Origin of the sequence: Iodobacter fluviatilis (assembly GCF_004194535.1) — a bacterium.
GTDB classification, from domain to species: Bacteria; Pseudomonadota; Gammaproteobacteria; order Burkholderiales; family Chitinibacteraceae; genus Iodobacter; species Iodobacter fluviatilis_A.
In genome coordinates this window covers 1093868-1151383 of sequence record NZ_CP025781.1, presented here as the reverse complement: position 1 = coordinate 1151383, position 57516 = coordinate 1093868, and the positions used below count along the sequence as shown (strand labels likewise).

General features: G+C 48.1%; 52 protein-coding genes and 1 tRNA gene (2 of these 53 only partly in view). 22 read left to right on the top strand and 31 right to left on the bottom strand.

Features of this window, described 5'->3' with window-relative positions; all coding sequences use genetic code 11:
- Nucleotides 1-743, bottom strand: the 5' portion of a protein-coding gene (locus C1H71_RS05010; RefSeq protein ID WP_130105592.1) for a murein hydrolase activator EnvC family protein. Its footprint begins 571 nt before the window's first position; 743 of the gene's 1314 nt are visible here — the first part of the coding sequence; its start codon is at nt 741-743; its stop codon lies beyond the left edge, outside the window.
- A 1-nt stretch (nt 744) separates the two neighbouring features.
- Nucleotides 745-2280, bottom strand: coding sequence for a 2,3-bisphosphoglycerate-independent phosphoglycerate mutase (gene gpmI, locus C1H71_RS05005; protein WP_130105591.1), 1536 nt, complete (start codon nt 2278-2280; stop codon nt 745-747).
- A gap of 180 nt (nt 2281-2460) precedes the next feature.
- On the opposite strand from gpmI, the gene C1H71_RS05000 reads away from it, so the two are divergent.
- A complete protein-coding gene (locus C1H71_RS05000) occupies nt 2461-2766 on the top strand; it encodes an ArsR/SmtB family transcription factor (RefSeq protein ID WP_130105590.1) in 306 nt (101 codons plus the stop codon).
- A 52-nt stretch (nt 2767-2818) separates the two neighbouring features.
- Here the strand turns inward: C1H71_RS05000 and C1H71_RS04995 are convergent, their stop codons facing one another.
- From C1H71_RS04995 to cutA, 3 genes are read right to left on the bottom strand one after another with little or no spacing between them, the layout of a single operon-like run.
- Nucleotides 2819-3283: a TlpA family protein disulfide reductase gene (locus C1H71_RS04995; RefSeq protein WP_130105589.1), complete on the bottom strand. Its 465-nt coding sequence runs from the start codon at nt 3281-3283 to the stop codon at nt 2819-2821.
- A complete protein-coding gene (dsbD, locus tag C1H71_RS04990) occupies nt 3280-4815 on the bottom strand; it encodes a protein-disulfide reductase DsbD (RefSeq protein ID WP_130105588.1) in 1536 nt (511 codons plus the stop codon). Before dsbD ends, C1H71_RS04995 begins: the two co-directional genes overlap by 4 nt.
- Nucleotides 4812-5156 (bottom strand): divalent-cation tolerance protein CutA, encoded by a 345-nt coding sequence (gene cutA, locus C1H71_RS04985; protein ID WP_130105587.1) that lies wholly within the window; start codon nt 5154-5156, stop codon nt 4812-4814. The genes dsbD and cutA overlap by 4 nt, the downstream gene beginning before the upstream one ends.
- On the opposite strand from cutA, the gene C1H71_RS04980 reads away from it, so the two are divergent.
- On the top strand, nt 5155-5580 hold the full coding sequence (locus tag C1H71_RS04980; RefSeq protein ID WP_130105586.1) for an FxsA family protein: 426 nt from the start codon (nt 5155-5157) through the stop codon (nt 5578-5580). The genes cutA and C1H71_RS04980 overlap by 2 nt on opposite strands.
- Nucleotides 5581-5732: 152 nt before the next feature.
- Here the strand turns inward: C1H71_RS04980 and C1H71_RS04975 are convergent, their stop codons facing one another.
- The 3 genes from C1H71_RS04975 to C1H71_RS04965 are packed head-to-tail and all read right to left on the bottom strand — an operon-like array spanning nt 5733 to nt 7879.
- A complete protein-coding gene (locus C1H71_RS04975) occupies nt 5733-6326 on the bottom strand; it encodes a YggT family protein (protein WP_130105585.1) in 594 nt (197 codons plus the stop codon).
- Entirely contained in the window at nt 6326-7126 is an 801-nt protein-coding gene (gene proC, locus C1H71_RS04970) for a pyrroline-5-carboxylate reductase (RefSeq protein WP_130105584.1), read from the bottom strand. Before proC ends, C1H71_RS04975 begins: the two co-directional genes overlap by 1 nt.
- A gap of 39 nt (nt 7127-7165) precedes the next feature.
- Complete coding sequence (locus tag C1H71_RS04965) at nt 7166-7879, bottom strand: YggS family pyridoxal phosphate-dependent enzyme (RefSeq protein ID WP_188053598.1); 714 nt, start codon at nt 7877-7879, stop codon at nt 7166-7168.
- 178 nt (nt 7880-8057) lie between these two features.
- Between C1H71_RS04965 and C1H71_RS04960 the strand changes: the two genes are divergently transcribed.
- The 3 genes from C1H71_RS04960 to C1H71_RS04950 all read left to right on the top strand — a co-directional run bounded on the left by C1H71_RS04960 (nt 8058) and on the right by C1H71_RS04950 (nt 10757).
- Complete coding sequence (locus tag C1H71_RS04960) at nt 8058-9098, top strand: type IV pilus twitching motility protein PilT (RefSeq protein ID WP_130105582.1); 1041 nt, start codon at nt 8058-8060, stop codon at nt 9096-9098.
- 263 nt (nt 9099-9361) lie between these two features.
- Nucleotides 9362-10498 carry a PilT/PilU family type 4a pilus ATPase gene (locus C1H71_RS04955; protein ID WP_130105581.1) on the top strand — a complete coding sequence of 379 codons (1137 nt, stop codon included), beginning with the start codon at nt 9362-9364 and terminating at the stop codon, nt 10496-10498.
- Nucleotides 10499-10505: 7 nt separating this feature from the next.
- Nucleotides 10506-10757, top strand: coding sequence for a type IV pilus assembly protein FimV (locus C1H71_RS04950; RefSeq protein WP_188053595.1), 252 nt, complete (start codon nt 10506-10508; stop codon nt 10755-10757).
- Between the two features lie 542 nt (nt 10758-11299).
- Here C1H71_RS04950 and C1H71_RS04940 read toward each other — a convergent pair.
- Nucleotides 11300-11974, bottom strand: coding sequence for a class I SAM-dependent methyltransferase (locus tag C1H71_RS04940; protein ID WP_130105578.1), 675 nt, complete (start codon nt 11972-11974; stop codon nt 11300-11302).
- A gap of 187 nt (nt 11975-12161) precedes the next feature.
- Here C1H71_RS04940 and C1H71_RS04935 point away from each other — a divergent pair, with 187 nt between their 5' ends.
- Together C1H71_RS04935 and C1H71_RS04930 are read left to right on the top strand one after the other, a co-directional pair.
- A complete protein-coding gene (locus C1H71_RS04935; RefSeq protein ID WP_130105577.1) occupies nt 12162-12344 on the top strand; it encodes a hypothetical protein in 183 nt (60 codons plus the stop codon).
- Between the two features lie 344 nt (nt 12345-12688).
- Nucleotides 12689-13294, top strand: coding sequence for a peroxiredoxin (locus C1H71_RS04930; RefSeq protein ID WP_130105576.1), 606 nt, complete (start codon nt 12689-12691; stop codon nt 13292-13294).
- A gap of 92 nt (nt 13295-13386) precedes the next feature.
- On the opposite strand, the gene C1H71_RS21765 is transcribed toward C1H71_RS04930, so the two are convergent.
- From C1H71_RS21765 to C1H71_RS04910, 4 genes are all read right to left on the bottom strand, one after another.
- Nucleotides 13387-14514, bottom strand: coding sequence for a methyl-accepting chemotaxis protein (locus C1H71_RS21765; RefSeq protein WP_130105575.1), 1128 nt, complete (start codon nt 14512-14514; stop codon nt 13387-13389).
- Between the two features lie 229 nt (nt 14515-14743).
- The gene (locus C1H71_RS04920; protein WP_130105574.1) at nt 14744-15781 is read right to left on the bottom strand and encodes an aldo/keto reductase; all 1038 of its coding nucleotides are present in this window, start codon (nt 15779-15781) and stop codon (nt 14744-14746) included.
- A gap of 191 nt (nt 15782-15972) precedes the next feature.
- Entirely contained in the window at nt 15973-16884 is a 912-nt protein-coding gene (locus C1H71_RS04915; RefSeq protein WP_130105573.1) for a TraB/GumN family protein, read from the bottom strand.
- A 181-nt stretch (nt 16885-17065) separates the two neighbouring features.
- Nucleotides 17066-17260, bottom strand: a complete 195-nt coding sequence (locus tag C1H71_RS04910) for a hypothetical protein (protein ID WP_130105572.1) — start codon at nt 17258-17260, stop codon at nt 17066-17068.
- An 86-nt stretch (nt 17261-17346) separates the two neighbouring features.
- Here C1H71_RS04910 and putA point away from each other — a divergent pair, with 86 nt between their 5' ends.
- The 8 genes from putA to C1H71_RS04870 all read left to right on the top strand — a co-directional run bounded on the left by putA (nt 17347) and on the right by C1H71_RS04870 (nt 25169).
- Nucleotides 17347-21231, top strand: coding sequence for a trifunctional transcriptional regulator/proline dehydrogenase/L-glutamate gamma-semialdehyde dehydrogenase (gene putA / locus C1H71_RS04905; RefSeq protein ID WP_130105571.1), 3885 nt, complete (start codon nt 17347-17349; stop codon nt 21229-21231).
- 527 nt (nt 21232-21758) lie between these two features.
- Nucleotides 21759-22394 carry a YceH family protein gene (locus C1H71_RS04900; protein WP_130105570.1) on the top strand — a complete coding sequence of 212 codons (636 nt, stop codon included), beginning with the start codon at nt 21759-21761 and terminating at the stop codon, nt 22392-22394.
- A gap of 157 nt (nt 22395-22551) precedes the next feature.
- The gene (locus tag C1H71_RS04895) at nt 22552-22749 is read left to right on the top strand and encodes a hypothetical protein (protein WP_130105569.1); all 198 of its coding nucleotides are present in this window, start codon (nt 22552-22554) and stop codon (nt 22747-22749) included.
- Between the two features lie 64 nt (nt 22750-22813).
- A complete protein-coding gene (locus C1H71_RS04890) occupies nt 22814-23359 on the top strand; it encodes a YaeQ family protein (RefSeq protein ID WP_130105568.1) in 546 nt (181 codons plus the stop codon).
- Between the two features lie 258 nt (nt 23360-23617).
- Entirely contained in the window at nt 23618-23932 is a 315-nt protein-coding gene (locus C1H71_RS04885) for a nucleotide pyrophosphohydrolase (RefSeq protein WP_130105567.1), read from the top strand.
- Entirely contained in the window at nt 23929-24465 is a 537-nt protein-coding gene (locus tag C1H71_RS04880) for a DUF1415 domain-containing protein (RefSeq protein ID WP_130105566.1), read from the top strand. Before C1H71_RS04885 ends, C1H71_RS04880 begins: the two co-directional genes overlap by 4 nt.
- A 106-nt stretch (nt 24466-24571) precedes the next feature.
- Complete coding sequence (locus C1H71_RS04875) at nt 24572-25054, top strand: hypothetical protein (protein ID WP_130105565.1); 483 nt, start codon at nt 24572-24574, stop codon at nt 25052-25054.
- 40 nt (nt 25055-25094) lie between these two features.
- Nucleotides 25095-25169, top strand: a tRNA-Arg gene (locus C1H71_RS04870).
- 138 nt (nt 25170-25307) lie between these two features.
- Here C1H71_RS04870 and C1H71_RS04865 read toward each other — a convergent pair.
- From C1H71_RS04865 to C1H71_RS04840, 7 genes are all read right to left on the bottom strand, one after another.
- On the bottom strand, nt 25308-27194 hold the full coding sequence (locus tag C1H71_RS04865) for a methyl-accepting chemotaxis protein (RefSeq protein ID WP_130105564.1): 1887 nt from the start codon (nt 27192-27194) through the stop codon (nt 25308-25310).
- Between the two features lie 177 nt (nt 27195-27371).
- Nucleotides 27372-27758 (bottom strand): ACT domain-containing protein, encoded by a 387-nt coding sequence (locus C1H71_RS21285; RefSeq protein ID WP_262488396.1) that lies wholly within the window; start codon nt 27756-27758, stop codon nt 27372-27374.
- Nucleotides 27668-29575 (bottom strand): RelA/SpoT family protein, encoded by a 1908-nt coding sequence (locus C1H71_RS04860; RefSeq protein ID WP_262488395.1) that lies wholly within the window; start codon nt 29573-29575, stop codon nt 27668-27670. The genes C1H71_RS21285 and C1H71_RS04860 overlap by 91 nt, the downstream gene beginning before the upstream one ends.
- 170 nt (nt 29576-29745) lie before the next feature.
- On the bottom strand, nt 29746-31257 hold the full coding sequence (locus C1H71_RS04855) for a methyl-accepting chemotaxis protein (RefSeq protein WP_130105563.1): 1512 nt from the start codon (nt 31255-31257) through the stop codon (nt 29746-29748).
- Between the two features lie 470 nt (nt 31258-31727).
- The gene (gene rsgA, locus C1H71_RS04850) at nt 31728-32609 is read right to left on the bottom strand and encodes a ribosome small subunit-dependent GTPase A (protein ID WP_130105562.1); all 882 of its coding nucleotides are present in this window, start codon (nt 32607-32609) and stop codon (nt 31728-31730) included.
- Complete coding sequence (locus C1H71_RS04845) at nt 32606-32932, bottom strand: 4a-hydroxytetrahydrobiopterin dehydratase (protein ID WP_130105561.1); 327 nt, start codon at nt 32930-32932, stop codon at nt 32606-32608. The genes rsgA and C1H71_RS04845 overlap by 4 nt, the downstream gene beginning before the upstream one ends.
- Nucleotides 32933-32935: 3 nt before the next feature.
- On the bottom strand, nt 32936-34210 hold the full coding sequence (locus C1H71_RS04840; protein ID WP_262488394.1) for a M48 family metallopeptidase: 1275 nt from the start codon (nt 34208-34210) through the stop codon (nt 32936-32938).
- A gap of 25 nt (nt 34211-34235) precedes the next feature.
- Here C1H71_RS04840 and orn point away from each other — a divergent pair, with 25 nt between their 5' ends.
- The 4 genes from orn to hslO all read left to right on the top strand — a co-directional run bounded on the left by orn (nt 34236) and on the right by hslO (nt 37081).
- On the top strand, nt 34236-34790 hold the full coding sequence (orn, locus tag C1H71_RS04835; protein WP_130105560.1) for an oligoribonuclease: 555 nt from the start codon (nt 34236-34238) through the stop codon (nt 34788-34790).
- A 118-nt stretch (nt 34791-34908) separates the two neighbouring features.
- Nucleotides 34909-35388, top strand: a complete 480-nt coding sequence (locus tag C1H71_RS04830) for a CinA family protein (protein WP_130105559.1) — start codon at nt 34909-34911, stop codon at nt 35386-35388.
- Between the two features lie 153 nt (nt 35389-35541).
- Entirely contained in the window at nt 35542-36114 is a 573-nt protein-coding gene (locus C1H71_RS04825; RefSeq protein WP_130105558.1) for an MFS transporter, read from the top strand.
- Between the two features lie 97 nt (nt 36115-36211).
- Nucleotides 36212-37081, top strand: a complete 870-nt coding sequence (gene hslO, locus C1H71_RS04820) for an Hsp33 family molecular chaperone HslO (protein WP_130105557.1) — start codon at nt 36212-36214, stop codon at nt 37079-37081.
- A gap of 64 nt (nt 37082-37145) precedes the next feature.
- On the opposite strand, the gene C1H71_RS04815 is transcribed toward hslO, so the two are convergent.
- Together C1H71_RS04815 and purB are read right to left on the bottom strand one after the other, a co-directional pair.
- A complete protein-coding gene (locus C1H71_RS04815) occupies nt 37146-38594 on the bottom strand; it encodes a YdgA family protein (RefSeq protein WP_188053593.1) in 1449 nt (482 codons plus the stop codon).
- Nucleotides 38595-38677: 83 nt separating this feature from the next.
- Complete coding sequence (gene purB / locus C1H71_RS04810) at nt 38678-40048, bottom strand: adenylosuccinate lyase (protein WP_130105555.1); 1371 nt, start codon at nt 40046-40048, stop codon at nt 38678-38680.
- Nucleotides 40049-40377: 329 nt separating this feature from the next.
- Between purB and C1H71_RS04805 the strand changes: the two genes are divergently transcribed.
- On the top strand, nt 40378-41241 hold the full coding sequence (locus C1H71_RS04805; RefSeq protein WP_130105554.1) for a 2OG-Fe(II) oxygenase: 864 nt from the start codon (nt 40378-40380) through the stop codon (nt 41239-41241).
- 114 nt (nt 41242-41355) lie between these two features.
- On the opposite strand, the gene C1H71_RS04800 is transcribed toward C1H71_RS04805, so the two are convergent.
- Both C1H71_RS04800 and C1H71_RS04795 read right to left on the bottom strand, forming a co-directional pair.
- Complete coding sequence (locus tag C1H71_RS04800) at nt 41356-42444, bottom strand: PLP-dependent cysteine synthase family protein (protein WP_130105553.1); 1089 nt, start codon at nt 42442-42444, stop codon at nt 41356-41358.
- Nucleotides 42445-42581: 137 nt separating this feature from the next.
- A complete protein-coding gene (locus C1H71_RS04795; RefSeq protein WP_130105552.1) occupies nt 42582-42950 on the bottom strand; it encodes a ComEA family DNA-binding protein in 369 nt (122 codons plus the stop codon).
- Between the two features lie 107 nt (nt 42951-43057).
- Between C1H71_RS04795 and hpnC the strand changes: the two genes are divergently transcribed.
- Nucleotides 43058-43888, top strand: coding sequence for a squalene synthase HpnC (gene hpnC / locus C1H71_RS04790; protein ID WP_130105551.1), 831 nt, complete (start codon nt 43058-43060; stop codon nt 43886-43888).
- Nucleotides 43889-43937: 49 nt separating this feature from the next.
- Nucleotides 43938-44435, top strand: a complete 498-nt coding sequence (locus C1H71_RS04785; protein ID WP_130105550.1) for a thermonuclease family protein — start codon at nt 43938-43940, stop codon at nt 44433-44435.
- 43 nt (nt 44436-44478) lie between these two features.
- Here C1H71_RS04785 and recD read toward each other — a convergent pair whose 3' ends face one another.
- From recD to C1H71_RS04750, 7 genes are all read right to left on the bottom strand, one after another.
- The gene (gene recD, locus C1H71_RS04780; protein ID WP_130105549.1) at nt 44479-46164 is read right to left on the bottom strand and encodes an exodeoxyribonuclease V subunit alpha; all 1686 of its coding nucleotides are present in this window, start codon (nt 46162-46164) and stop codon (nt 44479-44481) included.
- A gap of 450 nt (nt 46165-46614) precedes the next feature.
- Nucleotides 46615-50070: an SNF2-related protein gene (locus C1H71_RS04775; protein ID WP_130105548.1), complete on the bottom strand. Its 3456-nt coding sequence runs from the start codon at nt 50068-50070 to the stop codon at nt 46615-46617.
- Between the two features lie 11 nt (nt 50071-50081).
- Entirely contained in the window at nt 50082-50702 is a 621-nt protein-coding gene (locus tag C1H71_RS04770) for a 3'-5' exonuclease (protein ID WP_130105547.1), read from the bottom strand.
- A gap of 118 nt (nt 50703-50820) precedes the next feature.
- Entirely contained in the window at nt 50821-54432 is a 3612-nt protein-coding gene (gene recB, locus C1H71_RS04765; RefSeq protein WP_130105546.1) for an exodeoxyribonuclease V subunit beta, read from the bottom strand.
- 134 nt (nt 54433-54566) lie between these two features.
- On the bottom strand, nt 54567-55163 hold the full coding sequence (locus C1H71_RS04760) for a nucleotidyltransferase family protein (protein WP_130105545.1): 597 nt from the start codon (nt 55161-55163) through the stop codon (nt 54567-54569).
- Nucleotides 55164-55212: 49 nt separating this feature from the next.
- Nucleotides 55213-56196, bottom strand: coding sequence for an XdhC family protein (locus C1H71_RS04755; protein WP_130105544.1), 984 nt, complete (start codon nt 56194-56196; stop codon nt 55213-55215).
- A gap of 160 nt (nt 56197-56356) precedes the next feature.
- On the bottom strand, nt 56357-57516 hold the 3' portion of the coding sequence (locus tag C1H71_RS04750) for a c-type cytochrome (protein ID WP_223145989.1). It continues 82 nt past the right edge of the window; 1160 of the gene's 1242 nt are visible here — the last part of the coding sequence; its start codon lies off the right edge, out of view — the gene reads right to left on this strand; the stop codon is at nt 56357-56359.

Sequence of the window (57516 nt, the reverse complement as noted above, 5' to 3'; positions counted from 1 at the left end):
GCTAGCTCTTGGCGTTTAATAATTGCATTGAGTTTATCAACTAGGCCAGTTAGGCGTTTTTCATCGGCAGCGAGCTTTTGGATTTGATTTCGCTGGCTATTGATTTCTTGTGACAGGCTGTTCACAATTTGTTTTTTTTCTTGCTGCTCAGAAACCAGTATTTCTTTTTGCTGCTTTTTGCGTTGGGCAAGCTGTTGCAAGGCTTCGTTTTTTTGGCGAATTTCTTCGGAAAGCTGGGATAGTTCGGCCAGCTGCGCTTCTAGTTTATTGGTCAATTGCAGCTGAGAGCGGCTGATATAGCGGTAGTAGGTGAGCTCGCGGCTGACTTGATTAGGGTCTTGTTGATTAAGTAGTAAGCGCCAAGCTTCAATTTGGCCCGCCTTGTAACGGGTCTTGAGGATCTTTCCAAGCCTGACTTGACTGGCTTGAATGCCTCTACGAGTATGGCTAATATCATTTTCTAGACGTTTAATTTCGGCTGAGCTTAAGGCTTGTTCTTCTTGCATGCTGCTTAGCACACGATTGGCGTCAGAAATGGCTGTTTCTGAATCTTTTAAAGCGTCGCTGGCTTCGCTTCGGTGGGATTCATTGGCAGCCAGATCTTTTTTAAGCTCTTGCAATTGACCACGTAAGTCTTTTAGCTCGGCCTGCTTAGCCTGTGATTCTTGCTGCGGAGCGGCAGGGGTAGCAGGTGCAGCCAGTGCACCGCTTGTAAGTAATAAAAGAAGTAGTGGTCTAAGCAATTTAGAAATTCACCAATGATTTACCCGTCATTTCTTCGGGCTGATTAAGGCCCATTAAGGCCAGCATGGTTGGTGCAATATCGCGTAATGCGCCGCTACCACGAGCCGCCATTGTTGCTGGCCGGCCAATATAAATAAATGGAACTTGATCCGTGGTGTGCTGGGTATGCGGCTGATGCGCGGTATGGTCATACATCAATTCACAATTGCCATGGTCAGCAGTGATTAGGATTTCTCCACCTACTGCAAGCATGGCGTCAACACATTGTGCAACACACTGGTCTAAAGCTTCAACTGCTTTAACTGCTGCGTCAAAAATACCTGAGTGGCCCACCATATCGCCATTGGCATAGTTACAGATAATGACAGAGTATTGCTTGGATTCGATGGCTGCCACAATTTGCCGAGTGACTTCTGGTGCGCTCATTTCTGGCTGCAAATCGTAAGTGGCTACTTTAGGTGAAGGCACTAAGATGCGGTCTTCCCCTGCAAATTCTTTTTCTTCGCCGCCAGAGAAAAAATAAGTGACATGTGGGTATTTTTCGGTTTCGGCGATGCGTAGTTGTTTCAAGCCTTGAGCGGCAACGTATTCACCAAAGCTATTTTTTACTTTTGGCTTATTGTAGGCGACAAGCAGGCTTGGATAGGCTGCGCCATAGTTGGTAGCCGTGCTAAATGAGGCAAATTTTGGCTGACGCGCTTTAAAGCCATCAAAACTGGCATCGGTGAGTGCTGTGGTGATTTGGCGAGCCCGGTCGGCGCGGAAATTCATAAAGATCACCACATCACCATCTTGCATCGATGATTTTTCACCAATAGCGGTGGCAGAGATAAACTCATCGTTTTCATCGCGAGCGTAACCAGCGGCCAGTGCATCTGCAGCGTTGTTTGCATGAAATAGGCCTTCACCTTCCACCATGACCTTATAGGCGGGTTCTACGCGCTCCCAACGCTTATCTCTATCCATCGCCCAGTAGCGGCCAGTCACCGAGACAATCCGCGCAACTGGGTGGGCGTCGCACACGGCTTGTAATTTGGCGAGGTAAACGGCGGCGCTGCGTGGTGGAGTATCTCGGCCATCAAGGAAGGCATGCACATGGATTTGTGTAACACCAGCATCACTGGCTGCGGTGATCAAAGCATTTACATGGGCTTCGTGACAATGTACGCCACCATCAGAAATCAAGCCCAAAATATGCAATGTTTTGCTGCTATTCTTGGCTTGCGAAATGGCCTCAGCAAACACAGGGTTTTGACCAATGGAGCCATCTGCAACGTCACAATCAATGCGGCTGATGTCTTGCTGCAACACGCGCCCAGCGCCAATATTTAGATGACCTACTTCAGAGTTGCCAAATTGGCCCTTAGGCAGGCCTACGTATTCTTCTGAGGCGTTAATTGTGGTCCACGGGTAGGTGGCAAATAAACGATCTAAATGAGGCTTGTTGGCGGCTGCGATGGCGTTATCAGTTGTCTCTTCTCGGTAACCGAAGCCGTCTAGAATGAGTAACAAGACAGGTTTCACGTTTTGGCTCATATTGAATTTATCCCTATGATGTTTGCTTACGCAGGTTTGTTACGCAAACAATTTTTAAATATCACTAGTATTCTAACGCATTGCATAATAGCCTCTATAACGTTTGGCAATATTTCTACCCTAATCAGCAATATATAATTAGAATATCCCCTTAAACCTTTTATTTTTCAGATAGTGATTATGGCCAATTCCATTGAGCATATGGACGACCCCCACATAGATCAGGCTTCGCGTGCAATGAAAGCAATGTCGCACCCGCTGCGCTTAAAAATTCTCTGTGTTTTAGGGGATAAAGAAGTTAGCGTGCAAGATATTGTGGAGCAAGTAGGCACCACACAATCGAATATTTCCCAGCATCTGGCTTTGATGCGGGAAAAAGGTGTGTTGCGTACGCGCAAAGATGCTAATCGGGTTTTTTACCGTGTTGGTGATTTGCGTACTCTTGAAGTGATTGTGATGCTTAGAAATGTGTTTTGCGGCTTTTAGCTGTTTACATCGCGTACCAAGTACGCGATGTTGCCCTAATATAAATTTACAATTATTTACTTAATTCTTTTAAGTAACCTTCTAGTTTTTCTTTTTTGAGCCGCCCTAATTCTATTGCGACGCGCTCTCCCTTTGCATTGTAAATTGCGGTAAAGGGTAAGCCACCAAGCTGATTACCTTCTTTTCGCATCAGCTCCATTGCATTGGCATCACCCACTAATATTGGGTAATTAATTCCATATTGTTTGGAAAAGGTGCTGACGTCTTTTGCGTCATCAATGGCAATGCCAATAAACTGTACCTTTCCAGCATACTTTTTTTGTAAAGCAATAAATTCTGGAATTTCTTCGCGGCATGGGCTGCACCACGTTGCCCAATAGTTCATGATGACTGGTTTACCTTTCCACTGTGCAAAAGATTGAGCATTGTTTTTTAAATCAGGTAGTTGGGCTGTGAATATCCCTTCTGCCTGCGCTAAAGCACTGATAAAACTGAATGCAATAAGCCAATGTTTCATTGTGCTTCCTTTTTAACTCGGTTTAATGTGGCTTTAAATGCTGCGGGATCTTGGTAGCCAATCACACGCTCATTTAAAAATTGCCCTTGGTTACCAGTAAATAAAATAGCGGGGGGGCCAAATAGCTTAAAGCGTTTTAATAATGCTTGGTCTGCGGGATTATTTTGGGTTACATCGGCACGCAGTAATACCATCTTGGATAATGTGGCTTGAATCTCTGGATCGCTCAGGGTATCGCGCTCAAACTCTTTGCAGGCAATACACCAATCAGCATAAAAATCTAACACAACAATTTGGCCATTGGCATTGGCAATGGAGCGATCTAATTCTGCCACGGAACTAATTGCAGCAAATTGCGGCCCAGTTGTTTCGCTTGTTTTTTCCCACAATGGTCGAGCCACCCATACTGCCATAACCAGTAATAAGACACCGAAGACTATTCTAATCCCCTGCATGAATTTGCCTGATAGCTTGGGTAAGACGCTGCCACCAAACACGCCGATGGCAAGTAAGGGCAAGCCTAGACCAAGCGCCAGCATGTATAGAGCGCTACCACCGAGTAGTAGATCTCCCGTTTGGCCTAAATAAGCCAATGCAGCAGCCAATGGCGGGACAATGCAAGGCCCAACGATCAGCGCTGAAAGTGCTCCCATCGCAAATACGGAGGTAAATTGGCCACCAGGTAGGAGATTGGCCCATTGATTCATTTTGCTTTGGATGCCGCCCGACAGTTGCAGATCAAACAGCCCAAACATAGCCAGCGCCATGAAAACAAAAAACATGGAAAATATGGCAATAACAAAAGGTTGTTGTAAGGTAACAACAAGTAAGGTGCCGGTAGCGGCGGCTGCAATGCCAATTAGGGTGTAGCTCAGTGCCAAGCCTTGCACATAGGTAAATGTCAACCCCAAAGCGCGCATTTTGCCCTGCTGACCATTACCTAAAACAATGCCTGAGACAATAGGAATCAAGGGATACATGCAGGAGGTGAGTGCTAAACCCAGCCCCGCTAAAAAAAATATGCCGAGAGTGGTTAAAAACCCACCACTGAAAAAAACATCGGCCCCGCTGGGGCCGATTGCTACGGGAGTGTTGTTCTTGCCAAAAAGCTGTTCTAGCGCGTCTTTGGGCTCGTCGCCTATTTTAAGTTGCTGGGTTTGCGGCGGGTAACACACGCCAACTTCGGCACAGCCTTGGAACTTAGCACTAATGGCCATATCTAATGGAACAGGTGCGGTGGATTTGAGCCGAACTGCGGTATCGTACTTGTAAACGTGCACTTTACCAAAGCTAGGGTCGTTTTTTTCTGCACCAATCGGGAAATCAGGCGTGAGCTGTGGATTGGCTTTAAAGCTAATCCGGTCTCGATAGAGGTAATAGCCGGGTGCCACTTTAAAACGAACTTCCAATGTATGGTCATCAATCTGTACCATGTAAGCTTGGAAGGCTTTTTCTGGAGGTAATAAGTCATCTGTTGCATTGGCGGAGCCGATGAGCAAGAAAAAGCTAAATAGGCGAAATAGAGAGATCATTCGATAGCTTCCTTAGAGCCAACAGAGTCTTGTACCCAGTTTAGATAGGCGGGCAGTCCTGCGGTGAGGCTTAGGGCGATAATTTCTGCTACCTCATACGGGTGATGTGCGGCTAGCCAAGCTTCTAAAGCAGGGTAGGCGGTTTGGGTCGTTTTAATCAAGAGGGGAACTTCCCTTGTAGATTCGATTCTTTCGTTCCATAAGTAGGTAGATTGCACGGGGGCTAATTGGTTCACACAGGCCGCTAGGCGCGCTGCTACAACACCGCTGGCTAAACGATTTGCTACATCTTCGTCTGGGCAATTGCACAGCACGATCAAAATATTATTTGGAGTTGACATGCCTTACCTGCTGTTATTGTTGTTTGTAGCCTATCCGATTGCTGAAATTATCTCGATTGTTTTACTGGCAAAAGCTATCGGTATTTTTTGGGTGGTGCTGTGGCTGATTGTGGCGTTTTTTAGTGGTTTGCTGATGCTACGCCATCATAAACTCGCCGTGGGTGCTGCCCTGTTTAATGATGTGCGTTCTGGGCGCTTAAGGGTTAGTAGCTTATTTGCCGTTGCTCGTTATTATATTGCTGCGTTACTGCTGCTGTTGCCGGGTATTTTGGGCGACGTGGTGGCGCTTGTATTGCTGTTGCCTTGGGGCTATTTGGTGGGTAATAAGGCGGCCGTTACGCCCGCTTCAGCGAGTGCAGATAGTGATGTCATTGATGGTGAGTACCGGCAAGTTAAACCCGATGTGGATCGCTTGAAAGGCTAAGCTTTATATAGACAAAACGCTCTAGTTACAAATAAAGAGACTCAGAGCACGGGGAGAAAACCAAGGGATTGGCTTTCTCTCCGTGCTTTTTTATTGACTAATGTTACGTGCTCCTCTGTGGTTCAATATTTGGATTTTGCTGAAAACTTCAGTTACTTCAGCATAATCATGCTTACGCCCTGCAAAATAATTTGCTCTAAGCTAGGCACCACAACATTCAGCACCAGTTGAATTCCTAAAATCAGCACCAGTGGTGTGATATCTACGCCACCTATCGGTGGAATAAAGCGATGTAGTGGACGTAGGAATGGTGCGGTAAGCGCGGTTAAAATCGGCATGAGCGGATTGTACGGTGCAAGCCAAGACATCAATGCTTGGCCAATAACGGTGGCAAACAGCAGGTATAGCGACATTTTGCAGATTTCTAATAGGGCCGCAAGGGCTAAAGAAAATAGTGAAAATGGCGCAGTAAAATCAAAAGGCCAGGGTGATAGGGCCAGTAAAGTGGCGTGCATAAGCAGCGCTACTAGCCATGCCAGTACTAAGCTGGCGCTGTCTAGGCCACGAAACGGCGGCAAAATACGCCGTACTGGAATAACGGCCCAGTTGGTGAGTGATAGAACAAATTGCGTCAGTGGGTGCTTAAAAGGAATCCGCGCTGCCTGTAAAAAAAACCTAGCTAAGAGTAGTAGTAGAAAAAACTCGCACAGATTACGGATTAAAAAATTGAGCGTATTGGTCAACATTAGGATTCCTCCCCTAATTCGCGTGAGCGCGCCGCCGCAGCAGCAGCAGCGGCGATAATGGTAGTTCGCACTTGGCTCGTTTCCAGCGCATTAATGGCCCGCTCGGTGGTGCCGCCTTTGGAGGTCACTTTTTTACGCAAAGTGGCGGCATCATCTTCACTTTGTAAGGCCAGCTTCACTGCGCCCTCAAATGTTTTGTAAGCTAATTTACGGGCCACATCAGGTGCAAAGCCTTGAGCGTGCGCTGCGGCTTGTAAGGCTTCCATAAAGTAGAAAACATAAGCGGGGCCAGAGCCAGAAATGGCGGTAATGCCATCAATTTCACTTTCGTTCTCTACCCAAACCATCTCGCCAATCGCGGCGAGCATGCGCTCGGTTAAGGCTCGGTCGGCAGGCGTAACATTGCTAGTGGCGTAAGCCCCTGACATGCCTGCTTGCACAAGTGCCGGGGTATTGGGCATCACGCGCACAATGCGCGGGTAAGCATCTAGCCATTTGGCCAGTGTATCGGCGCGAACGCCAGCTGCAATCGAGATGACTAAGGCGCCATTGATTTGCGCGCAAAGTGATTGTGCCACGGCCTGCAGTTGTTGGGGTTTTACGGCAAATAAAATCACATCGCTAGGTAAAAGTGGTTGATCTGGGCTGCTACATTCAATGGCATAGGTATGACTAAGATGTGCGCGTTGCTCTTCGCTGGGATCAACCACATGGATTTGATTGGTGCTAAAGCCTTGTTTAAGCATGCCACCGATCATGGCGATGGCCATGTTTCCGCCACCGATAAAAGTGATTTTCATAAGTATCCTTAAGGTGAAACGAACGCATCATTTCCCCGTTTAATTGGGGGGCGTGTCGCTCGGTTTCGTAGTGCGGGAGCCGAATAAGGCGGTTCCTATCCGTACTAGCGTTGAACCTTCGCTAATGGCGATTTCTAAATCGCTCGACATGCCCATTGATAAAACATCCAATGTAATGTCGTGGCTCATTAGCTGGCTTTGCAGGTTACGAAGTATCTTAAACTGTGAAGCTAAATGCACCGCATCGCGGCTCGCTTCGGGTATACACATTAATCCGCGTAATTTTATACGAGGAAGTTGACAAATTTTGCTTGCCAGCTCTAAACATTCATCTGGGCTAATGCCTGATTTAGAGACCTCACCCGATACATTAATTTGTATACAGACATTAAGATCGGGTAGATGTTCCGGTCGCTGTGCAGAAAGCCGCTCAACAACCTTTAAACGATCGATTGAATGCACCCAATCCGCTAACTCTGCCACAGATCGGGTTTTATTGCTCTGCAGCGGGCCGATAAAATGCCAAACTAGTGCTTTACAGTCGCTTAAAGCTGCGTGTTTCTCAATCAGCTCTTGTACATAATTTTCGCCAAAGTTCCGCTGACCAGTTAAATAAAGCGCTCTTATGTCGGAACTTGGAAATGTCTTACTAACGGCAAGTAGCACTACACCGCTGCTTTCTCTATGATTTCTTAAGCAGGCATCGGCAATGCGCTCTTGCACGCCTTGCAATGCTGTAAATATCGTTGCCATAATGAGCTCTCAGCTTGAAATATTGTTGGCTATAGAATGAGCCACTCACAATATCGGTAGATATAAAGTGGTGTAAAAAGGCCGCCTTCACGCGCTATGGGGGCCAATATATAGCAGGCGTTTGAACATTATTACGCAAAAATTTGTTTCACTTCTACTATGTGGACTGGATTAGACAATGGAAATCTCCGAACTATTAGCTTTCACCGTGAAAAACAAGGCATCCGATTTACATCTATCGTCTGGATTGCCTCCCATGATTCGCGTTGACGGAGATATTCGTCGCATTAATACGCCGGCACTGTCGCATAAAGACGTACACGATATGGTGTACGACATCATGAATGACGGCCAGCGCAAGATTTATGAAGATACGCTGGAATGCGATTTTTCTTTCGAAATACCACGCTTAGCCCGCTTTCGGGTGAATGCCTTTGTGCAAAACCGTGGGGCAAGTGCGGTATTTCGGGTGATTCCATCTGATATTAAAACGCTGGAAGAACTGGGTTGCCCCCGTATTTTCCAAGAGATTGCCGAAACACCACGTGGCTTGGTGCTGGTAACTGGCCCTACGGGATCGGGTAAATCCACCACGCTGGCGGCAATGATTAACTATATCAATGCCAATGAATACGGGCATATCTTAACCGTGGAAGACCCGATTGAGTTTGTCCATACCTCGCAAAAATGCCTGATTAACCAGCGGGAAGTTGGGCCACATACCATGAGCTTTTCTAACGCTTTGCGCTCAGCATTGCGTGAAGATCCTGACGTAATTCTGGTGGGGGAAATGCGTGATCTAGAAACGATTCGTCTGGCACTGACTGCCGCTGAAACCGGTCACTTGGTGTTTGGGACGCTACATACCTCCTCAGCTGCTAAAACGATTGATCGGGTGGTCGATGTGTTTCCAGCAGCAGAAAAAGAAATGGTTCGCTCTATGCTCTCTGAATCATTAAGGGCGGTTATTTCGCAGACATTATTAAAAAAGAAAGAAGGCGGGCGTGTAGCTGCGCATGAAGTCATGATTGGTGTGCCAGCGATTCGAAATTTGATTCGTGAAAATAAAATTGCTCAGATGTATTCGGCAATTCAAACCGGCCAGCAGTTTGGCATGCAGACTTTAGATCAGTGCTTACAAGAGTTATTGAAGCGCAATATTATTTCTTTGCCTGAGGCACGAATGAAAGCGGCCATTCCAGATAATTTTAGAGGCTAAGTCAGCGCAGAAAAACGATCAGCCACTGGGGCTGGTCGTTTAGTGAAGTCGTATTGCTTAAGCAAAATCATTTAAATTTGTTAGTATTTTCTTAAATTCAAGCTGTTGAGAGTGTGGTTAGATTTATTATTAAATTCTACTGTCTAAATTAAAGTTTGTTTTTTTGATTGTTGTGTAGTTACTGTTGCGGCATCTTAATAATATATTTACAAGTTGCTGCTGATACTAGGCAATTAAAACAAGCGCATCGCGGAAAAAAAATAATGGAAAAAGAACAAGCTGCAAAATTTATGCACGACTTATTGCGGCATATGCGTGGTAAGGGGGCGTCGGATTTATTTATCACGGCTGATTTCCCACCAGCTATGAAAATTGATGGCAAAGTGACGCCGGTTTCAAATCAAATTCTTTCTGCACAACACAGTAAAGAATTAGCGCGGGCGATTATGAATGATCGCCAAGCAGAAGATTTTGAAGCATCCAAAGAGTGTAATTTTGCGATTAGCCCTGGCCAGCTTGGGCGCTTTCGGGTGAATGCTTTTATGCAGCAAGGCCATGTAGGCATGGTGCTGCGTACGATTAACTCTGAAATTCCATCCTTGGGCGAGTTAGGTCTGCCGCCAGTTTTATGCGATATCGCTATGGCCAAACGGGGTTTGGTGATTTTTGTGGGCGGTACGGGCTCGGGTAAATCCACGTCGCTAGCGGCGATGATTGGGCATCGTAATGAGCATGGTTACGATCACATCATTACCATTGAAGACCCGATTGAATACGTACACGCACATAAAAATTGCATTGTGACTCAGCGTGAAGTAGGTGTCGATACGGACTCATGGCAGGCCGCGCTGAAAAATACCTTACGCCAAGCACCAGATGTGATTTTAATCGGTGAAATTCGCGACCGTGAAACGATGGATTACGCGATTGCTTTCTCTGAAACAGGCCACCTCTGTATGGCAACCTTGCATGCCAATTCGGCCAATCAAGCGTTGGATCGGATTATCAATTTCTTTCCAGAAGAGCGCCGCCAGCAGTTATTGATGGATCTATCGCTCAATCTACGCTCCTTTGTTTCGCAACGCTTGGTGCCGCATCGCACGGGTAAAGGGCGCGTGGCTGCGGTGGAAGTGATGCTGAATAGTCCTTTGATTTCTGAGTTGATTTTTAAAGGTGAAGTGCACGAAATCAAAGAAATTATGAAAAAATCGCGTGAGTTAGGCATGCAAACTTTTGATCAGGCTTTATTTGATCACTATGAGGCGGGCAAAATTACTTACGAAGATGCTTTGCGCAATGCCGATTCGGTGAATGATTTACGCTTGAGCATTAAACTCCAGGGGGCCGAGGCTAAGCATACAGATGTACTTTCTGGCCTTGATCACCTCGATATTGTTTAAAGTGCCTATGCAATTTAACCAATATTTATTACTGGCGAGTGTGATGCTCCAGCCGGCTTATGCGGCGCTCTTGGGCGATGTGCAAGTTAGTTCGGCATTGGGCGAGCGTTTTAATGCCAGAATAAATGCTGTTGCAAATGATGGTGATGAATTAGATCGCCATTGTTTTCGGCTAGTTGCAACTCAGGATGAGAATGTCGCCCATTTACGGGCGCATTTATCGCGAGGTAGGCTGCTAAATATGGATACCTTCAATTGAGATAAAATTGTCTCTGGGGATAAGTTTTGGCCAGTAGTTACACCGCTGCATTTCGTGCAGAAGCCGTTAAATTAGTACTCGAACAACGCTTGAATGTGTCGCAAGCCGCCAAACAGTTTGAGCTAGGCAATCAAGAGTAAACCCAAAGCGTGGTGTCATTTATTGACTCAGCCCTCACTTCTTAAGCAGCGATCCTGCTTTGCAAGCGATAATTGGGCATTTAGATATGAGAATGCTCAAGCGGCTTGTTATGAGCTAGAGCAACGTCAACTTGCTGTAAAGTGGCTGGATATCTTGATTTCCATGCAACTGTAGCTCCTGTCGCCTAGCAGCCTGTCGGACTTAAGCGATCGTAGCGAGGGAAAGAGCGGTTTGAGACAGATTTCGCGGGTTTTTGAGGCGAATAGCTGGCTATTCAACAAGAAAATGCGTGAAATATGGCCAAATCCGGCTTTTCCGTAGTAGATCAGTCTTAAGTCCGACAGGCTGCTAGGTACCGATTCTCAGGCGTGTTGGGCGCAGTTAATCCACTTTTAATTGATTTAATTTTCTCTTAGATATTTTAGTAAGCGGCCTTTATAGGCATTGCCATTATGTAATGGCGTTTTAATTAGCGTTTCTGTTAGGTTAAAGCCATGTTCGGCCATCTGGCGATTAAAGGCCGTGCGATTTCCACGATTGGGATCGATAATTAACACCTCTGCATCCGTTGCGGCGTGTAAATCAATAAAAGTGGCGAGTGCGGCGGGCTGGTTGCGCTCATACAAAACATCGCTGCCAATAATTAGATCAAATTTTCCCAATTCTGGATTGGCCCTATCCCAATTACCGGTACTGTACTTTAGGGCAGGTAGGGCATTGAGTAGTAAGTTGGCATTTAGAAAATTTTCTGTGAGCGGGTGGCAATCACTTGCAGTGATATCGCCATTTCTACGATGCACCACCATACTGGCTAACGCTAAACCACAGCCTATTTCTAAGACTCTACGTTCACCTAATTGATAAACCTGCATTAGATCAGCTAGTTTTTGTGCGGAAGGCCAAAGCTGCCCAAATAGAGGCCAGCAGGCTGGGGATATTCCCGCTTTTTCAGCCTCTCCAAGCGGGTCATAATATTGCTGAATATCCAGAAGTGAGCGGATATTTAATTCAAGCCCACCAGCAACGGCAACTTGCTGATGTTTGATTTGATAGCCAAGCGTGGCAATAGTAGACATGAAAGCCTTGTGTAGGTGCGGCGTAGGATGCTTTTCGAACCGACGCAACACTTCCTAAGAAGGGCTTTGCAAGAATGATTAGTATTCGGCGGGGCAGGACATAAAAGAATTTCATATTAACACTTGTTGCCTCTTGAATATTAAGCCCTGTGTAAAAAGGCATTAAGGACATTTTAAATAAAGTTTTTTGTTTGATGTTGATTATTTCATAACAATATCAGTAGCTTACAGTAGAGAAGTAGCTAATCAAATTGCTGAAATAACTTTAGGCACCAATGTAATGTTGGAAAGCGTGCAGCATATTGCTCAAACCACGGCACAGCAATCTAAGGGTACTGAAAATATATTAAAAAGTGTAAGATATTATTAATATTATGGTAAGGTATAATAAGGTGCCTTTGCAGTAGGTTGGCAACGCAGCAAAAAATCTAGGTGAGCTATCCGCAGATCTACAATAATCGGTCGATTGATTTAAAATATAGTTACAAATTATGAATTTTTGGTGTAAGTTATCGGGTGGTAACGGGTATGGCATTTATGGCCTCACATATATGTAAGCATCACATGGCGAGTGGTGGCTTGATTACATGATTTCATCAAGACATCATTGAGAAAAGCTATCATCAAGATGAACTTTGTTGATTGGACAAAGTCCACGTTATTGGCCCAAAATACCCGTGGTTATTTTTTAGTCTTAAATAAAGGAACATCTACATGGCCGTACTCGTTGGTAAAAGCGCACCAGATTTCACCGCCGCCGCCGTTCTTGGAGATGGCAAGATCGTAGATAGCTACAACCTTAAGGCCGCCATTGCTGGCAAATACGCCGTGGTGTTCTTCTACCCTCTGGATTTCACTTTTGTTTGCCCATCAGAGTTGATCGCTTTTGATCACCGTCTGGCTGAATTCAAAGAGCGCAATGTTGAAGTCATTGGCGTGTCGATCGACAGCCAGTTTACTCACGCGGCATGGCGTAATACCCCCGTAGAAAAAGGTGGGATTGGTCAAGTTGGCTACACCTTGGTTGCGGATACTAAACACTTAATTTGCCAAGCTTATGATGTTGAGTTGGCAAAAGAAGGTGTTGCATTGCGCGGCTCTTTCTTGATTGATAAAGATGGCGTTGTACAACACCAAGTAGTGAATAACTTGCCATTGGGCCGTGATATCAGTGAAATGCTGCGTGTAGTTGATGCGCTGCAATTTACGGAAGAACACGGTGAAGTTTGCCCAGCAGGTTGGAGCAAAGGTAAAACAGGTATGAAGGCTGACGCCGCTGGCGTAGCTGATTACTTGGCTAAGAATGCTAAAGACTTGTAAGCGTATCACTGATTAGATTACGCATATAAAAAAGCCCATTAGTTATTTGCTAATGGGCTTTTTACTGCGCTTTTAATATAGAAAAACTAAGTTTATTGATTTGATGTAATTACTTCTAAGCGCTGCGCCACATCTCGTACTGAGCTGGCTTGCTGCTCGGTAGCATTGGTAATTTCACTGATTAAATTACGCATTGCACCCACGTCTTGCACAATTCTAACTAATGCTTTTTCTGCACTAACGGCTTTTTCTTCTCCTGCCGAGACCTCTTTCTCGCCTGAGGTCATGGTGCCTACTGCGCGTTCAATTTCGATTTGGATAGAGTGAATCAGCTCGCCAATTTCTGCGGTGGCTTTTGCGGTGCGCTCGGATAATTTGCGCACCTCATCAGCTACCACGGCAAAGCCACGGCCTGTGTCTCCGGCGCGGGCGGCTTCGATGGCGGCGTTGAGTGCCAGTAGATTAGTTTGATCGGCAATATCTTTAATCACACCAACAATCACGCCAATTTTATCCGATTGGGTATTGAGCTGGCCGATCACGCCAGCCGTGGTGCGAACCAATAACGCGACATCGCGCATTCCTTGCACCGCACCTTCAACCACGACTTGCCCTTCATTGGCACTGCTAAACGCGCTATTGCCGCGATTACCAGCCTCGCTGGTGGTGTGGGCTACTTCGTCGAGGCTGGTGCTGACTTGCTCCATGGTGGAGGCAATATAAGACACCTGCTCATGCAGTTGGCTGGCTTTGCTGGCTACGTGTTGTTGTAAATTTTCATGCTTAAGCTTACTGGTGATGTCTTCCCAGCAGGCAAGGTAGCATTTTACCTTGCTAGAATCTGTGGCATCCCAAATGGGAAAGGCTTTGGTGCGTAAGGTGATGCTGCCTAGAGGGATATCGGCCACGTGGGTGGCATTGCGTGCACCACTGCCTAGTTTTTCTAAAATACGCCGCACACGATCTGGGTCAGTATGAAAGCGGTGAATAGAGCCGCCTTGTGCTGCGGTAGGGTCTGCGCCGCGTAAAGCTTGGGTCATTTCTTGGCGATATTGCTCAAAGATATTTTTGGCTGTTTGGTTGACATAAAAAATATTGTTTTCATGGCTGGTATCGCAAAGGAGCACCATATTGTCGACATGATCGAGTACTGCTTTCATGGTATCTAGTTGAGCATCAGCGGTATTTTTTGTTTCTGTTTTTTGAGTCAAGCCAAACATAAGGTGATCCCCTAGAAAACGGTATTGAAGGCAAAGTGACTGTCCTCTTTATAGAATGGCTAGACTTAAAATCAATCAATTGCGATCGAAATAAGCTTTTGTTTTTTAAAAAAACAAAGGAGTTTATGGGGGGAAATAAGGGACTTATCACAAAGTAAAACTCTGCAATAAATCCCTTGTATAGCTTGCAACAGATTAGAAAAGAGCAATGAAGGATCGTTACTACTGCTTAATTGGCAGGACTAGGGTTTTGTTTGTGAATTGCCTCGATGGCGGCATCTAGCTCTGGGGTAATGAGTACATCTAAGCTAGCAATGTTTTCTTTAAGCTGAGCCATGGTGGTGGCACCAATAATATTGCTGGCAACGTACCAGCGGCTGCTTACCCATGCTAAGGCCATTTGAGCTGGGGATACATCGTGATCCCTAGCTAGCTGTACATAGGCAGCAATAGCAGGCGGAACGGCGAGTTTTAAATATCGCGCCCCAAAATTACTATAACGCGTCATTCGGCCTGCAGCCTGTGGGTTATCTAAGTATTTGCCAGACAATAAGCCAAAGGCCAAGGGGCTATACGCAAGCAGACTCACGTTTTCTCGGTGGCAGGTTTCAACCAGCCCATTTTCAAAATGACGATTAATTAAATTAAATACATTTTGAATGGTGGCAATTCGCGGTAACGATTGTGCCTTAGCCACGCGGCTGGCTTCCATTACGCCCCAAGGGGTTTCATTGGATAGGCCGATATGGCGCACCTTGCCCGCGGTGACTAGCTCATTTAAGGCGGCCAATTGCTCAGCAAAATCGGGTGTGTTATCGGGTTCTTGGCTAGGGTCGTAATAGCTTTGGCCAAACATTGGCACATGGCGGGCGGGCCAGTGCAGCTGATAGAGGTCTAAATAATCCGTACGTAGGCGCTTGAGGCTGGCATCGCATGCACTAATAATTTGCTCACGATTAAGCTTAGGCCCGCCGCGTATCCAATCCATACCACGGTTTGGGCCAGAAATCTTGCTCGCCAGAATGATCTTGTCACGGCTTTGTTTGGCCAGCCAAGAGCCTACATAATTTTCGGTTAGGCCCTGAGTTTCTGCTTTGCCTGGCACGGGATACATCTCGGCCGTATCAATAAAATTAATCCCAGCTGCTTGTGCGAAGTCAAGCTGCTCATGCGCTTCGGCTTCGCTGTTTTGCTCACCAAAGGTCATGGTGCCAAGGCATAGGGTAGAGATGTTTAAATCAGTGCCAGCTAAGAGGCGGTATTTCATCGGGCTAATCCTTTACAAGCAGGAGGGTACAAAAAAGCTTTCCCCATAAAAGCCACGAGAAACATTAACGCTCGTCAAGGGTTACCCCCCAGATGAACGGCTTCATGCAAACAAACTCAAGCAACGTCCCTGCATTGAGCTTCTCGCAAAAAGATTTTTAGTGGTTTTCGTGTCTTTTATAGGCGGAATAATTATCTAACTGGGCTGACTCGGTAGCCTTGTTGGCGCAAGCTTTGAATCAGGCCGGTTTTGCCTGGTAGGTGGAGCGCACCTACGGCAATAAAAGCATTACCCTCTTTAAGCTTGTCCGCTAGGCGCTCTGCCATGCGTGGGTTGCGTGCTTCTAGTAGTTGAAAGCGCCATTGGCTATACCAAGCTTGATCGCCCATCTTGATGTCGTCTTGCTCAGCAAAAGCCGCAAGGCCGTTGATATCTTGCTTAAGATACAGATCTAAAATCTGTTGATAGCTTTGCTGCATAGCTGCTTGCTGATCCAGCACGGTGTAAAGCAGCTCAATTTGTTTTTCTTCTGGAATATTTTCAAATAGGCTGAGTTGCTCGTCCAGTGTTTCTAAACCGGTATATTCTTTTTGCCCTTCGATCGCCATTTTAGCAAACAGCAAATCCAGCGGCATTTGCCCAGATTGTCTAATTGGGGTCATGAGCAGCATGGCTGCGCCCCAAGGCTTGAGCTTGGCCGTGGCTACTTCTGGGTAACCGCGCGCTTCCAGTGCTGGTAAGAGCTTTTGGTAGTGCTCGGCATCTATTTTTTGCGCTAAAGAAGGTTCTGGCGTCAGCATGCGCTTACCCATTTCCATCATCATGCCAAAATCTAGGCGGATTTCAGTGACAACGTGCTTGGCGTCGCTAAAGGCGGCTTCAGTTTTTGGGCTAAGTTGGGTAACGCGAGGGTCGCCAACGTGGGCGGTGCCAAATAGCCAAGAATTAGGCGTGCCTTTTTTTTCTATTTTCCACAACAGGCTGTTGGCGTTTTCTACTTTTGCACTTGCGCTGGCTTTATTGGTAGCGGCGCTAACATGGGGGGCGAGGAGGGTGGTGGCGACAGCGACGGCAACAATCAGGGGGCGAAATCGAGCAAACATCCAAGTCTCCAACAGTTTTTATATTTGGAGGTGCAGTATAAAGCCAAGCGGCAATGGATGCCTTAGGGAAGCGCTGAGTAATGCGATTTATTTAGCTGGCAAACTATTGTGTTGAATTGGGGGGGCTTCCTGAAACGCTGAGCTCTCTGTGAAACTCCGTGTTTCAAGGTTTTGGTTTTTCTCAATCAATCCCAATTAAAGTCTTCACCTCATCTATATATTGATCGGCATCGGTGCGTGCTTTATTGGATTGGCGCGATGCCATATTCCAGCGGGCAATCACAACTTTGCAGTTGCTCTGATTGCATTGCTGTATCTCTTGCAATTTTTGGTTTTGTGGGAATCGACGGCCGTTCTTTATTTTAGGTGCAACCAAAAGGTGCAACCATAGGGATAGTCCTGATTTTTTAGGTGCAACTCTATCTTAATATGCGAGCTTGATAAAATAACTACGGCATAAACATGGCCAGTACAACGCTAGGAATTAAAGTAGATGATGCTTTACGCGCGCGGATTAAAACTGCCGCTCAGCAAATGGATAGAACGCCGCATTGGTTGATTAAACAATCTATTTTTGCCTACTTGCAGCAGGTAGAGCAGGGCGCTCGCCCGCTGGAGCTGGCGCAAGATGGCGAAGCGCTGCCCGTGCTGGATGATGCAGATGGTGTTGAAACGAATCTCCCTTTCCTAGAGCTGGCCCAAAGCATTGCGGTACAAAGTGTTTTACGCTCTGCCATCACCTCGGCTTATCGCCGCCCAGAAGCCGAATGCCTGCCGGTGCTGGTTGAACAAGCCAAAATGCCGAATGCGCAAATGGCGGAGCAAACTCAAGCACTCGCGTATAAATTGGTGGCGGCATTACGCGCCAAGCGCACCGGTGGCGGCGTTGAAGGCTTGATCCACGAATTCTCTTTATCTAGCCAAGAAGGCGTGGCACTGATGTGCTTGGCCGAAGCCCTGCTGCGGATTCCTGACCGTGCTACACGGGATGTATTGATCAGAGATAAAGTCAGCAAGGGCGATTGGCATGCTCACCTTGGCCAATCGCCTTCTTTGTTTGTAAACGCGGCGAGCTGGGGGCTGATGCTGACCGGTAAATTGGTTGCAACCAATAGCGAGGCGGGCTTATCTTCTGCACTGACCCGTATGATTGGTAAGGGTGGCGAGCCGTTGATCCGTAAGGGCGTCGATATGGCGATGCGTTTGATGGGTGAGCAGTTTGTAACTGGCGAAACCATTGCCGAAGCGCTGGCCAATAGCCGTAAATTTGAAGCCCGTGGCTTTAGATATTCTTACGATATGCTGGGTGAAGCGGCCACCACTGCGGAAGATGCCAAGCGCTATTACGCCGCTTATGAGCAAGCCATTCATGCCATTGGCAAGGCATCCGCTGGCCGTGGTATCTACGAAGGCCCAGGTATTTCGATTAAGCTTTCTGCGTTGCATCCACGTTATTCGCGTGCTCAGCAAGACCGCGTAACTGCCGAACTATTGCCCAGCGTGCTTGCGCTAGCCCGCTTGGCTCGCCGTTACGATATCGGCTTAAATATTGATGCCGAAGAAGCCGACCGCTTAGAAATCTCGCTCGATTTGCTAGAAGCCATGTGCTTTGATGAGGAGCTGGCTGGCTGGAATGGGATTGGCTTTGTGATTCAGGCTTACCAAAAACGTGCCCCGCATGTGATTGATTATGTGATCGATTTGGCGCGTCGCAGCGGCCACCGCCTGATGATTCGCTTAGTGAAAGGTGCGTATTGGGATAGCGAAATCAAGCGTGCGCAAGTGGATGGGTTAGAAGACTATCCGGTATATACCCGTAAGGTTTATACCGATGTATCTTACCTAGCGTGTGCTCAAAAACTACTGGCCACGCCAGATGCGGTATATCCACAGTTTGCAACGCATAATGCCCAAACGCTCTCGGCGATTTATCATCTGGCAGGACAAAATTACTATCCAGGCCAGTATGAATTCCAATGTCTGCACGGCATGGGCGAGCCTCTATACGAAGAAGTCACCGCGCGTGAAAAGCTGGGCCGCCCATGCCGTGTGTATGCGCCGGTGGGCAGCCATGAAACGCTGCTGGCCTACTTGGTGCGCCGCCTCTTAGAAAACGGTGCCAATAGCTCGTTTGTAAACCGGATCGCTGATGAAAACGTGGCGATTGAAGAGCTGATTGTGGATCCTATCGTGCAAGCTACGGCGGTGATCCCTGCCTTTGCCCCACACGATAAAATCCCTTTGCCACGCTTTTTATTTGGGCTCAATCGGCTGAATTCTAGTGGTTTGGATTTATCTAATGAGCATAGATTAGCGTCGCTTTCTGCGGCGCTGCTGGCTGGCGCGAATAGTGAATGGTTAGCGCTGCCCATGTTAGGGATTACGGCTGAGCCGGATGTATCACGTAAGCAAGCCGTTAAAAATCCTGCAGATCATCAAGATATTGTTGGTCATGTGATTGAAGCGGATGAGGCAGATGTGGCCGCCGCCTTTATGTACGCCGCCAATATTGGCCCAATTTGGCAAGCCACATCGGTGGCCGAGCGCGCTGCCTGCCTAAACCGCGCGGCGCAAATGCTTGAATCGGGAATGCAGCCGCTCTTGGGGCTGATTGTGCGCGAAGCGGGTAAATCTTTGCCTAACGCGATCGCTGAAGTGCGTGAAGCAGTGGATTTCTTACGTTACTACGCGCAGCAAATTGAGCAAGACTTTGCTAACGATTCGCACCGCCCACTTGGCCCTATTGTATGCATCAGCCCATGGAATTTCCCGCTGGCGATCTTTATTGGTCAAGTGGCCGCCGCCTTAGCCGCAGGTAACCCTGTGTTGGCTAAGCCTGCTGAGCAAACGCCATTGATTGCTGCTGAAGCCGTGCGTATTTTGCGTGCCGCTGGCGTGCCAGCAGGCGCGGTGCAACTGCTACCAGGGCGTGGTGAAACCGTAGGTAGCGCCTTGATTTCTGACGCGCGTTGTAGCGGTGTGATGTTTACTGGTTCCACCCAAGTTGCACGCTTAATTGCCAGCAATCTGGCGCAGCGTTTAGACAAAGATGGCCGCACTATTCCGTTGATTGCGGAAACTGGCGGGCAGAACTGCATGATCGTCGATTCATCGGCGCTGGCAGAGCAGGTGGTCGGGGATGTGCTCATGTCGGCCTTTGATTCGGCAGGCCAACGCTGCTCGGCACTGCGCGTGTTGTGCTTGCAGGAAGAAGCCGCCGATCATATCTTGCATATGCTCAAAGGTGCGATGCAAGAGCTGCATATTGGTAATCCAGATTCGCTCAGCGTGGATGTAGGCCCAGTGATTGATGCAGAGGCTCAGCAAAATATTGCCGCGCATATCGCAGCATTTAAGAGCCGTGGTGCTGAAGTGCTGGCGCTACCATTACCCGCAGCTTGCCAGCAAGGCACATTTATCGCGCCAACGCTGATCGAAATCAGCAGCCTTGCCGAGCTGAAACAAGAAATATTTGGCCCCGTGCTGCATGTGGTTCGCTATCGCCGCGAAGCATTAGATCAATTGATTGACGATATCAATGGCACAGGCTTTGGCCTGACCTTTGGCGTGCACACACGCATCGATGAAACCATTGCCCATGTGGTTGGCAAGGTGCAAGCGGGTAATGTCTATGTAAACCGCAATGTAATTGGTGCTGTAGTTGGGGTGCAACCTTTTGGCGGCGAAGGCTTATCTGGTACTGGCCCTAAGGCGGGCGGGCCGCTTTATCTGCCGCGTTTATTATCACGCCGCCCAGTACAAACCTTGCCTGGTGATCAGGCCGCTCTTGCTCCACTGCTGGCTTATCACGATCACTTGCAAGCTAGCCAGCAAACCGAAGCAGCAGCGCGTTGCAGCCGTTATTTAGCAGGATCTGGCCTAGGGGCAAATCTTTATTTGCCCGGCCCAACGGGCGAGCGCAACCGCTATCTGCTGCATCCTCGCGGCCCTGTGCTCTGTATTGCAGCCAGTGAACAGGGGGCGATTGCACAATTTTCAGCAGCACTGGCCAGCGGCAATCAAGCGGTCTTTATTGCCCATTCCCTGGCGCAAGCACTGTACGATTCCTTACCGAATCCTCTGAAAAGCCGCTTAACTCTTAAATCTACACTTGAAGAAGCTGGGGATGTTGGGGCGGTATTGTTTGAGGGGGATAGCGATGCATTGGCTAAGATCAACCGCCAAATCGCCGAGTTGGCAGGCCCTATCTTACAAGTGCAAGGCTTATCTAGCGCGGCTTTGGCAGCGGGCGAAGATTTTGATCTAGCACGGCTCTTGGCAGAGCGCTCCATCAGCGTCAATACCGCAGCGGCAGGCGGTAATGCTAGCTTGATGAGCATTAGTTAATTCGCTAAGAGAGGAAGGAAAAAGGTCTGTAAACACAATGGGCATTCAGCACACAGATCACTGAGAAAGCAATAATCGGTTTCTCAGTGATCTCTGTGTGCTCTTGGTTTTATCGCGGTGCCTGCAGACTCTTTGTGGGCCAATCAAGATCAACCATCTTGCTCTTTCTATTTTTTTACAGTTTTTTTAAGCCTTGTGTTAGGGTCTGTTGACGTTTCATTCGCCATTGCGCTGAGCCGGAAAACGGTCAGGCACAAGGCATGTGACGAAGGCAATAACGGGTTATTGTCGAGGAGCATAACGCAGTGAATGGCCATTTTCCGGCTCAGCCCTTCGGGTTTAGCCCACTTTTGGGGCTGCACGGCGTTAAAAATCGCTGATGGTACTCGTACCATGTCGCAATTTTCTCCTTGTTCAGCACCAAAACTGGGCCAAACGCAGCCGTGAATGAAACGTCAATAGACCCTAGTAAGCTTTCCCCCAATCGGTGCATAATAAGCCGGTCTGCATTGCTTAGCTGGTGGTTTATGACTTTTCTTCTTTCCCTGCTCGAAACCCGCATTCTTGGCGCGTTGATTGAAAAGCAGATTACTGTTCCTGATACCTATCCCCTCTCGCTTAATTCCCTTGTTTCAGCTTGTAATCAAAAATCAAATCGCGATCCTGTCATGGAAGTGAATGACACGGAGGTGGACGAGGCGCTGGTTCGTTTAAAAGAATTGAAATTGGTTGAGGGATACCATCCCGGAGGGCGGATTGCGCGTTATTCGCAGCATTTTGCCGCCGTGCTACAAATTCCGTCGCAATCGGTGGCAATTTTAGCCGCCTTGATGTTGCGCGGCCCGCAAACGGCCGGCGAGTTGCGTTTAGCTTGCGAGCGCTTGCATAAATTCTCAGATATTTCGGCTGTAGAAGGCTTTTTAGAAGAGCTGGCGGAGCGAAGTGCGGACGGCTTAGTGGTAAAGCTGCCGCGCGCACCAAGCGCAAGGGAGTGCCGCTGGGCGCACTTGCTATCGGGTGAGCCAGTGATCAATGAGGCCGCACCAAGTGCCAAAGGCAGTACCGATTCGGCCTTGCAGGCCAAAGTGGATCGTTTAGAAATTGAACTCTTTGAGTTAAAAGAAAAAGTGGCAAAGATTTGCGCCGAATTAGGTATGGATTAAACTGCCTTGCCAAGCGGCAAAGAATGCCGCTTGGCCGAGGCATTAAAGTCTGCTTATATGCTGCCGATGATCTAGTTATGCGGCTTGCAAGCTTTCGAGATTTTGGCACTATACTTGCATAGTCTTTTGATAACACTCGATTATTAGGATGTTTATCATGAGCACTTTTGTAATCCACCCCATCTGGCCAGTGAGCGAACCTGAAGCGATGGAATACGGGCTTTTCCGTGTTACTCATCATGGCGAGCAAGAGCTATTGCGTAGTGCATGTTTAGAAAGCCTCACTGATTTACATCATATGATGAAGTATTTGGCTCATCAGCCGAATGGCACGAAACCGTGCGGGTTGGATTGAGGTTTAACCTAAAATTTAACTTAGGGTAAGATGCTGGCTTATTTCATTTTTCCCGTGATCCGCCATGGCCCTCAAGGCAACTATTTTTAAGTCTGATTTGCAAATTGCCGATATGGATCGGCATTACTACGCAACGCATCCGCTGGTGATTGCGCGCCATCCTTCTGAAGATGACGAGCGCATGATGGTGCGCTTATTAGCATTCGCCCTGAATGCTAATGAATCGCTCGCTTTTACTAAAGGCTTGAGCGATACCGATGAGCCAGATATTTGGGATAAAGATTTAACCGGCGCAATTCAATTGTGGATTGAATTAGGCCAGCCGGATGAAAAGCGTATTCGCCAAGCATGTGGGCGCGCCGAAAAAGTAGCGGTGTTTACATACAGCGGCAATAGCGCTGATGTTTGGTGGAAAGGCATTGCCAGCAAATTAGAGCGTTTAGATAATCTGCAAGTGATTAATGTGCCAGTAGAAATGACGCAAACATTAGCTACGCTCGCTAATCGCAATATGCAATTGCAATGCACGATTCAAGATGGGCAAGTATGGCTGGCAGATAATAGCCAATCTATCGAAGCGCACTTTACGGTTTTAAAAGCGTTTAAGTAGCTCATTAAATTAAAATAATACCTATAGACGCAGAGAAAAAATCGGTGTGTTGTCGCTTTGTGCTGAGTCAAATGAGGCCCAAAAATACGATTAAGAATATTGGGTTTCGTATGCTCAACGCCAAGCTAGACTTTACATTAACATTGACTAGTAGTTATTTAGCACAGCATATTCAATTTCAGGTTTTCTCTGTGTGCGCTGTGTTCTTCTTGATCTCTGTGTCTACAGATCTTTTAAAGCAACTTTTCTGAGAAACAAATGGATTTAAATCAGTTAATGCTCGATGTTCGCCAATTTGCTAAAGATCGCGATTGGGAGCGTTATCACACGCCTAAGAATTTATGTATGGCAATGTCGGTAGAAATGGCCGAATTGCTTGAGCATTTTCAATGGGATACAGCAGAAGAATCTCAGCAATTAAGCAGCGAGAAGCGCACCGCCGTAGAGCAAGAAATGGCCGATGTGCTGCTGTATATGATTAGGCTGAGCGATGTGCTAAATGTAGATTTAGAAACGGCCATCCGTGAAAAAATCCTGCTTAATGCCATTAAATATCCACCGCTATCAAAATGACGCATCTATCTAATCAACAAATTATTCAAGAGACCGAGCGCTGGTTAACGAGTGCGGTGATTGGCCTTAATCTTTGCCCCTTTGCTAAAGCGGTGCACGTTAAAAAGCAAATTCGCTATGTGCTGAGTGAAGCACGCAATATTGATGTTTTGATTGAAACATTAATTACCGAGCTAGAAACGTTAGCTGCTGCAAACCCTGCTGAAATTGAAACTACGCTACTGATCCATCCCCATATTTTGGGTGATTTTTTAGCCTATAACGATTTTCTAGACATTGCTGACTCTCTGCTGGAAGAGCTAAATTTAGGAGGCGTTTTGCAAATTGCCAGTTTTCACCCACAGTATCAGTTTGAGGGGAGTTGCCCTGATGATATTGATAACTACACCAACCGCAGCCCTTACCCCACTTTGCATTTAATTCGTGAAGAGAGCATTGCCAAGGTAGAGGCCGATGCAGATGTGATTGTGGAGCGCAATATTGCTACCTTGCGTGCTATGGGCTTGGCGGGATGGACAAAACTATGGGAATAATTCCGCTTATTTGCTTAAATCAGGGCGTGAGCAGCATTTACAAATAAAAAAATGAACTTTAGCTCTGTATTCTTTCCAAACAAGGATCGCTCGCTAAGGATTTTTTATGTTGTTCCGTATTACTATTTTGTGCTTGGCCTTTGTATTAACGGCTTGCCAAGAAAATCACTCCCCTCGCTCTAAGGCTCAAGCACAAGCGAGTACCCCTGATGTGTTTTTTAAAAAGAACCAAGCCGAATGGGATACCTTACAGCAATTTGTTGGCCAAAATCCGCAAGATATCAAGCTGTGGGAGCGTGCTCCGCTTAAGCATGCGTTACGCTTATTACTTGGCCCCCAGCTTGCTACTTTTAAGCTGTATATGGAAAAATCCAGCCCACTTCTACAAGATCGTGTGTTGTATGTGAGTGGCAGCAGTAGAGAAGAGGGCAAAGGGCAGGCGTATATTCTGATTGATGTTGAAAATAGAAAATTAGAAGTGGGCATTATTAGTAATGGCAAGCTAGAAGTTTTGACTACGCCTGGCGAAGCAATCTATTTCCCTAGCGATTTAGAGCCGATGATAAAGAAATTAAGCATTAGGATGTAAAAGCTTGCAGATGATAGGTATAATCTGCCCTGCAAGAGTAGTCCTCGTAGTACAACGGATAGTACAAGTGCCTCCTAAGCGCTAGGTACAGGTTCGATTCCTGTCGGGGACACCAGTTTTGTGCTACAAAACATCAGCCCGCAAGCTTTATGCTCTGCGGGTTTTTTGTTGTTTGTGTATATGCTTGCCAATTCCATTGGACAATAAAAATAGCCCAGTTGGGCTATTTTTATTGTAAGAACATGGCTGAGGCTTAAAGCTTAAAGCGGCCAAATTGCTCTCTTAGGAAAGCAGCTAGTTGGTTTAGATCGTGAACCGTTCTGGTGGCATTTTGCAGATTGGCATCAGATTGTTGCATTTGGTTGGTAATGTTTTCCGCGCTTTGTGCCATCGCGGTTGTGGCATTTTGTTGCTCGAGAGTGGCGTGTGCAATTTCGCCAATTTTGGCCATTACTTCATCCATGTTTTCGCGAATGGTACCAATCTTGGTTGCCGCTTCTTCAGATAAATTCACGCCGCTTTGTACTGCGGTGATGGTTGTTTGCATATTGCTCACAGCAATCCCTGTTTCTCCGCGAATCCCTTCAATCATTCCGGTAATTTCAATGGTTGCGGAGGAAGTACGCTCTGCTAGCTTGCGCACTTCGTCTGCTACAACGGCAAAGCCGCGGCCTTGCTCGCCAGCTCGGGCAGCTTCAATAGCGGCATTAAGCGCCAGCAGGTTTGTTTGGTCTGCAATTTCCTTAATCACGCGGATAATGCCGCTAATATCTTGGGCTCTTTGATTAAGGCGATCGAGCAGATTGGATAAATCGCTGACTTCTTTCGCTGATTTGCCAACTTCATTGGCGACTTCTTTAACTGTGGCTGCTGATTGCCCAGATAAGGCCCCCGTACTTGTGACGAGTTTATTTGCATCTCTGGAATTATCGGCGATATGCGAGATACTGACGGTTATTTCTTCAATAGTGGCCGCATTGGATGCGGATAAGTCCGATAGCCTTTGCGAGTCATTTGCCAAATCATTTAACACCGAATTAATAGAACCAATACCAACAGTTAAATTTTCTGTTTCTTTGCGAATATCAATAAACATATCGCGCAATTGATCGGTGAATCGATTAAATGCTTGCGCAGTAGCGGCTATTTCATCAGTGCCATCAATTTCAATTTTGCGGGTTAAATCGCCACCGCCTTGTGCAATTTCTTGCATTGCATGCCGAACTTTATCCAAGCTGCGTAGCATTTTAGTAATTAAAAATCCAGCGAGAGGAATTACTATAATTAACAAAATAACTAAGGCTGCAATAGCTTGAAGGATAAGTTGATTGAGTGGTTCTAAAATCACTGATTTATCGATCACTAAGATTAGATTTAAATCAGTACCTTCAATCGGCTGTACAAAAACAAATTTTTTCTCGTTCGCAATAGTAATTTCAGCTAGGTCATTTGTCGCTGCCATGCTGGCAAGGTTATTGGCGTTTAAATCGCTGGAGATATCACTGGTAGGCTTATTGAGCTTATCTTTATCATTATGCGCTAGGATTTGGCCGCCTTTATCGGCCAAAATAGCATAACCATTACCGGTTAATTTGATATTTAAAACATCTTTAACCACTCCCGCTAAGGAGATATCAACAGCGGCAACGCCTTTAAAACCGGCTTCTCCGTTTACTGGCGAGGCAAAAGATAAAATAAGCTGTTTGCTTTCTGCATCTACATAGGGCGGGGTAAGGATGGTTTTTCCCGCTGCAACGGCTTGTTTATACCAAGGCCGAGATGTGGCATCAAATCCAGCGGGCATATCAACTTTATGCCCGCTGATGAATTTTTTATCTGGAGTGCCGATATAGGCTAAATCGAATTTTGCGCTTTTTTCAGTTTGGTATAAAGCAGGAACTGGGTCATCGGCTTTGGATAATGCTTCTGCTAAGCCAGAAACAATATTTTGCTTTTCGCTTACCCAATTACGAAGTACGACATTGTAGCCAGTGGCAATACCTACTATTTCATTGTGTAGACTTACATTCACTATTTCATGGCGCATTTTTAAATAGCTGCCAAATGTAAGTATAGAGCCAGATATCAGCGTTAAAACTGAAATAAATATAATCAACTTAACTTTGAGTGATTGATTCATGGTTTGGCTCTTTAAAGCTAATTATTGATTAGTAGTCTGCTGGATGAGCCGTAAGAATTTATCTAAATATCATTCTCAAGCTGGCTTATCCATCTGCCGTTTGAATACTCCTAATTGGTATTATTGCACAAAAAAATATAAAGACATTAGCAACTGAAGGTTAGCTGCTGTAAGGTGTCATCCGCGTATGACACGAATAACTTCATTCACATCTTGTAACTTTATTAAGATTCTTTGTAATTGCTCTGCATCTCTAATTTCTAAAGTAAACCGCATCATTACCCGCTGATCTTTGCTTTGCGTATTGACTGCAGTTACATTAATTCGCTCTCGTGCCATTATGTCAGATAGATCTCTAAGCAATGTGCTACGGTTATGCGCTTCAACTAATAAATCAGTTGCAAATACATGGCCTCTTTGAATGCCCCAATCGGCATTGATAAGCCGCTCTGGCGCTGCGCTAGCTAGGCGCTTTAGTGTACTGCAATCACTGCGGTGAATAGATATCCCCGGCCCTTGGTTACAAAGCCCATAACGTGATCGGGGGGAACAGGCTTGCAGCATTTAGCCAGCAGCGTCATGAGTTTATCCACACCCTCAATTAAAATACCTTCGCCGTTTCCATTGGCTCTGGCGGCTTTAATAAAGTCGTTAGTGGGTTCTGCTGCAATCGGCTCAATAGGTGCAAGGCTTTCTCTGAAGGCTTGATTAAGCTCACGTTGGGAGATTTCGCCTTGGCCCAGCGCTGCATACAGCTCATCAATGTGCTTGCAGCCTAGCTTAACTGCGATATTTTCTTGATTGGCATCGCGCGCAGCGCAGCGAGCCGCCTCTTTATCATAAATAGAGCGGCCTGCTTCAAGGGCGATATCTTGGTGTTGCTGTCGTATCCAATGGCGGATTTTGCTGGCGGCACGGTGGCTTTTTACATAACTATTATGCAGCCAATCAAGGCTAGGCCCACCTTCTTTTGTGGATAGAATTTCTACGCGCTGGCCGTTTTCTAGTGCGGTATACAGCGGCACAATTTGGCCGTTTACTTTGGCCCCTCGGCAGCGATGCCCAAGATCGGTGTGCACATGGTAGGCAAAATCAACGGGCGTGCTGCCCTTGGGCAGGGTAATGACGCGGCCTGCTGGGGTCAGAATATAAATAGTGTCGTCGAATAACTCGGCTTTAAAGGTCTCGGCGAATTGCGTTTCGCTGGCCATATCTTCACGCCAGTCTAATAACTGGCGCAGCCAAGCAATTTTTTCTTCGTAGCGCGCATCGCCCTGGCCGCCTTCTTTATAGCGCCAGTGTGCCGCCACGCCGTATTCTGCGTGCTCGTGCATTTCTACGGTGCGAATTTGTACTTCAACCGCTTTATCATTTTCGCCAATCACGGCCGTGTGTAGGCTGCGATAAAAATTGCCTTTCGGGTGAGCAATATAATCGTCAAACTCACCCGGAATAGGTTGCCAAAGATTGTGCACAATACCGAGCGCGGTATAGCAATCTTTTAAATCTGGCACTAAAATCCGTACCGCGCGAATATCATATAGCTCAGAAAAATCGAGCTTTTTCTTTTGCATTTTTTTCCAAATGCTGAAAATATGTTTTGGCCGCCCCATTAAATCGGCTTTTACGCCGGCATTATTAAGCTCAATTCTGAGCGTATCTAATACGTCATCAATAAACTTTTCCCGATCAACTCGACGCTCGTCTAATAGCTTGGCAATTTTTTTATAGGTATCGGGGTGCAGATATCTAAAGCCTAAGTCTTCTAATTCCCATTTAATTTGCCATACCCCCAAGCGATTAGCTAAAGGGGCAAATAAATCGAGGGTTTCTTGCGCAATGCGGCGACGAGTTTCTTCGGGTGCTCGGGCTAGCTCGTGCATGGTTTGGGTGCGCCAAGCCAGCTTGATCAGCACAGCGCGGATATCTTCTACCATGGCGATCAGCATTTTGCGCACGGCTTCAATCTGCTGTGCAGCATCTGCGGCTTTACCACCAGTAGGGTGAGCTAGGCTGCGTAATTTGCTGACCTTACTGGCACCATCTACTAGCCGAGTAACATCAGGGCCAAAGTGGGTACAAATCAACGCGATGGGTTGATTAAGCTGAGTAGGCAGCGCAAACAAGAGGGTGGCGATCACCGAATTTGCATCGAGGCGTAAATCGGCCACGATGGATGCGCTGGCTACGGCATGCTGGAACAGCGAGCAGCCAGTATCGGTATGAGTAAGTTGGCCGTATTGCTCGAATATCCAATCAAGCGCTTGGTGTATACGCACGATATCGGTGGGTGGGTAGCGCTCAGTCAGGGCACTAAGCCAGCGATCAGGGTCTGCAGCTTCGGCAATAGATTGGGCAAGTGGGCGGGTAACGGCAACCATGGCAAATCACATCTAAAAATTAGACTCCGATTTTGCCTACTTTGAGTGGACAGTCATAGTGTGAACTGAGTTTATTGTAAATAATTTCTTGTTTTTAATAAAAAAGTGTTGGTTTAAGCTTTCTTATGGTGAAAGTAGATCGATTTTTTTATAAAAGGTAAGGGAAGAGCTTAGAGTTTAAAAAATTCTATTTTGCTTCGCACTAGCTGTGTTTGCCGTTCGATTTGATCTGATGAGGCGGATAGTTGCATGGCAAGATTGGCGTTCATGGTGGATATGATGTTGAATTGCTGCACGGTTTCACTGATTTGCTCGATGGCACTGGATTGCTCTGCAGCAGATGCCGATATTTGTGCAATTAAATGTGCGGTAGCTTGAATATCAGTTTCAATTTGATCAAGCGCATGAATGGCCGCATCTGATTTTTCAATGCTCTGTTGGGCTAAACTCTCTATATCTGATGCGGCGGTTTGGCTGCGCAGTGCTAATTTTTGTACCTCTACGGCGACGACTGCAAAGCCTCTGCCATGCTCTCCTGCTCTAGCGGCTTCAATTGCGGCATTTAAGGCAAGCAGATTAGTTTGATAGGCAATATCGTCAACAATGCAGACTTTTTTTGCGATATTTCTCATGACCGCTATGGTGTCTCTGACGATGAGAGCTCCGTGCTTAGAGGCTGCTACGGCATTTTGTGATTGGTGAACGGATTGTTGGCTGTTATGCAGCGTAAGGTGTGTGGTGTCGCTGAGCTGGTTTAGCGTGGCGGTACTTTCTTCAATGCCTGCTGCTAGCTCGTGACTAGAATGACCCAGTGTTTGAGCGGTAGAGCAAATTTGTGTGGAAAGAGCTGATAGTGAAGAGACGCAATTTTGGGTTTCTTCGATAATCGATTTTAGCTGCATCCCCATGGTCTTGATGCCAGCCAGTAGGCCACTAGGATCTTGGGGCTTAAGTGTGGTCACCACATGCAAATTCCCTGCAGCAATATGAGTCATCACATTGGTCATGGCTGGTTCTGCTTCTAATATATTGATCACCTTGCGGTAGTTGGATGCTACCACTAAGCCAATAATAATCAGCGTAACTAACATCAGCACAGACACTAGTTGAATGCTGTACTGCGTGCTTTTAGTGGCATTTTGTTCTTCTTGTTTTTGATAAGCAATTACAGCAGGGATCATGGCTTCAATGCCTTTGCGATGTGCATCGTATAAAGGCTGTAACTTCAGCATGCTGTCTTTTATCGCTAAGCTATCGTAATCGTTAACTGCAGGTAATAGCTGCTGCCTGAGTAAGACTAAGTATTGCTGAGCAGGCGGTGATGCAATGTCACGCATGGCCTGGATAATTTCTTGTGGAATAGAGCTACTGAGCCAGTAGTCTCGGCGCTGTTCAAAGGCGTTAGTTGCTTTGTGTAGATCTTGGGTGAGTTTGATTCTTTGTGTGTTATTTATGTTGCTGATTAATTGTTGAACAATGAGATGCGTTTCAAGCAAATTAGCGGGGGGCGGAAGGGCATCGGCAATGAGATCTTTACTTGCAACAATGCGTTGATAGCGATCCCCATTGATCAGTACGCCAGCAGACAAATACCAAATAATGGTGGCTTGGGCCAAAAGTAAAAAAGCGATGAGGGTGAGCAAGCTTATAAATTGGTGGCGTACAGTCGTAGCTTTGCTCATTACTGACCTCAAACAAATCGTTCAAAATGTCTTCAGTGTTCTAAGCATAGGGCAGAAGTTACCCCTAGCAGCCTGTCGGACTTAATACTGATCTACTACGGAAAAGCCGGATTTGGCCATATTTCACGCATTTTCTCGTTGAATAGCCAGCTATTCGCCTCAAAAGCCCGCGAAATCTGTCTCAAATCGGTCTTTCCCTCGCTACGATCGCTTAAGCCCGACAGGCTGCTAGTAGACAACATCAATGGCGAAGTGTCATCGCTATTGATATTGGAAATTGAAAGTGTTTTTGCTTTTTGTGGCAGCAAAGTGAATAAGAAAATCAAGTATGTATTAGTATTTACAGCGGGTGTTAAAGCGCCTCTGCTTACACAGTACACAGAGGCCGCTTAGGCTAATTGTTACTCTTGCTCTTCTTTAGCTTAGTCTAGGCTGAGTCATTCACAAATAAAGCGGTTATTTTTTTGGAGTTAATAACGGCTACCGGAGCTTAATTCATCTTGCAAACGGTGCAGCAGCGCCAATCGTTGCGGGCTGATCGTGCCTTCTTCTACCCCTTTACGCATGCCACAATCTGGCTCTTGGCGGTGACGGCAGTTATGAAAGCGGCAAGTACCAATACGCTCTTTAAATTCAGGAAAGTAAGCGGGCAAATCCTGAGCGGTGATATGCGCCAAGCCAAAGGATTGCAGACCAGGTGAATCAATGAGCGCTGATTCTGTATCTAGATGATAAAAAGTAGCATTGGTGGTGGTGTGTTTACCCGCATCCAGTGCGATGGAAATCTCATTTACACGGGCGTTGGCATCCGGTAATAGGGCATTGGTAATGGTGGATTTACCCATTCCCGATTGCCCTACCAACACAGAAATATGCCCAACTAAGGCGGCGCGTAGTGGGGTGATGTCGTTGTTGAGCGCTGAAACTTCGATCACCTTATAGCCCAGATTCACAAAGTATTGCAGCCGCTCTTTTGCAGCCGTAGCCGTCGGTAAATCGCATTTATTTAAGCAGATCAGTGTTTGAATACCGCCCGCTTCGGCCGCAATGGCGCAGCGGCTGATCAGCTCGGTCGAAAAGCTAGGTTCTGAGGCCAGCACAATAATTAGCTGTGTGACATTGGCTGCGATCAGCTTGCTTTTCCATGCGTCTGAGCGATAAAGCAGGGTTTTACGCTCTAATATGCGCTCAATCACTGCTTGCTCGTCGTTCAAAATTTGGATGTCGACTAAATCACCGCAGGCGTAATCCGTTTTTTTGCCACGGGTACTAGCCCGAAGGCGCTGGCCATTAGTGCGTTCAACAATATAAGACCTGCCGTGGCTAGCGACGATACGGGCTGTTTCTGTCATGAATTCGCTTTCAATGTGAGTGCGTCCGATCTAGCGGCGCAGATAAAATCATTACGGGTGATGCCGTTGGCAGAATGAGTACTCCAGCGCACGCGGCAGCGGCTATAGCTAACGTCTAAATCGGGGTGGTGATTTTGTTGGTTGGACATCCAAGCGACTGCATTTACAAAACCCATTGTTTCGTGAAAATTTTTAAAGCGAAACGTTCTTTCAAGATAAGCATCGGTCACGATCCAGTCTTGTAGATCGGTAGATAGCATTTCAGCTTCAACTTCGCTGAGCTTTACTGCGCCATCGATACAGTTTTCGGTACTAAGGGACATGATTTATTCCTTATTATTGAGTTTCTTCAAGGCGGCAATGCGCAGTGCTGCCGGAGGATGACTATCGTAAAATAGGCTATGCAATGGATCAGGTGTCAGCGTAGCTGCATTGCCCTCATAAAGTTTAACTAAGGCATTAATAAGATCAGCAGCGGATTCTTGTTCCGCTGCGTAGGCATCAGCCTCGTATTCATGTTTCCTCGATGACATTGAGCTTAGTGGCGCAAAAATAAATGTAAATACGGGCATCACTAAAAAGAATAGTAATAGCGCTGTAGCAGTGCTACTACTATTTACCCCAAGCCCTTGATAAAACCATAGTTCTTGTTTGAGCTGGCCTAATGTCCACAACATGGCCAGCATCAGGCCGAAAGTCCACAGCATGCGTTTGGCAATATGGCGATGTTTAAAATGGCCTAATTCATGCGCTAAGACGGCGGCCACTTCGCTGGCATTTAAAGATTTAAGCAGGGTATCAAAAAACACAATACGCTTGGCTTTACCCAGGCCGGTGAAATAAGCATTGCCATGGCTAGAGCGTTTAGAACCATCCATCACATAAATGCCATTGGTTTTAAAACCGCAGCGTTTTAACAGCGATTCAATTCGCGCTTGTAAATGCTCATCACTTAGTGGTTCAAATTTATTAAAAATAGGCGCAATAAAAGTAGGAAAGGCCCACATTAATAATAATGAAAAGCTCACCCAAGTTATCCAAACCCATAGCCACCAATATGCACCCATCTGATCCATTAACCAGAGCACTCCTGCCAAAAGCGGCAAGCCAATTGCGGCTGCAACGGCGGTAGTTTTAAGCGTATCTGCGATAAAAAGCTTGCCGCTGGTGTTGTTGAAGCCGTATGAGGCTTCAATTTTAAAAGTAGAAATTAAAGTAAACGGCAGCGTAATTAAGCTATGCAGCAGGGTGAAACCTGCAATCAGTATAACGCCTGCCCAAAGTGGGGAGCTAATCCAGTCAGATAGTTGCTGATTGATCCATTCAATACCGCCACCTAGGGTAAATGCCGCTAAGAGCATCGCCTCAAATAGGTTAACGATCATGCCAAAACGCGTTTTTGCCACAGTGTAATCGGCGGCGCGTTGGTGCGATGCTTGGGTAATATGGCCATTAAATTCTGCTGGAACGCTGGCTCTGTGGCGCTTTACATGGTTGATATGGCGCATTGCCAGCCAGAGTTGCAAGATCACACTGGCCGTTAATGCAAACAGAAAGAGGAGGGAGAACTGATTAGCGTTCATTTGCAGGTAAAATAGCATTTTTGTATGTTGAATAGGGCCAAGTATGCCACAAGACAAGAACCACCTCATCTGGGTTGATATGGAGATGACTGGGCTTGATCCAGAAAAAGAGCGTGTTATTGAAATTGCCGTCATTATTACAGACAGCAATCTCAACCTGATTGCCGAGGGGCCTGTGTTTGTTGTGCACCAAGACGCTAGCATTTTGGATGCGATGGACGACTGGAATAAAAATACCCATGGTAAATCGGGCTTAATTGAAAAGGTAAAAGCATCGACCTTAAGCGAAGCAGAAGTAGAAGCGCAGCTGATTGCTTTTTTAGAAGAATACGTGCCTAAGGGCGCATCGCCGCTGTGTGGTAATTCGGTACACCAAGATCGCCGTTTCCTAGTGAAATATCTACCCACTTTGGAAGAATTTTTTCACTACCGCAATTTGGATGTTTCAACCCTGAAAGAGCTATGCAAGCGTTGGCAACCAGAAGTCGCTAAGCAATTTAAAAAGCGTGGCGCGCATACGGCACTGGCCGATATTCAAGAATCGATTGATGAGCTGAAGTTCTACCGCGAACACTTTATCCGCCAGCCTGCGGTTTAAAATTTGGCGTGGGCACGCTGCTGTGCCCACGCGGCTATCGGATATCACATTCACGCGTGGGTATAAAATCATGCCTGGCCTACATTTATTTTTATTTGAAATCTAAAGGTTTAACCCCATGTTAGGACTAGCAACTGAACTGGGCCGCGTGCTGTTGGCGCGTGGTCAAAGCGTTACCACCGCAGAATCTTGCACCGGCGGTTTAATTGCTGGGGCGATTACTGATATCGCGGGTAGCTCTGCATGGTTTGAGCGCGGGTTTATCACCTACTCCAACGAAGCCAAAATGGACATGCTTAGCGTTCCGCCAGAGTTTATCGCCAAGTTAGGTGCGGTGAGCGAGCCGGTGGTGGCCGCCATGGTGCAAGGCGCGTGTTTGCTAGCCAATGCCGAGTGGGGAGTGGCGGTGAGTGGCGTAGCTGGCCCCGCTGGCGGTAGTGTGGATAAGCCGGTCGGAACCGTGTGCTTTGCCTTTGCAGGGCCAACGGGCATTATCACAGAGCAAGAATTATTTGATGGCGATAGGGCCGAGGTACGTAAGCAAACGGTACGCCACGCCTTAATTCGCTTGATTGAACTGATTGAAGAGCAAGATTGATGGGATGAACTCCCTATAAAAATCTGTAGACACAGAGCGCGCAGAGGGGCAATACAGCACACAAAATCAGCAGAGGCCTACATTTTTTTTATGGCATAAAGGTTTTCTCTGTGACTACAGATTATTTTTGAATTGCGCCAATAAGGAAAATAAATGACTACGGTCGTTGTCGTTAAAAAAGGTGATCAAATCGCCATTGCGGCAGATAGCCAATCTACTTTTGGCGACACTCGCCTTGGTGCGGGTGATGATGCATGTTGGAATAAAATCTTTGCCGCCCATGATGGCTATTTTTCAATCGCTGGCAGTGCCGCACACGATTTAGTTTTGCAAGCCGCGCTTAAAAAAGTTAAAAATCTAGACTTTAGCGATCGACCTGCTATTTTTGAAAGCTTTAGAAAATTACATCCCAAATTAAAAGATGATTTCTTCTTAAAAGTAGACGAAGAAGAAGATGATCCTTACGAATCTAGTCAAATGACCGTCTTGATGGCCAATCCGTATGGTATTTTTGCCGTGTATAGCCTACGTGAAGTTTACGAATATCAGCGCTTTTGGGGCATAGGCAGCGGGCGTGATTACGCCATTGGTGCGATGAATGCGGTTTACGATAATCCAGATTTTAGCGCTGCTGATATTGCTAGGATTGGTATCGAAGCAGGGTGTGCCTTTGATGTTAGCTCATCCATGCCGATGACCAGTTATACGCTGGAAAAAAACAAATAAGGTAGGGTGGGCAGGTGTTTCTGCTCACGCGTTTAGTTGGCATCCCTCGCGCGGATAAGCTCAATTACCCCTCGCGCAAGTTTGTAGAGATAAAATAATGAAAGATTCACTAGAGCGTTTTTTGTTTGATGGCTTGCCAGTACGCGGCGAAATCGTGCAGCTAGATGCCACTTATAAAGAGGTACTTACCCGCCATCCATACCCACCCGTCTTACAAAAACGCATCGGCGAGCTTTTGGCTGCTGCCGCTTTACTGACCGCCACCATTAAGCTTGATGGTACTTTGGTCATGCAATTACGCGGTAATGGGCCACTAAAAATGTTGGTGGTGGAATGCACCAGCGAAATGACCATGCGGGCCACAGCGCGTTGGGAAGGGCTTATTGCAAACGATGCCACGCTGGCAGAGCTGATTGGTCAAGGCCAGTTTTCTATCATGATTGATCCACAAGATGGCGAAACTTACCAAGGCATTGTGGGCTTTGAAAAAGGCCAGAGCGTGGCCCAAATCATCGAAACCTATATGCAGCGTTCTGAGCAGTTAGATACCAAGCTATGGCTTACTGCAGATGGCGAAACAGCCGGTGGCTTGTTAATTCAAAAGCTGCCAGATGGCCATGGCGATGATGATGGTTGGGATCGTGTCAACGCACTGTCGCAGACTATTCAAGATGAAGAACTGCTAAACCTACCGCTGCGCGAAACGCTTTATCGCCTCTATAACGAAGAAAAAGTCCGTATCTTTGATCCCGTCAGCCCAAGCTTCGCCTGCACCTGCTCACGTGAACGCGTTGGCGGCATGCTTAAAATGCTCGGCAAAGCAGAAATCGAAGGCCTGCTTGCTGAACACGGCCATGTGGATGTGGGTTGTGAGTTTTGCAACGAAAAATATCAGTTTGATCAAGTTGATGTGACCCAGCTCTTTATTGGGCATGGGATTACAGAGGTGAGTCCGCAGTTGCATTGAGTTTGTTGTCCGCCATAAAAAACCGCCCTCAAAATATTGGGGGCGGTTTTTTATGGGCTAAAGCTTATTGCTCTGCAACTGGCTGTTGCCAAGGCAGGGGCACGTTGATGCCGTTGAGTAAGAAGCTACCTTTTTCTAGCGAGGCTTTGGCAGAGAGCAGACCGTTTTCGCTGCGGATCAGGTTTTGATCGGTGAGCTTATTGATCTGGCCTTCTACAAATTGCCCAGCTAGATAATCGAGATCGTCTGCCGCTACGCCACTATCTGGGCCGCCGAACATATTGCGGGCTTGCCACATCACCATGGTTTCGATCACTTTACGCGGTACCGAGAAATCGGCTTTGGCGTGCAGTTTATTCACGAATTCAACCGGTTTATCTAAGTCGGCAGGTTGGAAGCCTTTTAGGCCCACTTCGGTGGTGAAGTGGATAGAGCCATCGGGGAGTTTAACGTCAAACTTTTTGATCGCTAATAATGGGTCATGCGTTAGCAGCGGCATGCCGTGGGTTTTAACCAGCTTAACTAGCTCGTTTGAAAACTGATCACGGTTAAGCTGTTTCTTTTGTAGCGCGGTAAATTCGTCGGCAAGCTTGGCAAGGGTTGGGCCGTGTAAATGGCTGGCCGTGGCTTGTACTTCGGCTGGGCCGTAAGGTTGGTCATCTAGAACTAGCTTGGCTAAATTAATGTTTGCGCCGCCATTGATAAACTCGTCTTCCTCGCTAATTTTGCCTGCATAGGCTAGCTCTTCTAGCTTGAGCTTGATGGGTGTGCCTTCAAGTAACTGCATATCAAAAACAGCTAGTTTGGCATTGGTGCTGCCCAGCATAACGCCCGTTTTACCGCGTACATGCTCAAAGCCAAAGCTTAAATCATTAAAGGCGAAAGAGAGTTTACCTTTGGCTCCGCCGGATAAGCCTGGCGCATTGGCAAGCAGTTTGACGCTGTTAAAATCGCCGCCGTAATTCAGCGTGGCATTAAAGCCTTTCCAATTGGCTTTTACACCAGAGATAGCTTCTTCGTAATCAAAGCTAGGCACTTTAATATCAATGACGCCATCGTCATTGAAGCCGATTTTATTTTCAATATGAATGGGTTTTTGTGTGCCAAAAAACTGGGTTAAAAACTTTTGGGTTTCTGGCGAAAATATAAATTCGGATTCAACCACTGCTTTATATGGGCGTAGGTTAAATCTGCTTAGCAGCGGTAATGGGCCGTGCTTAATATTCTGGGTATAGGTGACTTCAAATTTTGGCAGCTCGGTGCCTGCGCGCTCAATAAAAAAGCGATATAGCTCAGGATTAAGCAATAGCGTGGTTTTTTCGCTAGAGCTAAACCAGCCGCGCTGATATTCACGATTTTTTACAATAAAGTAGGGCAGGCTGCTTAGCCATTCGTGCTGCTTTTGCAATGTGTTTTCTGCAGCTTTCCCTGCAACATAGGCCCCGCCAATATAGGCAGTAGACAGTATGGCGGCGGTAATTGCACTGCCCAGTAATACTTTACGTTTCACCATTTTCTCCGACATTCTAATAACAAGCTTCGTATTGGGATAGCTTGACAGAAAAACGGGCGCTTGTGGCGCCCGCTTTGATGGGATTAAATCCGATTCGCCAGTTCTACGGCTTTACCGATGTAATTCCAAGGAGTCAGCTCTTTCAGGCGGGCTTTTTCTAGCTCAGGGATTTCTAAACCATCAATAAATACTGCCAGTGCTTCGCGGGTAATGCCACTTTTACCTCGTGTGAGTTCTTTTAATTGCTCATACGGGTTTGGCACAGCATAGCGGCGCATCACGGTTTGAATTGGCTCAGCGAGCACTTCCCAATTGGCGTTTAAATCATCAAGCATGGCTTGGCGATTGACTTCCAATTTGTTCAAGCCTTTTAAACAGGCTACGTAGGCAAGCAAACTGTAACCTAAGCCCACACCCATATTACGCAAAACGGTGGAGTCGGTAAGGTCACGCTGCCAGCGGCTGATCGGCAGCTTTTGCGATAGATGTGTCAGCATTGCATTAGCCATGCCCAGATTGCCTTCGGAGTTTTCGAAGTCAATTGGATTTACTTTATGCGGCATGGTGGAAGAACCAATTTCGTTCTTATTCACACGCTGTTTAAAGAAGCCCAGCGAGATATAGCCCCAGATATCACGGTTCATATCAATAAGAATGGTGTTGGTACGGGTAAACGTGTCGTACAGCTCGCTCATATAATCGTGCGATTCAATTTGCGTACTGTAGGCGTTAAAGCTGATGCCAAGGCTTTCTACAAAGCGACGGCAGAAGCTTTCCCAATCAAAATCAGGGTAGGCGGAGATGTGGGCATTGTAGTTACCTACCGCGCCATTGATCTTGCCTAATAGCTCTATTTTTTCAATGCGCACCAATTGGCGCTCAAGGCGGTAAGCCACATTGGCCAACTCCTTGCCCATCGTGGTTGGCGTAGCTGGCTGGCCGTGGGTGCGGCTCATCATGGGCGCGTCGGCTAAATCATGAGCAAGCTCTTTAAGTTTGCTGACCATTTCTTTTAGCTTAGGCAGCATCACTGCGTCACGTGCACCTTTGAGCATCAGGGCGTGGCTTAGATTATTGATGTCTTCTGAGGTACAAGCGAAGTGAATGAACTCGCTGGCTGCGCTTACTTCCGCATTGCCAGATAAGCGTTCTTTCATCCAGTATTCAACAGCTTTTACGTCGTGATTTGTGGTGCGCTCAATGGTTTTAACTTCGAGCGCGTGCTCGGGTGAAAATTGGGCAACAACCGCATCGAGTTCAGCGATGGTGGCTGCAGAGAATGGTTTAATCTCTTCAATGGCCGCTTCTGCAGCGAGGGCTTTTAGCCAAGAAATTTCAACGGCAACGCGGTTTCTAACCAGCGCGTACTCGCTAAAATAGGGACGTAAATCGGCGAGCTGTTTTTCATAACGACCGTCGAGTGGGGATAGGGCAGTAAGGGCTGAAAGTTCCATTCTAAGCCAAGTCTCACGTCTACAAAAATCAAGGCGCTAATTTTAACACAGCCGCCGCATGCTGCTCTGTGCAAACTGCATTAGCGGAGGAATCTATTCGTAAAAAAGTTGGATGAGTGTTGTTTTTACAGGGTTTTTGTTAATTCATAGCATTTATTATGGGCGGTTTGTATCAGTATCCTACTTAGGCTTTAAGCAATAGCGTGCTTTGATGAAATCTTGTGTTGAGAGACGCCTTGGTCTGTTTGCAACGTTAGGATAAATAAGGGTGACAGCAGGGGCTGCTCTTGTAAGAATGGCGTTACAAATATAAAGAAAAGGATGGGGAAATGGACACACAAATTACACCTGACTGGCAAAACTGGATTGTGGAAAACCTAGCGAGGGGCTGCGTGCCGCAATCTTTGGTTGAAGTGATGGCGGGCAAGGGTTTTGATCCTATTTTTGCCAATGCCATTGTTTTTCATTTTTCGAGTATTTCAACGCAAGCGAAAACCGCTTTGCCTGCTGCTGCGGTGCTTGCTGCAGGCTATATTGCCGAGCGGCCTCGGTTTCCCATGCAAGGCAGCGTGATTAAAACGCATGATCGCGCAGTGCGGGTGACAGCTAGAGTGAGCGCACCAGTGGTGGCGGTGCTGGACGATATCTTGTCGCCAGAAGAGTGCGATGAGCTGGTGCGTTTATCTAAAAGCAAATTAAAGCGCTCTACTATTGTTGATCCCCAAACGGGGGCAGAAGAAGTGATCAATGATAGAAGTAGCTTTGGCACTTTTTTTAATGCGAATGAAAGCGAATTTATCACTCGCCTAGATCGTCGTATTGCTGAGGTGATGCACTGGCCGCTTGAAAATGGCGAGGGGCTGCAAATTTTAAATTATAAAATGGGTGGCGAATATAAGCCGCACTTTGATTACTTCCCTGTGGCAGACCCTGGTAGCCAAGTGCATTTAAAAAATGGCGGCCAACGCGTATCTACCATGGTGATCTATTTAAATGATGTGGATGAAGGTGGAGAAACGATTTTCCCTGAACTGGGTATGGCGATTTCACCAAAGAAAGGCGCAGCAGTTTATTTTGAATACTGTAATAGCCACAGCCAAACCGATCCATTAACGCTGCACGGTGGCAACCCCGTGATAAAGGGCGAAAAGTGGATTGCCACCAAGTGGATGCGCCAAGGGCGCTTTGGCTGATAGAGGCACATGTGTAGGGCGTTGCTTGCTGCGCCCTACACGATTCACTTCATAAAGGTGGGCTTAATTTTTTGTGCTTGTTGCGAGTAGGTGGGGCGGCATGTCAGCCCTACATTATTGATCGGCCCGCCGCAAACTGAGTGCTTCACCGTATTCTGCTGTCTGGTTAATTTGCGCTAACCAAGGCGCAATATCAATGCCGCGCTCGGCTAGCCAAGCGTCGTTGTAATAAGAATGCGCATAGCGTTCGCCACTGTCGCAAAGCAGGGTAACAATGCTGCCTCTTTGCCCTGCGGCTTTCATTTCTAGCGCTAAAGCCAGCACCCCAGCTAAATTGCATCCGGTAGAGCCGCCAACGCGTCGCCCTAGTTTGGTTGCAAGCCAGCGCGTAGCAGCAATGGAGAGCGCATCGGGCACTTGAAACATGCTGTCGATCACCGATGGGATAAACGATGCCTCAACTTTAGGCCGCCCTATCCCTTCGATTAATGAGCCGCAGTGCAGACTTAAGCCGCGATCCTTGCTGCAAAATGCATCAAAAAACACCGAGTTATCTGGGTCTACGCAGGCAATTTGGGTGGCGTGCTGGCGGTAACGCACATAGCGCCCAAGCGTGGCGGATGTGCCGCCGGTGCCGCAGCTGGCAACAATCCACTTTGGAATAGGATGCGGCTCCAGCGCCATTTGGGCGTAGATGGATTCGGCAATATTATTATTGGCTCGCCAATCGGTAGCACGCTCGGCGTAGGTAAATTGGTCCATAAAATGACCCGCTGTTTCGGCGGCAAGCTTCAGCGATTCGCTATGTAGCGTGGTGGGATCGTTCACTAAATGGCATTGGCCGCCATAAAAAGTAATGGCGGCGATTTTTTCTGGGCTGGTGGATGCTGGCATCACCGCAATAAAGGGCAGGCCTAGCAGCCTAGCAAAATAGGCTTCGGAAATGGCTGTTGAGCCGCTAGAGGCTTCAATCACTGTGCTTTTGGCGTGAATCCAGCCATTAGCCAGCGAGTACAGAAACAGAGAGCGCGCTAGGCGATGTTTTAAGCTGCCCGTTGGATGGCTGGATTCGTCTTTTAAATAAAAGTCGATCCCAGGGAAACCTGGCAAAGTGAGCGGGATTAAGTGAGTATCGGCGGAGCGGTTGAAATCAGCTTCAATGGTGCGGATTGCGCGAGCAACCCAAGCGCGGCTATCAGTCATATTCATGCTCATTTTTTTTGCAATAGCGTATAGCATTCCATGAGTACTGGCTGGATTCAAGCTAAAAGGGAATTTGTGCGGGGAGTGGGCAAAATAAAAGGCACTCTGCGTGCCTTTTATTTTTTAAAACGGAGGGTTTATTTCTTTGCTGCAGGCTTGCTGGCTTCTAGTTTAGCAGCGGGCTTAGCTGATTTTTCAGCTTTTGCAGCAGAAGCGGCTAGTTTTTCTGTTTTTGCAGCTGGGGCCGCTGTTTTGCCGCCTACTGCAACTTCAGTTTTTACTTTGTTGAAAACACCGTCTTTGATGCCAGGTACTTTTTTCAGGTCTTCAACTGCTTTAAATGGGCCATTTTTGCTGCGATATTCAACAATCGCTTTTGCCTTGGCTGGGCCAAATCCGTTGATGGCTTCTAACTCTGCTTGGCTAGCGGTGTTAATATCTACCATAGCAAATGCCATACCGTGAAGTGCAAAAGCGCTTAATAGTGCGATTAGCCATTTCTTCATGAGATTCCCTTTATTTAAGATAAACAGATGGGCCCTTAGGGCAATGCCTGCTAAATATAGCATGCCTTGTTAACCAAGTGCTTTTCGTGTCAGATTAGGTTCAGTTTATGGTTGCAATTACACCCGAACAAGCCGTGGGGCATTATGAAAATTTCCCTGTGGCATCTCTGCTTTTACCCCGTAAATATCGCAAAGCTGTGGCGGCGGTGTACCACTTTGCTCGCCATGCCGACGATCTGGCCGACGAGGGCGATGCCACGCCAGAAGAGCGCTTAGCCGCGCTGGCCGCTTGCCGTGCAGAATTAGCCCTGATGGCGGCAGGACACAAGCCCCTTACTGCGCGCTATCAGGCGCTGGCCGTGGCGACGCAGCAATATCAAATCCCTATCCAGCTTTATCATGATCTACTGGATGCTTTTACCCAAGACGTGACTAAGCACCGTTTTGCTGATTTTGGTGAGTTAATCTATTACTGCCGCCGCTCTGCCAACCCAATTGGGCGCATCTTATTGCATATTTTTGGGCTGGCCACGCCGCGAAATCTGGCTTTGTCTGACGGTATTTGCAGCGCCTTGCAGTTGATTAATTTTTGGCAAGATGCAGAAAAAGACTGGGCAAATGGTCGGGTTTATTTTCCGCAAGCTGATTTAGAGCGCTTTGGCGTGAGCGAAGCACAGATTGCAGCGGGTGAAATCAACGCCAACTGGCGGCGCTTAATGGCGTTTCAGGTGCAGCGTAGCCAAAAAATGCTGCACGCCGGAGCGCCGCTAGGCAAGATTTTGCCAGGCCGAGTTGGCTTAGAGATTCGCCTCACTATCCTTGGCGGTGATGCTATTTTAGAAAAACTGAAACTTGAGCCGGATGTTTTCCGCCACCGACCAGTCCTAGTCTGGCGCGATTGGCTTAGGCTGCTATGGCGAGCGCTGCGGGTAAAGTAAACATCGGCTAGCCCTGCTATATAGAATTTTAAAAGCGAGGGGTGGGGCGATGTTTAGGCTATGCGTGCTGCTGCTGTTATTAACGGCGTGTAAGGCGAATGAGCCAGCTAAGAGCGTGCTTTCTGGTGTGGTGATTAAAGTGCTAGATGGTGATTCCTTGATTATTCGTGACGCGGCTAATCAAGAACATGCACTGCGGCTGGCGTTTATTGATGCGCCTGAGCACAGCCAAGCGTTTGGTAGTGAATCTCGGCGTAGCCTTGATCGTTGGGCTTACCAAAAAACGGTAGAGGCGGCCGTGATGGATACCGATAAATACCAGCGTAGCGTGGTGCTGCTTCGTGTTGGGGGTAAAGACATTAATGCGGAGCAAGTGAAGGCGGGCTTTGCTTGGCATTATCAACATTTTGCCAAGGGCAAGCAAAGCACTGAGCAATTTGCGTTATACCAAGCTGCAGAAGGCGAGGCGAGGGCAGCAAGGCGCGGGTTATGGCAAGAAGCGACCCCCATGCCGCCTTGGGATTACCGCAGGGCGCATCCCAGATAAGAATGCACTCTATTTTGCCGAATCCTGCCCCTATTTTTTTAAACTAAGCCGCCTTTAACACCGCTGCTAGCCCGCTTTGCCGGATGGCTTGTTTAGTAATCGCTTTGCTGAGCACTTCGTTATTTCCCCAAATCTCTACTCTTTTCTTAGCCCGGGTTAGGCCGGTGTAGATGAGGCTGCGGCTGAGTAGTTCGTGGGCTTCGTTTGGCAATAATAGAATGACGGTATCAAATTCAGAGCCTTGGCTTTTATGCACGGTAAGTGCCAGCGCGGTTTCGTGGCTAGGTAGGCGGGCGGGGCTAAACCAACGCAGTGTGTTGCCTTCTCCTTTAAAGGCTACGCGGGGGGCGCCATCTTGAATAAAAGTCAGGCCAATATCGCCGTTATAAAGCTGCACGCCATAATCATTTTGGGTGATGAGGATGGGGCGGCCCGCGTACCAAACATCGGCAGAAATCAGGTTTTTGGCCCGCCAGTGATCTTCTAGCTGCTGATTTACCCCCATTACACCGGCTTGGCCTTCGCGTAAGGCGGTGAGAATGCGGAAGGTATCAAAGGCTATAAATGCAGCCGCTACATCGTTTTGCTGCACGGCTTGCCAGTAAGCTTGGTAGCCGCTATCACAACGCGTCAATAGGTTTTTGCTGTTGGCTTGCCAGCCTAGCTCTGGCTCGGCTTCGGCGAATAAATCATTGGGTTGCAGCAGGGCTAATGCGCCCTTGGCATCGCCTGCATTGACTAAGCTGGCCAGCTTGCCAATGCCGCCACCTGCGGCAAAACGGTGGCTGTGTTGCAGTGTCATAATCGCATTGCCAACGCAGCTGCTTGCGGCTTTACTGGGTGAAATCTCTACGCCACTGGCGGCTTTTAAGGCGGCAATAAACGCGGGGCTAGGGGATTTTAAGCTGCAAAGCTCAGCAAATACCGCCCCAGCATCTACTGCATCCAGCTGATCTTTATCACCTAATAAAATAAGCCGAGCATCGACAGGTAGCGCATCAAGTAGCTGCGCCATCAGCGCTAGATCAATCATTGATGCTTCATCCACCACCAGCACATCCAGCGCTAGCGGATTATCTTTACCGTGCTTAAAACTGCCATCCGGCCTAGGCCCAAGTAAGCGGTGCAGCGTAGATGCTGTTTCTGGAATAACCGCCAGAGTTGCCTCGGCAACAGGCAGATCAAATTTTCTCTCCCTGACCGATTCACTCATTCTGGCGGCGGCCTTACCAGTGGGGGCGGCCATTTTGATATTTAAAGTGTTATTCGCCACGATTTGTAAAGCCGCCAAAATCCGCAGCACGGTGGTGGTTTTTCCCGTGCCTGGCCCACCGGAAATCACCGTTAGCTTTTGCATCACCGCTGCGGCCGCGGCCGCTTTTTGCATATCTGGGCTGATGGCGGAAGGGGGAAATAGACTATTGAGTAATGGGGCGAGTTGCTGCAAATCTACGGTGCATTTCTCCTTGGCCAACTGGCTGAGTTTTTGCCCCACCGAGCTTTCATACCACCAATAGCGGGTGAGATAGAGCCGATCTTTATCTTGAGTTAGCGGCTTAAACTCCCCTGGCCAGCCTATCAATGGGCTACTTAATGGTGCGGCCCTAATACAACTATGCCCAGCCGCCAACGCCGCACACAGCTTGCTGAGCGTGGTTTTAAACTCATCCGATTGCGGCCCGCAAAGGCGTTCAAAACTGCGGTTTAATTCAAAGGAAAAATCTGGCATGGGGTGCTCTTGATGCGAAACGGATAAAAAAGTCTGTAGATACAGAGCGATGAAACGGACAGGGAGAAAACCTAAATCTTGAATCACAGAGAAGACGAAGAAAACATAATTTCATGAGAAAACCAAAAAATTAGCGAGGGATGCATCTTGTTTTGCCCAAGTATCCTCGCCGCGAGTAGCGCACGCGGGGCATAACAACATGCCCTCCCTACATGACTTTCAAAACCGTCACTTCCGAGTGTTTGTAGTGGGGGGCCAGTAGTACCACTGGATTTTCGATATAACCACTCGGAAATGACAATGTTTGCATCAATAAATTCAAACAGCTACATAGAAGGGTATACACAAAGATTTTCACTCGTTGTTATGTTTTTCTCAGGGCGCTGTTTTTAAACTCCTCGCCCTTTGTGGCGACGATCTTAGGTTTTAGTGATTTATTTAAACTGGCCACTACAGCGCAAACACCGCCTTAAGCTCAGCACCACTCAAGTTGCCGATCCATGTCTCACCCGTGCCAACGGCCAGATCGGCCAAGTCTTTTTTGGCTTTGATCATGTCGTTAATTTTCTCTTCAAAGGTGGCGCGGGTAATGAGGCGGTGGACTTGCACATTGCTGTGTTGGCCAATGCGGTAAGCGCGGTCGGTGGCTTGGGCTTCGACGGCGGGGTTCCACCACAGATCAAAGTGAATCACATTGTTGGCGGCGGTGAGATTCAGCCCCGTACCGCCCGCTTTCAGCGAGAGGATTAGGGCGCGCTCGGTGCGGTCATTCTGAAAGGTATCGACCATTTCATCCCGCTTAGGGCGGCTGACTCCGCCGTGCAGAAACGCTGGGGCTTGGCCAAAGCGTTGCGCTATCCAGCGCGCCAGAATCTCGCCCATTTCACGGTATTGGGTAAAGATCAGCACTTTTTCATGGTTGGCATAAATATCGTCGAGTAGCTCCAGAAAACGCTGGCCTTTGCCTGACAATTCAAAGTTATCAGCGCCATTTTTCAGATATTGCGCGGGGTGGTTGCAGATTTGCTTGAGCGCCAAAATCATTTGTAGCACCAGCCCTTGTTTCTTAAAGGCTTCCGATTCGTCACTGATGTCGGCTAAGCCTTTGCGTACCACTGATTCGTAAAGCGCGGTCTGGCTTGGGGAGAGTTCGCAGAATTGGTCTTGCTCAATTTTATCTGGCAGATCGCTAATAATGGTTTTGTCTGACTTTAAGCGCCGCAGCAGAAAAGGCGCGGTTACTTTTTTGAAGCGACCAGCCACTTGCAAGTCTCGATGTGTTTGAATCGGTGTGGCGTACTCTTTAATAAAGTGCGGCAAGGTGCCCAAAAAGCCTCGGTTGGCAAAGTCCATAATGCTCCAGTACTCGGAGAGGCGGTTTTCTACTGGCGTGCCGCTGATGGCGACAAACGATTTGGCCGTAATGCTTTTTATCGCCTTAGTTTGCGCCGCAGCAGGGTTTTTGATGTTTTGCGCCTCGTCGATCACCAGCATCCGCCAGCTCAGTGCTTTGATTTCTGTTGCCGCACTCCTGACTACACCGTAAGTGGTCAGAAGAATATCTGGCCTGTTATTAGCCAAGCTACGTTTGCTGCCGTGATAGATATCTACCGTCAGATCAGGGGCAAAACGGGCGATTTCTTTTTGCCAGTTAGTCAGCAAGCTGGTGGGCATCACGATCAGTGCTTTGTCTGTTTGCAAAGCCCCATCTTGCTTGAGCTTGAGCAGGGCGGTAATGACTTGTAAGGTTTTACCCAAGCCCATATCGTCGGCAATCACCGATCCTAATCCTAATTGGGCATTGCGATATAGCCAGTCGTAACCGCGCTGCTGGTAAGGGCGTAATGTGGCGTGGATATCATCCGGCAGGGGCGATTCGCCTGCGTCGGCCAGCTGTTTCAACAAGCTTTGCGCCGCCTGATCCAGCGCCACTCCAGCGCCAGCATATTCGCCCGCCAATGCAACCCGCACTAGCTCTGCGCCGCTGACTTTAGGGGGCTTAAGTAGTTGCGCCTGTAGCTTGGCAATCTCAGCCGGATCAAGGAAAACGTATTCACCCTTGAAACGAATCACACCACTGGCGCTTTGCACTAACTGCTCAAACTCATCGAAGCTTAATTGATGCTCGCCAATCGCCACCGTCCAGTTAAAGTTAAACAGATCGGCCATAGACAAAAATCCACCAGTATCCGTTGGCGTACCCGTGACTTTCATCGACAGCTTAGGGCGGAGTATCTTTTCTAGCGCCTTGGGCAAAATGGCGCGGATACCCAGTAGCCGGATGATGGGCAGTGTTTCTTGCAACAACTGCGGCAAAGCATCGCTGCTGATAGAGATCGGCTGGCTGGCGCGTGATTTTAAATAGGCATTAATCGGCGGGAAAAAATCCGCCAGTAAGGATACGCTTTGTAAAATACTAAAACGGCGGGCCTGCCAATCAGCGTCGGTCAGAATAGTGCTGAGTGCTATGGGTTTATCTGTGGTATCTGCTGACTTGTTAGTTACGCCAAGAGCGAGAGAAAAATCGGCCTCATCGTCTTCTGTCAGCCACAACACCGGTGCATAGTCGCGCTGCCCCAGATGAAAACGCGATAGCCATTGAAGAATACTGCCGGGGATTTGGCTTTCGCCAACGCCATTAAAGCGGGCGTTGCCATTAATAAAAAACAGCTGATTCACCGCACTACTACTGTCACTATTCCATCCCTCTCGCCAAATAAAGTCACCCAGCATCAGGGAGCACAAGGTCACGGCCTGCTGTAAGGGGGAAATAGATTGTTGTTCTACAGTAAGGATATTTGCCGAAGCAGGTAGGGTGGCAGCGAGTGCAGACATTAAGGCTTTTACGCTAGGATCGAGTAATGCCGGTAGCCATAACAAGCCAATGTCGGTTTTATTGCGCTTGAATACCTGCGGTACTACCGCGCCTTTGCTTAGCAAATACAAAGCAGTCAGGCGCAAAGTGTGCAGTGTTGCGAGTTCGGGCTGTAGGTCAAGTAAGGCTTGCGGCGCGACCTGTGGCAGCTTGTCTAATAATGTAGAGAGTATTTTTACGCTTTTTATGCCATTTAGCATAAGCGGGCCATTACTACTTATATTTAATTTTGGTTTGTCAGAAGCACAAAATACCGGGCTGTCAGTCGACGATTGTAATAATGCCCGCTCTGCTTCTCTGGCGATTTTTTTTAGCGTTTTTTGATAAACAGTAGTGAAATCTTTTCCGCCATAAAATGACGTATTAGCTGGCAGTACCGAAATCAAAGCGTCCATTAAGTTGGGTATCTGGGTGAAGTCAATAGCTTGCATTGACTCTGCTGGGATGCCCTCATCGTTAATGGTGAGTACAAGTTCAGATAAACTCGGCAGCGTATTGCTTTGCTCGCTAATGTCAATATTGCGCTTCTTTAATTCATCGACCAGATTCAAGCCGCGCAAGGAAAACACGAGGAAGGGATTACCATCAATTTCACGCGATAGCATATTGATGGTGGCAGCCAAATGCTTACACGGCACGGCCCAATCTGGGCAGGAGCACTGCATGGGCAAGTCTTTCCATTGGCTTGGAAAAACCGCAATGCCCAGTTGCTGGGCCAAATCTAGTACGGCTGGGTCTAGATCACGGTTCATGAGCCGTGCAATCAAGGAAGGATCGGCGGCGACTTCATCCAGCAGGCGGCTTTTATCCTGAGCCGACCATTGCGGCACATCGATTTTAATTTGATAAGGCTGGGGGCGGCTGCCTTTTACTTTGGCGGCAATATGCCCACCCAAAACTTTCAAATCCTTAACCGCGCCTTTATTGGCATAAGCACGACCGCGCGGCAAACGATTATCGTAATCCAGCTGGGATAAGGCGTTTAGCCATTCCCCACCCCACCAAGTTTGCCCGTATTTCATGATGGCCATGCTTATCCCTACTATTTTTGAATGTGTTTAATTAGTAAGTCAGGCACTTTTGCGGCGACAGTTTTACTGATCTTTTCCAGTAGGGCCAAATCAATCTGCTGCATTTTGCAGGTTTTTGCTAAGTGCTGGGCAATATGGATCAGCAAATGCGCGGAGACTTCTGCATCGGCTTCTGCCCTGTGGGCTGTGCCTTGAAAGCGAATGCCTAGGCTTTGGGCGATGGTGGCGAGTTTGTAATTACTCATGCTGGGGAATAAGCGGCGCGATAGTTTAAGTGTGCAGTGTAGGCCTTGGTATTGCGGCAATAGATTGACGCGCTGGCTTTCGGCCAATAGAAACTTTGAGTCAAAGCTGGCGTTGTGCGCCGACAGCGCATCGCTGCCGATAAATTCGATCAGCGCCGGAACCACTTCGCTGGCTGGCGGCGCTTTGTTGACCATGGCTTGGCTGATGCCGGTGAGCTGGGTAATAAAGGCCGGAATACGCACGCCGCAATTGACTAAGGAGACAAAGCGATCAGTAATTTTTCCGTCCACAATCCGTAGCGCAGCCACTTCGGTGATTCGGTCAGAATAGCTGATGCCGGTGGTTTCAAAATCCAGCATCACGATAGGGCGGTTGAATGAACTCATAAATCCTTTGAATAAATATTCACAACTTAAGGTGGGCAACAGGCGGCCGTGTTTCATCTCTTATGTAGGCTGGGCACAGGTGCCCAGCCTAATCGGGAGCTTGGTTTAAGGTTTGGGTTTATTTATGAACCCTATCCCCCATCAACGCCGCTTCTATCTGATCCAATAACTCCATGCTTGGGCGGTTGAAGTAGACGCCGCTTTGGCCGTTTTGCTCCCCCATGCCACGCATAAATAGGTAGTACACGCCGCCAAATTGATCGTCGCTAAAGTGGGGCAAGCGCTGGTGCAAAAAGCGCCTGACGGCTGCGCTGTAGATCAGGTATTGCAAGTAATAGTGGTGCTGGGCCATGGCGGGGATGAGTTGGTGATAGTCGCCAATTGAATTGCCTAGCCAATTGCTTTTGTAATCCAAAACGTAATAAGCGCCTTGGTATTCGAACACCAAATCGATAAAGCCTCTTAAAAAACCATTGATATGGAAAAAATCTAGCTGCTGTGCGGCCTGTTTAAATTCTGTGGGTAGGCTGTAGTGCTGTAGCGCAGCGATCAGGCTGGCGCTTTTGCAATGGCCTACGGCGTAAGTGAATTCCATTTCGGCCACGCGAGCCGATGCGGGGATGTCGCGTAGGCGTAGCGCGTTGCCATCTAGCGCTGCGCCTACGGTGTTTTGTACCATTTGGCTAACCACTTCTAACCAGTGCGACGGTATGCCGTGCCGCTCTAATTGCCTGCTGACTTCTAGATTTAAAGCGTCGATATTTTGCCAATCCCACTCTTCTAAAATGGCGTGCAGGCAAGTACCGGCCACGGTGGCGGCGGCTTCACGCTCTGGAAAGCTAAAAATGGAGCGCTCTGTGCTGATTTCGGGCGCGCTGCTTTGGCTATCGTGATCTGGGCCTTCCGTAGCATGATGGCGCTGACTAGATGTTAAGCCAGAAAAGCTGGCGACTCGCCATGTGGGATAAAGCGTTTTACCGTGATAGGGCTTAAATAGCAGCGGCTCGCTCGGCTCGGCTTTAAGCCCTAATCGGCCCTTGGGCGCGTCTTGTATGGCAAAAACGGCGGGCTGATCGATGCAGAGCTGGCTGATATCCGCCAGCAGGGTTGGGTGATCATAGCTTTTAAGCTGCTCTTTTTGAGCCTCCAGTGGATCATCCGTTTCGCTCTTAACAGGGTGCAGCAACCATGCCAGCGCCGATTGAGCCAAACCATCGCTAATCGTATAGCCGCGATTATCTTTTAGCCCCACATTGCCCCATACCACATAGCAGCGATTCCTTGCGCGGGTGAGGCCCACATACAGCAGGCGGAGTTTTTCTTCAAAGGCTTCGCGCTGGCCAAGCGCTTTGTGCTGATCCAAATCTTCGCTGCCTAAATCTAACCACGCTTGTTTATCGGCATGAAAACGTACCGATTTACTTTGGCGGCCCAGCAGGCGGCCATCCCATAAAAAGGGGCAAAACACGATGGGATATTCCAGACCCTTGCTGGCGTGCAGGGTAACGATGCGCACGCGGTCTTCATCGCTTTCTAGCCTGAGCAAAGCTTCATCGCCTGCATTGCGGCTTTGGCGGCTAAACCAAGCTAAGTGTTGCTCTAGGCCAGTGGCTTTGTGTGCTTGTAATAGCTCGGCTAATTGCAATAGATTGGTTAGCCGCCGCTCGCCATCCACGAGCGATAAGAGCCGCTGCGCCACATTTCGCCCATCCAGCCCTTGGTATTCCAGCCACTCTCTAAACATCGGAATAAACCCCTGCGCTTGCCAGGTTTTTTTCCAATGGGCAAAGGCATCCGAGATATTGTCCCAGCCACTGATTTCCAGCCGCAGCAGGTCCGCAGCATTAGACCCAAGCAGGGTAGAAATCAGCGCAGCCCGCAGCAAGCCTTGGTTGGCAGGCTCCGCGATAGCGGCCAGCACGCTGTATAAATCTCGTGCTTCTTGCGATTCCCAAACGCTATCCCTTACCCGCAGCACGCTGGCGATGCCCCGCGCACTGAGCGCGTCTTGCATGGTTTTAGCCCGGAAACGATCCGGCACCAGCACGGCAATATCGCCGCCAGAGATGGCTTTATCCACGCCTGCGCCGCTCATTCTTGCCACACCGCTGAGTAGTTTTTCAATCTCTGCCGCCGTGATTTGGGCGGCTAGGCTATTGGCGGCTTCTTTGCTCCAGCTGATTTGCACGCCTTTTTCTGAGACTTGCTCTGGCTCAGGTAAAAGCTGAAAGCGAAACGGCGCGCTGATCCCATCTTCTCCAGCGATATGTAATTCTGGCCTTGCTTTACTGGCCGCATGCACTGCCGTAAAGCTGACGTGTGGATCGACAAAGGCTTCCTTTGGTCTTAAAAAAAGCGTGTTCACCGCTGTGACTAAATGGGGCACCGAGCGCTGGTTGGTGTCTAGGCTTTCTTTGGCCTCAACCAGTTTTTCGGCTTGGTGATAGGCGTGAATATCCGCGCCGCGAAAGCTGTAAATCGCTTGCTTAGGATCGCCCACTAAAAATAGCGGAGTATTGCCATCGCTAAACACATGGGAAAAAATGTCGTACTGAATGCCATCAGTGTCTTGAAACTCATCAATCAGCGCGGCCTTATAACGGCGGCGTATGGCCGTAGTCAAGCGATCGCCATCTTGCAAACCTTGCCAGACGCGCAGCAAAAGATCATTGAAGGAGAGTTGCTGGCGGCGGGCTAGGCGCTCTGGCAGCTCGCTATCGCAGCGGCGGCGCAGCTCGGCCAAGGCATGTTTTTCTTTAAGCTGACAAATGCCGCTTAAATCGCTGATTAAGCCCGCCAACTCTTCTACCGCATCAAAAAACGCATGGCTTGGCGGCGTGCCGGTTTTTGCCGTACCGCTGGCGAGTTTACTGCTACTTAATTTGCCTAACTCCTTGCTGTCGATATCCTGCCAGCCGCCATTGCTGGCGATATGGTCATCAATCAGCAAAAAGACTTTTTCTAGCTGTTCTGGCTTATAGCTGGTTTGCTTGAGCTCTTTTTTAGCGGACATCTCGAGCAGCATGGGGCGGATGCTGGCGGCGTTTTCCAGCCAAAGCTGTTGGTAGCGCGTAAGAGTATGAGGAAGGGCGGCGGCCAGTGCGTGGCTATCTGGCAATGGCGGCAGCGCTACGGTATGCAGCAGCGGCTGGCCTAAATAGCCATATACCACCCGTAGCCATTCCTCTGGGCTGGCCTTACTTTTTAATAGGTATTCGGTGTAAGCACTATCCGCAGGGTAAACCTGCTCGCGCCAAAAATCGGCGGCGATTTCATCTAGCACGGGGCCAATATCGCTCAGAATCTCCATACCAAAATCGGCACCGCTTTCAAAGGCCGATTGCACCAACACCCGCTGGCAAAAAGCGTGGATGGTATGGATGGCCGCCTCGTCTAGGCTGGCAATGGCGCGTTGCAGGCGGCGGATGATTTCTGGGCGGCGCTCTCTATGCTGATCAAGCAGCGTTTGGCAAAAAGGATCAAGCGCCTCATCCCCCTCAAACGATTCCAATACCTCCGCCAGCCGGCCACGAATCCGATCGCGCAGCTCGGCGGTGGCGGCCTCGGTAAAGGTCACCACCAAGATCTCTGGCACTCTTAAACCGTGCTCAATCACTAGCCTTGTATATAAACCTGTAATCGTCCATGTTTTACCCGTCCCCGCGCTAGCCTCAATCATATGCGGGCCTGCCAGTGGCATATCAAATAGGTTTAAAGGGCGAAGATTCATGGGTATTCCAGAAGGGGCGGAGGATGAGCGGTAGGGGGATTATAAAGGGCTAGGCGGCCTTGGTGATGAAGCTGAGTGATATCTTGTTTTTTTTTGATGCTTAGACTGATGCATGATGGGAATAAGGGACATCTTCAATCGGCTTTGCTGTGAAATGATGAATGTTGATTGAGCTCGGAGGGGGTGTCGATATCAAAAAGCACTCCAGCATCATCTAAGGGCAATAATTGAAGGTGTTTTGCATGGGTTATGAGTTGTGTTTTGGCTCCGGAATCGCCGCTAAGTGAGATGAGTTCGCTGTAATACGCAGCGCCAAAGCCGACCGGATGGCCGCGCTGGCCGTCATAGCTGGGCGCAACGATTTTGTCATGCCTGATGTGTGCAGCGAGGTGGCGCAAGGTATCGTTTTTTAGATGCGGCATATCGGCAAGAGCAATGAGCCAACCTGCGGCGTCGGGGCGTTTTTTTACCCCATGAGCGAGGCTGTGGCCCATGCCTAGGGCCGCAGTTGGGCAATGGGTGTAAGCAATACCCACCTTGTCGAGTAGCGTGGCGTGCTCCTCATCTTGAGCTCCGAGTACGATCAGCGTGTCGGGCAGAACAACTTGCAAACGGCGCGCGGCGATTAGCATTAGCGGCTCACCATTAAGCAGTGCTAGTCGTTTGTCAGAGCCAAAGCGGCGGGACTGACCCGCAGCCAGTAATAGTCCACAGATGCCATGTTGGCGCATACATTCTCCTCGTCTCAATAGGGCAGGCACTTTTTGGGGGGAGGTTATCTTATTTACATGCCGATGCTAGGGAGCAGGAGGATAGCGGGGATTTGGCTAGCTGCTGATTACGGCACATCACGAGTTCAGCGAGGATAGAAATGGCGATTTCAGCAGGGGTGTGGCTGTGGATAGGTAGTCCAATTGGCGCATGCAAGTGTGCTAATTCAGCGGCGCTTACATCCAGCGTGAGTAAGCGTTCGCGGCGTTTAGCTGCACTGGCATGAGAGCCAATTGCGCCAACATAAAAAGCATTGGTTTTGAGCGCTTCCATTAACGCCATATCGTCAATTTTTGGGTCGTGGCTGAGCGTAACAATGACGGTGCGCTGATCGGGTAAAAACGCCAATACAGCATCGTCGGGCATCCCGTCTAGCCAGCACACTTCGCCTCCTTGCCAGTTCTGGCGTTGCTCGATTCTTGGGTCGTTCAAAAAAATAGCAAAATTGAGTGAGGGGGCCATTTGCGCTAAATATTCAGAGACCTGCCCTGCACCAATCATCAGTAAGCGCCAGCTTGGGCCAAAAACCTGCCGTAATTCCCCGTTATGGAAGGATAAAGGGCTGTCTTTGCGGGTAATGCAAATTTGTGATTTTTTGCTCTGAACATTGAGTCGTCGCTCGATCAATTGGCGCGTAGAAATGGCGTGGATAAGTTGTTGGAGCATTTCCAGATCGTTGAGCCGTTCAACCAGCAATTCCAGGGTTCCACCACAGGGTAATTGGAAATGACGTCCTTCTTCTGCGCTAAGGCCATAACGGATGACTTCAATTTTTTCTGGAAATTGGGCGGAAAAACGGCGTATTAGATCGTCTTCAATGCAGCCTCCTGAAACCGAACCGGCAAAATCACCTTCCATGCTGACTGCAAACAGCGAGCCGAGTGGGCGCGGTGCCGAGCCCCAGGTGCGAACGATCGTCACCAGTGCCACCGCCTTGCCCTGAGCCAGCCAGCCCAATGCGTTGTTTAATACTTGAAAGTCGACTGTATTCATAGGGTGTTAATTTTTTTGAAAAAGGGGGCTTTCCGATAGATTGTGGTTTGTTAAAGCATTCTGCTGTGAGTTGGCATTGCTGCAAAAAAGCAGTTCCCCTTGTGAAAGGGAAAATGACGCTACTTACTTGAAACAGAATCTGGGGATGTATCGCAGGGCTTTAATGTTTCTCGCTACGGAAGGCCTTGATCTGTTCTGCGCTTACATCTGCTGCTTGTCCACCCCAAGTCGCGCGTAGGAAATTCACCAGTTGCGACATTTCTAAGTCAGACAGTGTTCTGGCAAAGCCAGGCATTTCCTGCATCGTTACATTGTTTGGGAATTTTTGTTCAGCAATGCCGTCTAGCGTCGAGACGATCAGGTTTTGCGGATTGATATCGCGCAGCGTTGAATTGCCTTTCATTGCGACGGAAACATTGGGTTTGCCTTGGCCTTCAAGCCCATGGCAGCCTGCACAGACTGCAATATAAGTGCGTTGTCCCGCTTTGAGTAACGCGGCATCCGCCGAAATTGTTTTTAACGGTTGTGGAGCAGGAGGAGTGTCACCCATCAGATACGTGGCTATCGCAGAGATATCTTTACCACTCATATGCTGAGTAGAGAAGTGCACTACCGGATACATTTCGCCATAAGCCGAGCCTTGGGGCGCAACGCCTTTGGCAAAGAAGGTCGCGAGGTCTGTTGTCGTCCAGCCACGTGCGGCGAGGCCGCTTGGCGTAATGTCGGGTGCTCCGATGCGGTCGAGTTTGGGATTACCTTGGTAGCTTTGGGATAAATCAAGATTCCCTGCCATGGTGCGTGGTGTATGACATTCGGCGCAGTGGCCTAGGACATTGGTGACATAACGACCTCGCTGCCACTCGGCCGAGGCACCGCTTGAAACATCAGGCAGTTGATCTTTAAGAAATGCGCTTTGCCAGAAGAATAGCCCTGGCCGGAAGCTAAAAGGAAACGACAGGCCGTTTTCTTTATTGGCCAGAGCCACCGGTTTTTTCGTCATTAGGTAGGCATAAATGGCATCGCTGTCTTCCCGAGTCATCGATTTATATGAGGCATAGGGCATCGCTGGGAAGAGGCGATGTTTCGGTGTAATTCCTTCGGTGACCGCAGTGAAAAAATCGTCGGCGCTCCAAGCACCAATACCGTGTTCTTTATCAGGGGTGATATTGGTACCGTAAATAACGCCAAATGGGCTGTGGATTGGGTAGCCACCCGCGAAGGGAGCCCCGCTGCCGTCTTTGGCCGTATGGCAAACCATACAGTCCGCAGCCTGAGCAAGGTATTGGCCACGCTTGATCTGGTCGGCCGGCGCAGGTTTGG

Excerpts from the sequence above, each read along its gene's own strand:
- proC (WP_130105584.1), bottom strand. The coding sequence starts at position 7,126 with ATGAAAATCACTTTTATCGGTGGCGGAAACATGGCCATCGCCATGATC.
- purB (WP_130105555.1), bottom strand. The coding sequence starts at position 40,048 with ATGGAACTTTCAGCCCTTACTGCCCTATCCCCACTCGACGGTCGTTAT.
- C1H71_RS04975 (WP_130105585.1), bottom strand. The coding sequence starts at position 6,326 with ATGTTGACCAATACGCTCAATTTTTTAATCCGTAATCTGTGCGAGTTT.
- recD (WP_130105549.1), bottom strand. The coding sequence starts at position 46,164 with ATGCCAGATTTTTCCTTTGAATTAAACCGCAGTTTTGAACGCCTTTGC.
- C1H71_RS04825 (WP_130105558.1), top strand. The coding sequence starts at position 35,542 with ATGACTACGGTCGTTGTCGTTAAAAAAGGTGATCAAATCGCCATTGCG.
- hpnC (WP_130105551.1), top strand. The coding sequence starts at position 43,058 with ATGGTTGCAATTACACCCGAACAAGCCGTGGGGCATTATGAAAATTTC.
- C1H71_RS04865 (WP_130105564.1), bottom strand. The coding sequence starts at position 27,194 with ATGAATCAATCACTCAAAGTTAAGTTGATTATATTTATTTCAGTTTTA.
- C1H71_RS04895 (WP_130105569.1), top strand. The coding sequence starts at position 22,552 with ATGAGCACTTTTGTAATCCACCCCATCTGGCCAGTGAGCGAACCTGAA.
- cutA (WP_130105587.1), bottom strand. The coding sequence starts at position 5,156 with ATGTCAACTCCAAATAATATTTTGATCGTGCTGTGCAATTGCCCAGAC.
- rsgA (WP_130105562.1), bottom strand. The coding sequence starts at position 32,609 with ATGACAGAAACAGCCCGTATCGTCGCTAGCCACGGCAGGTCTTATATT.
- C1H71_RS05000 (WP_130105590.1), top strand. The coding sequence starts at position 2,461 with ATGGCCAATTCCATTGAGCATATGGACGACCCCCACATAGATCAGGCT.
- gpmI (WP_130105591.1), bottom strand. The coding sequence starts at position 2,280 with ATGAGCCAAAACGTGAAACCTGTCTTGTTACTCATTCTAGACGGCTTC.
- hslO (WP_130105557.1), top strand. The coding sequence starts at position 36,212 with ATGAAAGATTCACTAGAGCGTTTTTTGTTTGATGGCTTGCCAGTACGC.
- C1H71_RS04795 (WP_130105552.1), bottom strand. The coding sequence starts at position 42,950 with ATGAAGAAATGGCTAATCGCACTATTAAGCGCTTTTGCACTTCACGGT.
- C1H71_RS04885 (WP_130105567.1), top strand. The coding sequence starts at position 23,618 with ATGGATTTAAATCAGTTAATGCTCGATGTTCGCCAATTTGCTAAAGAT.
- C1H71_RS04880 (WP_130105566.1), top strand. The coding sequence starts at position 23,929 with ATGACGCATCTATCTAATCAACAAATTATTCAAGAGACCGAGCGCTGG.
- C1H71_RS04960 (WP_130105582.1), top strand. The coding sequence starts at position 8,058 with ATGGAAATCTCCGAACTATTAGCTTTCACCGTGAAAAACAAGGCATCC.
- orn (WP_130105560.1), top strand. The coding sequence starts at position 34,236 with ATGCCACAAGACAAGAACCACCTCATCTGGGTTGATATGGAGATGACT.
- C1H71_RS04770 (WP_130105547.1), bottom strand. The coding sequence starts at position 50,702 with ATGAGTTCATTCAACCGCCCTATCGTGATGCTGGATTTTGAAACCACC.
- C1H71_RS04845 (WP_130105561.1), bottom strand. The coding sequence starts at position 32,932 with ATGTCCCTTAGTACCGAAAACTGTATCGATGGCGCAGTAAAGCTCAGC.
- dsbD (WP_130105588.1), bottom strand. The coding sequence starts at position 4,815 with ATGATCTCTCTATTTCGCCTATTTAGCTTTTTCTTGCTCATCGGCTCC.
- C1H71_RS21285 (WP_262488396.1), bottom strand. The coding sequence starts at position 27,758 with ATGCTGCAAGCCTGTTCCCCCCGATCACGTTATGGGCTTTGTAACCAA.
- C1H71_RS04930 (WP_130105576.1), top strand. The coding sequence starts at position 12,689 with ATGGCCGTACTCGTTGGTAAAAGCGCACCAGATTTCACCGCCGCCGCC.
- C1H71_RS04875 (WP_130105565.1), top strand. The coding sequence starts at position 24,572 with ATGTTGTTCCGTATTACTATTTTGTGCTTGGCCTTTGTATTAACGGCT.
- C1H71_RS04840 (WP_262488394.1), bottom strand. The coding sequence starts at position 34,210 with ATGCTATTTTACCTGCAAATGAACGCTAATCAGTTCTCCCTCCTCTTT.
- C1H71_RS04890 (WP_130105568.1), top strand. The coding sequence starts at position 22,814 with ATGGCCCTCAAGGCAACTATTTTTAAGTCTGATTTGCAAATTGCCGAT.
- C1H71_RS04980 (WP_130105586.1), top strand. The coding sequence starts at position 5,155 with ATGCCTTACCTGCTGTTATTGTTGTTTGTAGCCTATCCGATTGCTGAA.
- C1H71_RS04815 (WP_188053593.1), bottom strand. The coding sequence starts at position 38,594 with ATGGTGAAACGTAAAGTATTACTGGGCAGTGCAATTACCGCCGCCATA.
- C1H71_RS04900 (WP_130105570.1), top strand. The coding sequence starts at position 21,759 with ATGACTTTTCTTCTTTCCCTGCTCGAAACCCGCATTCTTGGCGCGTTG.
- recB (WP_130105546.1), bottom strand. The coding sequence starts at position 54,432 with ATGAATCTTCGCCCTTTAAACCTATTTGATATGCCACTGGCAGGCCCG.
- C1H71_RS04950 (WP_188053595.1), top strand. The coding sequence starts at position 10,506 with ATGCAATTTAACCAATATTTATTACTGGCGAGTGTGATGCTCCAGCCG.
- C1H71_RS04965 (WP_188053598.1), bottom strand. The coding sequence starts at position 7,879 with ATGGCAACGATATTTACAGCATTGCAAGGCGTGCAAGAGCGCATTGCC.
- C1H71_RS04830 (WP_130105559.1), top strand. The coding sequence starts at position 34,909 with ATGTTAGGACTAGCAACTGAACTGGGCCGCGTGCTGTTGGCGCGTGGT.
- C1H71_RS04805 (WP_130105554.1), top strand. The coding sequence starts at position 40,378 with ATGGACACACAAATTACACCTGACTGGCAAAACTGGATTGTGGAAAAC.
- C1H71_RS04860 (WP_262488395.1), bottom strand. The coding sequence starts at position 29,575 with ATGGTTGCCGTTACCCGCCCACTTGCCCAATCTATTGCCGAAGCTGCA.
- C1H71_RS04760 (WP_130105545.1), bottom strand. The coding sequence starts at position 55,163 with ATGCGCCAACATGGCATCTGTGGACTATTACTGGCTGCGGGTCAGTCC.
- C1H71_RS21765 (WP_130105575.1), bottom strand. The coding sequence starts at position 14,514 with ATGTTTGGCTTGACTCAAAAAACAGAAACAAAAAATACCGCTGATGCT.
- C1H71_RS04785 (WP_130105550.1), top strand. The coding sequence starts at position 43,938 with ATGTTTAGGCTATGCGTGCTGCTGCTGTTATTAACGGCGTGTAAGGCG.
- C1H71_RS04955 (WP_130105581.1), top strand. The coding sequence starts at position 9,362 with ATGGAAAAAGAACAAGCTGCAAAATTTATGCACGACTTATTGCGGCAT.
- C1H71_RS04775 (WP_130105548.1), bottom strand. The coding sequence starts at position 50,070 with ATGGCCATCATGAAATACGGGCAAACTTGGTGGGGTGGGGAATGGCTA.
- C1H71_RS04915 (WP_130105573.1), bottom strand. The coding sequence starts at position 16,884 with ATGTTTGCTCGATTTCGCCCCCTGATTGTTGCCGTCGCTGTCGCCACC.
- C1H71_RS04920 (WP_130105574.1), bottom strand. The coding sequence starts at position 15,781 with ATGAAATACCGCCTCTTAGCTGGCACTGATTTAAACATCTCTACCCTA.
- C1H71_RS04855 (WP_130105563.1), bottom strand. The coding sequence starts at position 31,257 with ATGAGCAAAGCTACGACTGTACGCCACCAATTTATAAGCTTGCTCACC.
- C1H71_RS04995 (WP_130105589.1), bottom strand. The coding sequence starts at position 3,283 with ATGAAACATTGGCTTATTGCATTCAGTTTTATCAGTGCTTTAGCGCAG.
- C1H71_RS04755 (WP_130105544.1), bottom strand. The coding sequence starts at position 56,196 with ATGAATACAGTCGACTTTCAAGTATTAAACAACGCATTGGGCTGGCTG.
- putA (WP_130105571.1), top strand. The coding sequence starts at position 17,347 with ATGGCCAGTACAACGCTAGGAATTAAAGTAGATGATGCTTTACGCGCG.
- C1H71_RS04800 (WP_130105553.1), bottom strand. The coding sequence starts at position 42,444 with ATGACTGATAGCCGCGCTTGGGTTGCTCGCGCAATCCGCACCATTGAA.
- C1H71_RS04940 (WP_130105578.1), bottom strand. The coding sequence starts at position 11,974 with ATGTCTACTATTGCCACGCTTGGCTATCAAATCAAACATCAGCAAGTT.